The organism is Streptomyces noursei (assembly GCF_016917755.1).
GTDB classification, from domain to species: domain Bacteria; phylum Actinomycetota; class Actinomycetes; order Streptomycetales; family Streptomycetaceae; genus Streptomyces; species Streptomyces yunnanensis.
In genome coordinates this window covers 4675237-4731168 of the sequence record NZ_CP070326.1, presented here as the reverse complement: position 1 = coordinate 4731168, position 55932 = coordinate 4675237, and the positions used below count along the sequence as shown (strand labels likewise).

55 protein-coding genes (2 of these 55 cut by a window edge) are annotated in these 55932 nt (G+C 70.9%); 37 read left to right on the top strand and 18 right to left on the bottom strand.

What is annotated here, in order from left to right; translation table 11 throughout:
• The 5 genes from JNO44_RS20845 to ccsB form a co-directional block, all read left to right on the top strand.
• On the top strand, window positions 1-555 hold the end of the coding sequence (locus JNO44_RS20845) for a polysaccharide deacetylase family protein (RefSeq protein ID WP_205370134.1). 669 nt of this gene lie to the left of the window's left edge; only the last 555 of its 1224 coding nucleotides appear in the window; its start codon lies beyond the left edge, outside the window; it ends in the stop codon at window positions 553-555.
• A gap of 131 nt (window positions 556-686) precedes the next feature.
• A complete protein-coding gene (locus tag JNO44_RS20840) occupies window positions 687-1301 on the top strand; it encodes a TlpA family protein disulfide reductase (protein WP_205365631.1) in 615 nt (204 codons plus the stop codon).
• Window positions 1302-1305: 4 nt separating this feature from the next.
• Window positions 1306-2070, top strand: coding sequence for a cytochrome c biogenesis CcdA family protein (locus tag JNO44_RS20835; RefSeq protein WP_205365630.1), 765 nt, complete (start codon window positions 1306-1308; stop codon window positions 2068-2070).
• A gap of 3 nt (window positions 2071-2073) precedes the next feature.
• Complete coding sequence (resB, locus tag JNO44_RS20830; RefSeq protein WP_205365629.1) at window positions 2074-3912, top strand: cytochrome c biogenesis protein ResB; 1839 nt, start codon at window positions 2074-2076, stop codon at window positions 3910-3912.
• Window positions 3909-4994, top strand: coding sequence for a c-type cytochrome biogenesis protein CcsB (gene ccsB / locus JNO44_RS20825; RefSeq protein ID WP_205365628.1), 1086 nt, complete (start codon window positions 3909-3911; stop codon window positions 4992-4994). Before resB ends, ccsB begins: the two co-directional genes overlap by 4 nt.
• A gap of 121 nt (window positions 4995-5115) precedes the next feature.
• Here the strand turns inward: ccsB and JNO44_RS20820 are convergent, their stop codons facing one another.
• From JNO44_RS20820 to JNO44_RS20800, 5 genes are all read right to left on the bottom strand, one after another.
• Window positions 5116-6540 carry an alkaline phosphatase family protein gene (locus JNO44_RS20820; protein WP_205365627.1) on the bottom strand — a complete coding sequence of 475 codons (1425 nt, stop codon included), beginning with the start codon at window positions 6538-6540 and terminating at the stop codon, window positions 5116-5118.
• 274 nt (window positions 6541-6814) lie between these two features.
• A complete protein-coding gene (locus JNO44_RS20815; protein ID WP_205365626.1) occupies window positions 6815-7432 on the bottom strand; it encodes a lipoprotein in 618 nt (205 codons plus the stop codon).
• Window positions 7433-7531: 99 nt separating this feature from the next.
• Window positions 7532-8143 carry a DUF4291 domain-containing protein gene (locus JNO44_RS20810; protein WP_205365625.1) on the bottom strand — a complete coding sequence of 204 codons (612 nt, stop codon included), beginning with the start codon at window positions 8141-8143 and terminating at the stop codon, window positions 7532-7534.
• Between the two features lie 77 nt (window positions 8144-8220).
• Window positions 8221-8784 (bottom strand): nucleoside deaminase, encoded by a 564-nt coding sequence (locus JNO44_RS20805; protein WP_205365624.1) that lies wholly within the window; start codon window positions 8782-8784, stop codon window positions 8221-8223.
• Window positions 8785-8852: 68 nt separating this feature from the next.
• Window positions 8853-9359, bottom strand: a complete 507-nt coding sequence (locus tag JNO44_RS20800) for a PLD nuclease N-terminal domain-containing protein (protein ID WP_205365623.1) — start codon at window positions 9357-9359, stop codon at window positions 8853-8855.
• Between the two features lie 86 nt (window positions 9360-9445).
• On the opposite strand from JNO44_RS20800, the gene JNO44_RS20795 reads away from it, so the two are divergent.
• Window positions 9446-10900 (top strand): menaquinone biosynthesis decarboxylase, encoded by a 1455-nt coding sequence (locus JNO44_RS20795; protein ID WP_073442598.1) that lies wholly within the window; start codon window positions 9446-9448, stop codon window positions 10898-10900.
• A gap of 73 nt (window positions 10901-10973) precedes the next feature.
• Window positions 10974-11876: a menaquinone biosynthesis prenyltransferase MqnP gene (mqnP, locus tag JNO44_RS20790; RefSeq protein ID WP_205365622.1), complete on the top strand. Its 903-nt coding sequence runs from the start codon at window positions 10974-10976 to the stop codon at window positions 11874-11876.
• A gap of 43 nt (window positions 11877-11919) precedes the next feature.
• Here the strand turns inward: mqnP and JNO44_RS20785 are convergent, their stop codons facing one another.
• A complete protein-coding gene (locus JNO44_RS20785; RefSeq protein ID WP_205365621.1) occupies window positions 11920-12501 on the bottom strand; it encodes a DUF4870 domain-containing protein in 582 nt (193 codons plus the stop codon).
• 119 nt (window positions 12502-12620) lie between these two features.
• On the bottom strand, window positions 12621-13226 hold the full coding sequence (locus JNO44_RS20780; protein ID WP_205365620.1) for a rhomboid family intramembrane serine protease: 606 nt from the start codon (window positions 13224-13226) through the stop codon (window positions 12621-12623).
• Between the two features lie 110 nt (window positions 13227-13336).
• Between JNO44_RS20780 and JNO44_RS20775 the strand changes: the two genes are divergently transcribed.
• Window positions 13337-14056 (top strand): UbiX family flavin prenyltransferase, encoded by a 720-nt coding sequence (locus JNO44_RS20775; protein WP_039635177.1) that lies wholly within the window; start codon window positions 13337-13339, stop codon window positions 14054-14056.
• Here the strand turns inward: JNO44_RS20775 and JNO44_RS44470 are convergent.
• Entirely contained in the window at window positions 14053-14187 is a 135-nt protein-coding gene (locus tag JNO44_RS44470) for a hypothetical protein (protein WP_258018457.1), read from the bottom strand. The two genes, JNO44_RS20775 and JNO44_RS44470, sit on opposite strands and share 4 nt — an antisense overlap.
• 125 nt (window positions 14188-14312) lie before the next feature.
• Between JNO44_RS44470 and JNO44_RS20770 the strand changes: the two genes are divergently transcribed.
• The 5 genes from JNO44_RS20770 (at window position 14313) to JNO44_RS20750 (ending at window position 18839) form a co-directional block, all read left to right on the top strand.
• Window positions 14313-14771, top strand: coding sequence for an Lrp/AsnC family transcriptional regulator (locus JNO44_RS20770; protein WP_039635179.1), 459 nt, complete (start codon window positions 14313-14315; stop codon window positions 14769-14771).
• Between the two features lie 179 nt (window positions 14772-14950).
• Complete coding sequence (mqnE, locus tag JNO44_RS20765; RefSeq protein ID WP_205370132.1) at window positions 14951-16114, top strand: aminofutalosine synthase MqnE; 1164 nt, start codon at window positions 14951-14953, stop codon at window positions 16112-16114.
• 43 nt (window positions 16115-16157) lie between these two features.
• Window positions 16158-16682, top strand: coding sequence for a GNAT family N-acetyltransferase (locus JNO44_RS20760; protein WP_205365619.1), 525 nt, complete (start codon window positions 16158-16160; stop codon window positions 16680-16682).
• 96 nt (window positions 16683-16778) lie between these two features.
• Window positions 16779-17066, top strand: a complete 288-nt coding sequence (locus JNO44_RS20755; protein WP_073443212.1) for a DUF4229 domain-containing protein — start codon at window positions 16779-16781, stop codon at window positions 17064-17066.
• Between the two features lie 429 nt (window positions 17067-17495).
• Window positions 17496-18839 carry a dicarboxylate/amino acid:cation symporter gene (locus tag JNO44_RS20750; RefSeq protein ID WP_205365618.1) on the top strand — a complete coding sequence of 448 codons (1344 nt, stop codon included), beginning with the start codon at window positions 17496-17498 and terminating at the stop codon, window positions 18837-18839.
• Between the two features lie 102 nt (window positions 18840-18941).
• Here the strand turns inward: JNO44_RS20750 and JNO44_RS20745 are convergent, their stop codons facing one another.
• Entirely contained in the window at window positions 18942-19862 is a 921-nt protein-coding gene (locus tag JNO44_RS20745) for an alpha/beta fold hydrolase (RefSeq protein WP_205365617.1), read from the bottom strand.
• Window positions 19863-20016: 154 nt separating this feature from the next.
• Here JNO44_RS20745 and JNO44_RS20740 point away from each other — a divergent pair, with 154 nt between their 5' ends.
• Window positions 20017-20697 (top strand): TetR/AcrR family transcriptional regulator, encoded by a 681-nt coding sequence (locus JNO44_RS20740; protein WP_240167600.1) that lies wholly within the window; start codon window positions 20017-20019, stop codon window positions 20695-20697.
• Window positions 20698-21243: 546 nt separating this feature from the next.
• Window positions 21244-23094, top strand: coding sequence for an AMP-dependent synthetase/ligase (locus JNO44_RS20735; RefSeq protein ID WP_240167982.1), 1851 nt, complete (start codon window positions 21244-21246; stop codon window positions 23092-23094).
• A gap of 134 nt (window positions 23095-23228) precedes the next feature.
• Here JNO44_RS20735 and JNO44_RS20730 read toward each other — a convergent pair whose 3' ends face one another.
• The 3 genes from JNO44_RS20730 to JNO44_RS20720 all read right to left on the bottom strand — a co-directional run bounded on the left by JNO44_RS20730 (window position 23229) and on the right by JNO44_RS20720 (window position 24552).
• Window positions 23229-23540: a hypothetical protein gene (locus tag JNO44_RS20730; RefSeq protein ID WP_039635190.1), complete on the bottom strand. Its 312-nt coding sequence runs from the start codon at window positions 23538-23540 to the stop codon at window positions 23229-23231.
• An 18-nt stretch (window positions 23541-23558) separates the two neighbouring features.
• A complete protein-coding gene (locus tag JNO44_RS20725; RefSeq protein ID WP_159030877.1) occupies window positions 23559-23696 on the bottom strand; it encodes a hypothetical protein in 138 nt (45 codons plus the stop codon).
• A gap of 652 nt (window positions 23697-24348) precedes the next feature.
• On the bottom strand, window positions 24349-24552 hold the full coding sequence (locus JNO44_RS20720; protein WP_003984261.1) for a cold-shock protein: 204 nt from the start codon (window positions 24550-24552) through the stop codon (window positions 24349-24351).
• Between the two features lie 250 nt (window positions 24553-24802).
• Between JNO44_RS20720 and JNO44_RS20715 the strand changes: the two genes are divergently transcribed.
• Window positions 24803-25711, top strand: coding sequence for a menaquinone biosynthetic enzyme MqnA/MqnD family protein (locus JNO44_RS20715; protein WP_205365616.1), 909 nt, complete (start codon window positions 24803-24805; stop codon window positions 25709-25711).
• A gap of 53 nt (window positions 25712-25764) precedes the next feature.
• Here the strand turns inward: JNO44_RS20715 and JNO44_RS20710 are convergent, their stop codons facing one another.
• Window positions 25765-26931: an alpha/beta hydrolase gene (locus JNO44_RS20710; protein WP_240167599.1), complete on the bottom strand. Its 1167-nt coding sequence runs from the start codon at window positions 26929-26931 to the stop codon at window positions 25765-25767.
• Between the two features lie 154 nt (window positions 26932-27085).
• Between JNO44_RS20710 and JNO44_RS20705 the strand changes: the two genes are divergently transcribed.
• The 4 genes from JNO44_RS20705 to JNO44_RS20690 all read left to right on the top strand — a co-directional run bounded on the left by JNO44_RS20705 (window position 27086) and on the right by JNO44_RS20690 (window position 32085).
• Window positions 27086-28966, top strand: coding sequence for a serine/threonine-protein kinase (locus JNO44_RS20705; protein WP_205365615.1), 1881 nt, complete (start codon window positions 27086-27088; stop codon window positions 28964-28966).
• A 176-nt stretch (window positions 28967-29142) separates the two neighbouring features.
• Entirely contained in the window at window positions 29143-30357 is a 1215-nt protein-coding gene (mqnC, locus tag JNO44_RS20700; RefSeq protein ID WP_039635199.1) for a cyclic dehypoxanthinyl futalosine synthase, read from the top strand.
• A gap of 14 nt (window positions 30358-30371) precedes the next feature.
• The gene (locus tag JNO44_RS20695; protein WP_205365614.1) at window positions 30372-31019 is read left to right on the top strand and encodes an imidazolonepropionase-like domain-containing protein; all 648 of its coding nucleotides are present in this window, start codon (window positions 30372-30374) and stop codon (window positions 31017-31019) included.
• A gap of 364 nt (window positions 31020-31383) precedes the next feature.
• On the top strand, window positions 31384-32085 hold the full coding sequence (locus JNO44_RS20690) for a demethylmenaquinone methyltransferase (protein WP_205365613.1): 702 nt from the start codon (window positions 31384-31386) through the stop codon (window positions 32083-32085).
• 112 nt (window positions 32086-32197) lie between these two features.
• Here the strand turns inward: JNO44_RS20690 and JNO44_RS20685 are convergent, their stop codons facing one another.
• Window positions 32198-33145, bottom strand: a complete 948-nt coding sequence (locus JNO44_RS20685) for a D-alanyl-D-alanine carboxypeptidase family protein (protein ID WP_240167598.1) — start codon at window positions 33143-33145, stop codon at window positions 32198-32200.
• 161 nt (window positions 33146-33306) lie between these two features.
• Entirely contained in the window at window positions 33307-33840 is a 534-nt protein-coding gene (locus JNO44_RS20680) for a GNAT family N-acetyltransferase (protein ID WP_205365611.1), read from the bottom strand.
• A gap of 85 nt (window positions 33841-33925) precedes the next feature.
• Between JNO44_RS20680 and JNO44_RS20675 the strand changes: the two genes are divergently transcribed.
• The 3 genes from JNO44_RS20675 (at window position 33926) to JNO44_RS20665 (ending at window position 36863) form a co-directional block, all read left to right on the top strand.
• Window positions 33926-35272, top strand: coding sequence for a geranylgeranyl reductase family protein (locus tag JNO44_RS20675; RefSeq protein ID WP_338058614.1), 1347 nt, complete (start codon window positions 33926-33928; stop codon window positions 35270-35272).
• A gap of 152 nt (window positions 35273-35424) precedes the next feature.
• Window positions 35425-35880 (top strand): carboxymuconolactone decarboxylase family protein, encoded by a 456-nt coding sequence (locus tag JNO44_RS20670; RefSeq protein WP_205365609.1) that lies wholly within the window; start codon window positions 35425-35427, stop codon window positions 35878-35880.
• Between the two features lie 167 nt (window positions 35881-36047).
• The gene (locus JNO44_RS20665; RefSeq protein ID WP_205365608.1) at window positions 36048-36863 is read left to right on the top strand and encodes an alpha/beta fold hydrolase; all 816 of its coding nucleotides are present in this window, start codon (window positions 36048-36050) and stop codon (window positions 36861-36863) included.
• On the opposite strand, the gene JNO44_RS20660 is transcribed toward JNO44_RS20665, so the two are convergent.
• Together JNO44_RS20660 and JNO44_RS20655 are read right to left on the bottom strand one after the other, a co-directional pair.
• A complete protein-coding gene (locus tag JNO44_RS20660) occupies window positions 36853-37671 on the bottom strand; it encodes an ATP nucleotide 3'-pyrophosphokinase (protein WP_205365607.1) in 819 nt (272 codons plus the stop codon). The genes JNO44_RS20665 and JNO44_RS20660 overlap by 11 nt on opposite strands.
• A gap of 241 nt (window positions 37672-37912) precedes the next feature.
• A complete protein-coding gene (locus JNO44_RS20655) occupies window positions 37913-38722 on the bottom strand; it encodes a C40 family peptidase (RefSeq protein ID WP_205365606.1) in 810 nt (269 codons plus the stop codon).
• Between the two features lie 765 nt (window positions 38723-39487).
• Between JNO44_RS20655 and JNO44_RS20650 the strand changes: the two genes are divergently transcribed.
• From JNO44_RS20650 to nuoN, 14 genes are read left to right on the top strand one after another with little or no spacing between them, the layout of a single operon-like run.
• Entirely contained in the window at window positions 39488-39847 is a 360-nt protein-coding gene (locus tag JNO44_RS20650) for an NADH-quinone oxidoreductase subunit A (RefSeq protein WP_067349851.1), read from the top strand.
• A gap of 9 nt (window positions 39848-39856) precedes the next feature.
• Entirely contained in the window at window positions 39857-40447 is a 591-nt protein-coding gene (locus JNO44_RS20645) for a NuoB/complex I 20 kDa subunit family protein (protein ID WP_205365605.1), read from the top strand.
• Window positions 40444-41202, top strand: a complete 759-nt coding sequence (locus tag JNO44_RS20640) for an NADH-quinone oxidoreductase subunit C (protein WP_205365604.1) — start codon at window positions 40444-40446, stop codon at window positions 41200-41202. Before JNO44_RS20645 ends, JNO44_RS20640 begins: the two co-directional genes overlap by 4 nt.
• A complete protein-coding gene (locus tag JNO44_RS20635) occupies window positions 41202-42536 on the top strand; it encodes an NADH-quinone oxidoreductase subunit D (RefSeq protein ID WP_073442633.1) in 1335 nt (444 codons plus the stop codon). Before JNO44_RS20640 ends, JNO44_RS20635 begins: the two co-directional genes overlap by 1 nt.
• 35 nt (window positions 42537-42571) lie before the next feature.
• Window positions 42572-43327: an NADH-quinone oxidoreductase subunit NuoE gene (nuoE, locus tag JNO44_RS20630; RefSeq protein WP_073442634.1), complete on the top strand. Its 756-nt coding sequence runs from the start codon at window positions 42572-42574 to the stop codon at window positions 43325-43327.
• A complete protein-coding gene (gene nuoF / locus JNO44_RS20625; protein ID WP_205365603.1) occupies window positions 43327-44709 on the top strand; it encodes an NADH-quinone oxidoreductase subunit NuoF in 1383 nt (460 codons plus the stop codon). The genes nuoE and nuoF overlap by 1 nt, the downstream gene beginning before the upstream one ends.
• Window positions 44706-47348, top strand: a complete 2643-nt coding sequence (locus JNO44_RS20620; protein WP_205365602.1) for an NADH-quinone oxidoreductase subunit G — start codon at window positions 44706-44708, stop codon at window positions 47346-47348. The genes nuoF and JNO44_RS20620 overlap by 4 nt, the downstream gene beginning before the upstream one ends.
• On the top strand, window positions 47345-48733 hold the full coding sequence (gene nuoH / locus JNO44_RS20615; protein WP_205365601.1) for an NADH-quinone oxidoreductase subunit NuoH: 1389 nt from the start codon (window positions 47345-47347) through the stop codon (window positions 48731-48733). The genes JNO44_RS20620 and nuoH overlap by 4 nt, the downstream gene beginning before the upstream one ends.
• Window positions 48726-49343: an NADH-quinone oxidoreductase subunit NuoI gene (nuoI, locus tag JNO44_RS20610; RefSeq protein ID WP_205365600.1), complete on the top strand. Its 618-nt coding sequence runs from the start codon at window positions 48726-48728 to the stop codon at window positions 49341-49343. Before nuoH ends, nuoI begins: the two co-directional genes overlap by 8 nt.
• The gene (locus JNO44_RS20605) at window positions 49340-50191 is read left to right on the top strand and encodes an NADH-quinone oxidoreductase subunit J (RefSeq protein ID WP_205365599.1); all 852 of its coding nucleotides are present in this window, start codon (window positions 49340-49342) and stop codon (window positions 50189-50191) included. Before nuoI ends, JNO44_RS20605 begins: the two co-directional genes overlap by 4 nt.
• A complete protein-coding gene (nuoK, locus tag JNO44_RS20600; protein WP_016573026.1) occupies window positions 50188-50487 on the top strand; it encodes an NADH-quinone oxidoreductase subunit NuoK in 300 nt (99 codons plus the stop codon). The genes JNO44_RS20605 and nuoK overlap by 4 nt, the downstream gene beginning before the upstream one ends.
• 13 nt (window positions 50488-50500) lie before the next feature.
• Complete coding sequence (gene nuoL / locus JNO44_RS20595) at window positions 50501-52384, top strand: NADH-quinone oxidoreductase subunit L (protein WP_205365598.1); 1884 nt, start codon at window positions 50501-50503, stop codon at window positions 52382-52384.
• Between the two features lie 3 nt (window positions 52385-52387).
• Entirely contained in the window at window positions 52388-54091 is a 1704-nt protein-coding gene (locus tag JNO44_RS20590) for an NADH-quinone oxidoreductase subunit M (protein ID WP_205365597.1), read from the top strand.
• Window positions 54088-55740: an NADH-quinone oxidoreductase subunit NuoN gene (nuoN, locus tag JNO44_RS20585; RefSeq protein WP_205365596.1), complete on the top strand. Its 1653-nt coding sequence runs from the start codon at window positions 54088-54090 to the stop codon at window positions 55738-55740. The genes JNO44_RS20590 and nuoN overlap by 4 nt, the downstream gene beginning before the upstream one ends.
• 85 nt (window positions 55741-55825) lie before the next feature.
• On the opposite strand, the gene JNO44_RS20580 is transcribed toward nuoN, so the two are convergent.
• Window positions 55826-55932 carry the end of a hypothetical protein gene (locus JNO44_RS20580; protein ID WP_205365595.1) on the bottom strand. Its footprint extends 382 nt past the window's final position, so 107 of the gene's 489 nt are visible here — the last part of the coding sequence; its start codon lies beyond the right edge, outside the window; the stop codon is at window positions 55826-55828.

The following is a 55932-nucleotide window of genomic DNA, read 5'->3' as shown; positions in this document are numbered from 1 at the left end:
GGCGCCCGGACGCCCTGCCTGCTCGGCCAGGAGAACCTGCTGCCCACCGCCCGGAAGCTGGGGTGGCGCTACGACGCCAGCTCGCCCGGCGGTCTCCAGGTCTGGCCCCGGAAGAAGCAGGGCATATGGGACTTCCCGCTCCAGCAGATACCTTTCCCCGGCCACTCCTTCGAGGTGCTCTCGATGGACTACAACATCCTGGCCAACCAGTCCAAGAACTCCACCAAGGCGCCGCCGGCCAACTACCCGGGCTGGCGCAAGCAGGCTGCCGACGCCTACATCTCCGGATTCCGTCGGGCCTACGAGACCAACCGCGCGCCGTTCTTCATCGGCAACCACTTCGAGCAGTGGAACGGCGGCATCTACATGGACGCCGTCGAGGAAGCGCTCAAGCACATCGCCAACGAGCGGAACAAGGACGTCCGGCTGGTCTCCTTCCGCCAGTTCACCGACTGGATCGACGCCCAGGACCCCCGGGTCGTCCGCAAGCTCCAGGGGATGGGCGTCGGCCAGCGGCCGGCCGGCGGCTGGAAGAGCTACCTCGCCGAGGTCTGACCCGGCCCGCAAGTCCGCACAACGCGCCGGAAGCTGTCGTTCCGTAGGGTCTGACATGCCCCTTTGCCCGGGGCGCGACGGGGCGAGGGGGGCGCGGAAGATCCGCAAATGGCCCATGCGAAACTTTTCACATGAGTGACAGCCGCGCCCCCCGCCGCCTCACCGGTCGCCGCCGTCTCGCCCTGTTCGCCGCGGGAGCGGCGGCCGCCTCGCTGACGCTGAGCGCCTGCGGCGACGGTGCCTCCGGCGGCTCGGCGCAGACCCGGTTCGTCCAGGGCAAGAACGGCGTCGACACCGTCAAGCCCGCCGACCGGCAGCCGGCCCCCGCCCTGTCCGGGGAGACCACCACCGGCAAGAAGCTGGACGTGGCCGACTACAAGGGCAAGGTCGTCATCGTCAACGTCTGGGGATCGTGGTGCGGCCCCTGCATCGCCGAGGCCCCCAACTTCGCCAAGGTCGCGAACGAGGTCAAGGACAAGGGCGTCCAGTTCGTCGGGATCAACACCCGCGACGCCGAGAAGTCGCAGGCCGTCCAGTTCGAGGAAGAGCACAAGGTGCCCTATCCGAGCCTGTACGACCCCACCGGCAAGCTGATGCTGCGCTTCCCCAAGGGCAGCCTCAACCCGCAGTCCATCCCCTCCACGATCGCCATCGACCGGCAGGGCCGGATCGCCGCACGGTCGATCGGCCCGCTTGCCGAGGACGACCTGCGCAAGATGGTCGACCCGCTGATCGCCGAGAAGTGATCGCGTGATCACGCTCGCCGCCAACGCCGCGGAGAACCAGACCATCCTCACCGGGGCCCTGATCGCGGCCGTCCCCGTCGCCCTCGTGGCCGGCCTGGTCTCGTTCTTCTCGCCCTGCGTGCTGCCCCTCGTCCCCGGCTACATGTCGTACGTGACCGGCGTCACCGGCTCCGACCTCGCCGACGCCCGGCGCGGCCGGATGCTGGCCGGCGCCTTCCTCTTCGTCCTCGGCTTCACCGCCGTCTTCGTCTCCGGCGGCGCCCTCTTCGGCTTCTTCGGCAAGACCCTCCAGGACTACAAGGACGTCATCGCGCGCGTCCTGGGCGTGCTGATGATCCTGCTCGGGCTGGCCTTCGCCGGCGTCCTGAAGCGGTTCGGCCAGCGCGAACTGCGGTTCCACAAGAAGCCCGCGATGGGGCTGGCCGGCGCGCCGGTGCTCGGTGTGCTCTTCGGCGTCGGCTGGACGCCCTGCCTCGGCCCCACCCTCACCGCCGTCAACACCCTCTCCTTCTACGACGCCAGCGCCGGCCGCGGCGCGCTGCTCACCGTGGCGTACTGCCTGGGCCTGGGGCTGCCGTTCATCGCGGTGGCGCTCGCCTTCCGCCGGGTGCTGGGCGCCTTCGGCTGGGTCAAGCGGCACTACGTCTGGGTGATGAGGGCCGGCGGCGGCATGATGATCGCCCTCGGCGTCCTCCTCCTCACAGGCGTCTGGGACATCCTGATGTCCCAGCTACAGAGCTGGACGCAAAGCATCACCGTTGGGATCTGATTGATGTCCACCAAGACCGACACCACGGACGAGCCGGACGCCGCCGACCAGGGCGGTGATCTCGGCATCGCCGGATCCCAGCTCTCCACCGCGCCCAAGGAGGACATCACCCTCCCCTCGCTCGGGCCGATCGGCTGGGCGCGCTGGTTCTGGCGCCAGCTGACCTCCATGCGGGTGGCGCTGCTGCTGCTCTTCCTGCTGTCCATCGGCGCGATCCCCGGCTCGCTGATCCCGCAGACCAGCATCGACCCGGTCAAGGTCGACGAGTTCAAGGGCAAGCACGCGACCCTCGGCGAGATCTACGACAAGCTGGGGATGTTCCACGTCTACAGCTCGGTCTGGTTCTCCGCGATCTACCTGCTGCTGTTCATCTCGCTGATCGGCTGCATCGTGCCGCGCGCCTGGCAGTTCGTCGGGCAGCTCCGCGGCCGCCCGCCGGCCGCCCCCCGCCGGCTCACCCGGCTGCCCGCGTACACCACCTGGCGCACCGGGGCGGCGCCCGAGCAGGTCCTGGACGCCGCCGAGCGGATGCTCAAGAAGCGGCGCTTCCGGATCCGCCGGGAGGGCACCGCGGTCGCCTCCGAGAAGGGCTATCTGCGCGAGGCCGGCAACCTCCTCTTCCACGTCGCGCTGATCGTGATGCTGGTGGCGTTCGCTGTCGGCAGCCTGTGGAAGTCCGAGGGCGGCAAGCTGGTCACCGAGGGCGACGGCTTCTCCAACAGCCTGACCCAGTACGACGACTTCTCCTCCGGCCCGTTCTTCGACACCGACACCATGGAGCCGTTCGGCTTCACCATGGACTCGTTCGACGCGACCTACGAACGGACCGGCCCGCAGAAGGGCACCCCCCGCACCTTCCGCGCCAACATCACCTACTTCACCGGCGCGGACGGCACCGAGCACAAGAAGTCGATCGAGGTGAACACCCCGCTCGACATCGCCGGCAACAAGGTCTACCTGCTCTCCCACGGCTACGCACCGGTCGTCACCGTCAAGGACGGCCGCGGCAAGGTCGTGTACCACGGCGCGGTGCCGTTCCTCCCGCAGGACCCCAAGAACTTCACCTCCTCCGGCGTGGTGAAGGTCCCCGGCGCGCAGTCCAAGGACGGCGAGCGCAACCAGCTCGGCTTCCAGGCGCTGTTCGTCCCGACCTTCGGCGGCAAGAACTCCGGGTCGATGTTCTCCCAGTTCCCCGCCCCGGACTTCCCCGTCCTGTCGGTGAACGCCTGGCACGGCGACCTCGGCATGGACTCCGGCCTGCCGCAGAACGTCTACCAGCTCGACACCAAGCGCCTGAAGCAGTACAAGGACGCCAGCGGCGACTTCTTCAAGAAGATGCTGCTGCCCAAGGACCGGGCGGCGAAGATGCTCGGTCACTCCGGCGCCAAGCTGACGCCCCAGGAGATCGAGGCCGAGTCCACGATGAAGCTCCCCGACGGGGACGGCTCCATCACCTTCGAGGGCATCAAGACCTGGGCCAGTTTCAAGATCACCCACCAGCCCGGCAACGGCCTCGCGCTGACCGGCGCGGTCGCCGCCCTGCTCGGCCTCGCCGCCTCGCTGTTCATCCAGCGGCGCCGGGTCTGGGTCCGCGCGGAGCGATCCGGCGAGAACGGTGCCGACGGCGGCGTCACCGTCGTCGAGATGGCCGGCCTCGGCCGCAGCGAGTCGGCCCGGGTGGCGGAGGAACTCGCCGCCCTCGCCGATGAGTTGACGCCCAGCGCCCCGCTGGCCGCCGCCGCACCGGACACCGGGGACGAACCCGCCGCGTCCGCCGAAGACCCGACGGAGCCGACCGACTCTGCCGATCCTGCTGATCCCTCCGAAGGAGCGCGCACGTGAATCTCGCTGCCGCAGCCAACGAGACACTGGCTCACTACAGCAATGTGCTGGTCTATTCGGCGATGGCCATCTACACCCTGGCCTTCGTCGCCCACATGGCCGAGTGGGTGTTCGGCAGCCGCAGCAAGGTCGGCCGGACCGCCGCCGCCCTGACCACCGAGGTCACCGCCCCCGCCGCGGCCCCCGTCCAGACCAGGCAGAAGGGCAGCACCGCCGTCCTGGAGCGCCCCAAGGTCGTCACCCGGTCCGTGACCGGCAGCCGTGACGTCCCCGACGGCCCCGGCGCCCACGGCGGCACCGAGAAGGGCGACCTCTACGGCCGGATCGCGATCTCGCTGTCCGTCCTGGCCTGGGCGCTGCACGTCGGCGGCATCGTCACCCGCGCCCTGTCCGTGCAGCGCGCCCCCTGGGGCAACATGTACGAGTTCTCCACGACCTTCGCCGGGGTCGCGGTGGGCGCCTACCTGGTCCTGCTGCTCCTGAAGAAGAACGTCCGCTGGATCGGCCTGCCGCTGGTCACCACCGTCCTGCTCACCCTGGGCCTGGCCGTCAGCGTGCTGTACACCGCCAGCGACCAGCTGGTGCCCGCGCTGCACTCGTACTGGCTGTGGATCCACGTCTCCTGCGCGATCCTCTCCGGCGCGGTGCTCTACCTCGGTGCGGTCGCCACCCTGCTCTTCCTCTTCCGCGACCGCTACGAGGACAAGCTCGCCGACCCGGACGGCCCGCAGCCCGGCAACTTCGCCACCTCGGTGCTGGAGCGGCTGCCCTCGGCCGCCTCGCTCGACAAGTTCGCCTACCGCATCAACGCCACCGTCTTCCCGCTGTGGACGTTCACCATCATCGCGGGCGCCATCTGGGCCGAGGCCGCCTGGGGCCGCTACTGGGGCTGGGACCCCAAGGAGGTCTGGTCCTTCATCACCTGGGTCGCCTACGCCTGCTACCTGCACGCCCGCGCCACCGTCGGCTGGAAGGGCCGCAAGGCGGCCTGGCTGGGGCTGATCGCCTTCGCCTGCTACCTCTTCAACTACTACGGCGTGAACATCTTCGTCACCGGCCTGCACTCCTACGCCGGCGTCTGAGCCCGCCCGAACCGCGACACACCGGTGCCGTACGGACCCGGCCCCTCATCGAGGGCCGGTCCGTACGGCACCGTCGTGTGTACAGGAGCCGCGCCGCCCCTACGGGAGCCGCGCCCCCGCCTCAGCGCCGCTTGCGCCGGCCGCGCTCCTGCCGCGGCGGCTTCTGGTCCTTGCCCGGCAGCGTCGGCTTGGGCAGGTGCGCCACCTCCCACTGCGCCTCGGCCAGCTTCTCGGCGGTGTCCCGCGGCAGCCGCGGCGGGTGGTGCGCCGAACCGAAGCCGAACGCCGAGGTCAGATCGCCGAAGGTGGCCCGCCGCCAGTCGCTGATGTTGGGCTCCGTCACGCCCGTGAACCGCTCCAGGAACTGCAGCACCGAGGTGTGGTCGAAGGCGTCGCCGGCCGCCCAGCCGCCCACCGTCCAAGGAGAAACGATCAAGCAGGGGACCCGGAACCCGCCCCCGATCGGCAGGCCGCGGACGAACTCGTCCTTGGTCCCCGCCGGCGGCATCGGCGGCGGCACATGGTCGAAGAGGCCGTCGTTCTCGTCGTAGTTCAGGATGAAGGCGGTCTTGGCCCACACCTTGGGGTTCGAGGCGATCGCCTCGATCTTCTTGGCCACGAAGTCGGCGCCGGCGGCCGGCAGGTAGTCCGGGTGCTCCGACTGGTAGCTGGTGGGGATGATCCAGGAGACCGCCGGCAGCCGGTCCTTGCGGGCGTCCTCCTCGAAGGCGCCGGCCGGCCCGGGCCGCACCCCTTTCTCGTACAGCGGGCTGCCCGGCTTGGCGTCCCGGAAGGTCTGGAACTGCTCCAGCAGGTTGCAGCCGTAGTCGTCCTCCTCCTGGTACACCTTCCAGCTGACGCCGGCCGCCTGAAGCCGCTCCGCGTACGTCGTCCAGCGGTACGGCTTCGGGGCGGTGTTGTTCAGGACCGGGCCGCCGTGGGTGCCGCCCGGGTCGAGGGTGCCGGTCATCCAGTACAGCCGGTTGGGCCAGGTCGGCCCGAAGACCGAGCAGAAGTAGTTGTCGCAGAGGGTGAACGCCTCGGCGAGGGCGAACTGGAAGGGGATGTCCTCGCGGGTGTGGTAGCCCATCACGTACGGCCCGTTCACGCCGTCCGCCTTGCGGTGCGCGGGCAGCCAGCGGTCCATCTTGCCGCCGTTCCACGCCTCGTGCTGGACCGACCAGGCGTGACTGGTGGACGGGATGGCCTGGGCGCTGGAGGTGTGGGTGTCGAGGCGGAACGGGAGCAGGTAGCCGTCGGGGTTCTCGGGGTCCGGCTGGTAGAAGACGGACCGGCCGGTGGAGAGGGTGAGCGCGCCCGGGTCGTTGAAGCCGCGGACGCCGCGCAGCGTTCCGAAGTAGTGATCGAAAGAACGGTTCTCCTGCATCAGCAGGACCACGTGTTCGATGTCGCGCAGTGAGCCGTGACGCGGGGGGCCGGCGGCAACGGCCTTCTGGACGTTGGGTGGCAGCAACGACAGCGCGGCGGTACCGCCGATCGCCCCGGCCGCCGAGCCGAGGAGTCTGCGTCGGGTCATGTCCGGCATGAATCCCACTCTCCCTGAGTCGCGTAAGCCCTCGGTGGGCCGTCCCGACTGTGGCGGCGGGGCAGTTTCCGAGGCAGGGGGAGGTTGCTGAACGCTGCGTCAAATGGCTATGAACAGACCAGAGTTGGCCGACCGGCCATACGCCTCATACGCCACGTGAAGCAGCGCCCGACCGCTCGTGCACCACCCCGACTACGCCTTTGTGACGATTGACGGGGACACGCGGCTTACGCACGGAGTTCCCCCGTGTGCCGGGCAGGGGCGGCGGCGGGTGTCAGGTGTGCACCTGCTGCATGGTGGACCTGGCGCGCTGGTACGCCTTCAGGGCGGGCCCCTGGTCGCCGGGTCCCCGCACCTCCAACACCATGGGCCCCTTGGGTGTCAGCACCAGGAGGAGCGTGACCTTCCAGGGCTTCTGGTCGTCCGGAGGGCTCAGCCGGTACGTCACTTCCACGGCGGAACTGAACCCGACCGTGGTCTCCTTGACCTGCTCCTCGCTCTGGTACTCGCCGTAGTTGGCCATGCCCTCGCCCCGGAAGGCGGCCATCATCTGCTTCGGGCCGCCGTCGAGCGGCCGGTCCGCGAGGTAGACGGTGAGCGGCGGGGTGCCCTTCTTCCCGCCCCCCGCGTCGATCTCGCACACGACGGAGAACGGCGGGGACTTCGAGGGCTGGTACGTCGGCATGACCGACTTCCGCGTCCACCGCTTCTCCGCCTCGAAGGTCATCGGCAGCGCACAGCCCGACCCCTGGGCGCCGACCGACACGACCCCGCCGCCGTCCGAAGCGCCCCCGCCGCCGTCCGACGCGGCGCCGCTCCCGCACCCGGCCACCGTCCCCGCCAGCAGCACCGCGCCCAGCAGGCCCCGGACCCCGCGTAGCCGTCTCCGCATCAGAACCCCCTGTTTTGCCTTCTCTTGGTACTGCGGGAAACGGCGAACGGTAGCGGACGCCCGGCAAGCGGATCAAGGGGGGCCGGGGACGCAGGCCGGTCACCGCAGACGCGCCAGGGCGGCCTCCGGCGCGGGATACGGCCGCTCGTCGGGGAGCAGCGCCCGCGCGGCCCGGTCCTCGCCCCCGCGCACCAGCGCGTGGACTTTCCGGGCCAGCGGCGTCACGTCGCGGATCGCCACGGTCCACTCGTCCGCGTACGCCCGGGACATCTCGCCGGACAGGCCGAGCTGGAGGGAGCGGTGGCCGAGCGGCTTCAGACGCAGATCGCGCTCGGGGTCCCACTGGACCCGGGCCGGCGAACGGCGCAGCTCGCGCTGCCAGGCGGCGCGGTCCGGGTGGAGCCCGGGGACGTAGTGCGACAGGCACGCATGGTCCAGCGCCCGGTCGAAGCCCTCGCGGGTGATCTCGACGGCCAGCACCGTCTCCTGATCGGCCTTGGTGGCCCAGCCGCAGCGGTACATCATCCACAGGAACGACGGCTTGATCCACGTCATCCGGTCGCGCTTCCAGGCGGCGGGGAACCGGCCGTCCCGCGCGGCGGGCAGGCCCAGGGACGGCGCGTACGCCTGGTAGACGGTGACGGTGTCCGCGGTGTGCAGCGCCCGGATGCGGCAGGACGGCTCACGGGCGGTGGTGGTGCCGGTGCTCATGCCGGCTCATCCTGCCGAGCCCGCACGCCGCGGGCCACCGGATTACCGGCCGAAGGCGGGCCCGGCCGGGCCCGGCCTCAGACCACGCCGATGTCCTCCTGCCACAGCTCCGGGTGCTCCCCGATGAAGTCGCGCATCATCGCCGCGCAGCCGGGATCGTCCAGCAGCACGATCCGCACGCCGTGCCGGGCCAGCCAGTCGTGGCCGCCGTGGAACGTCCGGGCCTCGCCGATGACGACCCGGGAGATGCCGAACTGGCGGACCAGCCCGCTGCACAGCCAGCACGGCGAGAGCGTGGTGACCATCGTGGTGCCGCGGTAGTCGCGCTGCCGCCCGGCCGCCCGGAACGCCGCGACCTCGGCGTGCAGCGATGGGTCGCCGTCCTGGACGCGGCGGTTGTGGCCGCGCCCGAGCAGCGTCCCGTCCGGGCCGTAGAGCGCCGCCCCGACGGGGACGCCGCCCTCGGCCAGCCCGGCCCGCGCCTCGGCGACGGCGGTGGCGAGCATGGTCCGGGCCTGCTCCTGGACGTGGTCGGGGTGGCCGGACGGGTCGCCATGACCGTCGACGCCGCCGTAGCGGCGGACGGAGTCGCGGTCCTGCCCCCACTGCCGTGTCCGGTCCTGATCCGGTGCCTGGTCCATGCCGGTCACTTTCCCCGCCGGGCCGGGCCACGGCAACGCGGGCTGGGCCGGACGGTTGTGAGGGGTGCTCAGGACGTGGCGGGCGGGGTGTCCTCGGGGCCCTTCCGGCCGCTCTTGCCGGGCGTCCCGTCGCCGCCGTCGGAGCCGGTCGCGCCGGTCGTGCCGTCCGTCCCGGTCGTGCCGTCGGCGGACCCGGCCTCCTTGCGCCGCAGCTCCTCCTCGCGGCGCCGCAGGTCGGCCTCCCAGTCCTTCAGCAGCGCCTCGTCCTTCTTGTTCTCCTCGCGCAGGGACCGCAGGAACTCCGGATTGTCGTCCGGCGCCACCCACGTCGTGGTGCTGTGATGGCGGTGCCACTCCGAGGGCGTGCTGCCCCCGCCGCCCGCGACCCGGTGCCGTTCCTTGCCGGCCACCAGCCAGGCGATCGGCCCGATCAGCACCTCGCCGAACAGCAGGATGATCAGCACCCACACCACCTTGGGCAGGCCGCGGACCTGCGACTCGGGGGTGTTGATGCAGTCGATGAACGCGTAGATCCACAGTGCCAGCACCAACAGGAACGGCAGATACCTGAGCATTGCGGACGGTCCCCCTGCGCTGTGGACGGGCCCGCGACGGGGCCCCGTGACCCGTACAGGGTAGTGCGTACCGGATACTGGAACGCATGGCTTACGACGATCTTCGCTCCCTGCTGCGGGCCCTGGAGCGCGAGGGCGACCTGACGCGCATCAAGGCCGAGGTCGATCCGTACCTGGAGGTCGGCGAGATCGTGGACCGGGTGCAGAAGGCCGGCGGGCCGGCGCTGCTCTTCGAGAACGTCAAGGGCTCGTCGATGCCGCTGGCCATGAACGTCTACGGCACCGACCGCCGACTCCTGAAGGCCCTCGGGCTCAAGGCGTACGAGGAGATCAGCGAGAAGATCGGCGGGCTCCTCAAGCCCGAGCTCCCGCACGGCTTCGTCGGCGTCCGCGAGGCGTTCGGCAAGCTCGCGAACATGACGCACGTCCCGCCGAAGAAGCTCAAGGGCGACGCCCCCGTCCAGGAGGTCGTGCTCACCGGCGACGACGTCGATCTGGAGCAGCTGCCGGCGCTGTTCACCTGGCCGAAGGACGGCGGTTCCTTCTTCAACCTCGGCCTGACCCACACCAAGCACCCCGAGACCGGCGTCCGCAACCTCGGCCTCTACCGCCTCCAGCGTCACGACAAGCGCACCATCGGGATGCACTGGCAGATCCACAAGGACAGCCGCAACCACTACCAGGTCGCCGCCAGGCGCGGCGAGCGGCTGCCGGTCGCGATCGCCTTCGGCTGCCCGCCGGCGGTGACCTACGCCTCGACCGCGCCGCTCCCCGGCGACATCGACGAGTACCTCTTCGCCGGCTTCCTCCAGGGCAAGCGGATCGAGATGGTGGACTGCAAGACCGTCCCGCTCCAGGTCCCGGCCCATGCCGAGGTCGTCATCGAGGGCTGGTTGGAGCCCGGCGAGATGCTGCCGGAGGGCCCGTTCGGCGACCACACCGGCTTCTACACGCCGCAGGAGCCGTTCCCCGCGCTGAAGATCGACTGCGTGACGATGCGGCGCCGCCCGCTGCTCCAGTCGATCGTCGTGGGCCGTCCGCCCACCGAGGACGGGCCGTTGGGCCGGGCCACCGAGCGGTTCTTCCTCCCGCTCCTGAAGATCATCGTCCCGGACATCGTGGACTACCACCTCCCCGAGTCGGGCGGCTTCCACAACTGCGCGATCGTCTCGATCGACAAGAAGTACCCCAAGCACGCCCAGAAGGTCATGCACGCCATCTGGGGCGCCCACATGATGTCGCTGACCAAGCTGATCGTGGTGGTCGACGCGGACTGCGACGTGCATGACCTCCACGAGGTCTCCTGGCGGGCGCTCGGCAACACCGACTACGCCCGCGACCTGACCGTCGTCGAGGGCCCCGTCGACCACCTCGACCACGCCTCCTACCAGCAGTTCTGGGGCGGCAAGGCGGGCATCGACGCCACCCGGAAGTGGCCCGAGGAGGGCTACACCCGCGACGGGGGCTGGCCGGACATGGTCGAGTCGGACCCGAGGACCGCGGCGCTGGTCGACCGCCGCTGGAAGGAGTACGGGCTGTGAGCGAGCCTGGCGAGCCGACGATCAACAGGTGCGTGCCGCGCGCGTGCCGGGCCGAGCGCAGTGAGGTTTCCGCATGAGTGCATCCGCCGCCGCGGTACCGCAGCCGGGCAGGACCCGGGCCTTCCTGAGGCTCGTCGTCATCGAGCACTCGGTCTTCGCGCTGCCCTTCGCCTACATCGCGGCCTTCACCGCGATGCACCAGCTGGACCGGAACGTCCACTGGATCCGACTGCTGCTCGTCACCGTCGCCATGGTCGGCCTGCGCACCTTCGCGATGGCCGTCAACCGCATCATCGACCGGGAGATCGACGCCCGTAACCCGCGCACGGCCGGGCGCGAGCTGGTCACCGGCGCGGTGTCGGTCCGGTCCGCCTGGACCGGCGCGCTGGTCGCGGTGGTGGTCTTCCTGGGCGCGGCCGCGCTGCTCAACCCGCTGTGTCTGGCGCTGGCGCCGGTCGCCGTCGTCCCGATGGTGGTCTACCCCTACGGCAAGCGCTTCACCAACTTCCCGCACGCGATCCTCGGGTTGGCCCAGGCGATGGCCCCGGTCGGCGCCTGGATCGCGATCACCGGCGAGTGGTCCTGGGAGCCGGTGATCCTCGGTCTCGCGGTCGGCATCTGGATCGGCGGCTTCGACCTGATCTACGCCTGCCAGGACGTCGAGGCGGACCGGACGAACGGCGTGATGTCCGTGCCGGCCCGCTTCGGTGTGCCGGGCGCGCTCTGGGGCGCCCGCTGGTGCCACGTCGTCACCACCGCGCTGCTGGCGTGGTACGGCGTCGCCATCGGCGCCGGTGTCTTCTTCTGGGTCGGGCTGGTGATCGTGGCGGTGGCCTTCTGCTACGAGCACGCGATCGTGCGCCCGCACGACACCTCGCGGCTCAACCGGGCGTTCTTCCAGGTCAACAGCTTCATCGGGATCGCGCTGTTCGTCTGTGCGCTGCTGGACCTGTTCGTCCGCGGCCTGACGCCCTGACGCCCTGGAGTGCTGACATCGCGGCGGTGCGTCGCCCGGCCGGTCAGACCTTGCTCATCGGCCAGGCGATCAGCCGCGGGTAGTGCCACAGTTCGCCCTTGGTCGCCTTGACCGTGCCGATGATGGCGCAGACCATTCCGGACACGGCGTAGGCCGCCATCATCACCATGATGGTCAGCAGCGGCACGGCTAGCCCCGGCGGGGGATCGCTCCGCCCGCTGTCGTCGGCCGCCGCGAAGATGACCGCGCTGCCAAGGTAGAGAACCAGGCCGAGCGCCGCGACGATGGCCTGGGTGAGGCCGAAGTTCAGCGCCTGGGTGGCGTGGTGGCGGACGTACGGGTCGTGCTTGTGGCGGGCGTTGCCCCGCAGGGAGAGCGGGCCTATCCAGCCCAGGAAGCCGCCCAGCCCGCAGAGCATCGAGCCGGCGGTGATGGTCAGCAGGGCGCCGAGGTGGGCCCACATCGCCGGGCTCGTCGAGGGCGAGGGCGGCGGCTGGAGGCCGTAGCCGGGGCCGGTGGGGTAGCCGTATCCGGGCGCACCCGGATAGCCGTAGCCGCCGGGCGGGGGAGTGGGCTGCTGCCAACCCGCGGGCGGGCCGTATCCCGGCTGGTGGTGGTCGGACATCGTGCACTCCCCCGTCGTCGTGTCGCTGTCTGGCCGCGCCGCGGCGCCGGCCGCGGACGCCGGGCCTCCCGACCCCCCGGTCCCGGCCCGGAGCGCGCTCCGCGACCCGGCTTCCGAGATTACGGGACGGGTCCGACAACGGCGCCGGCCGGCCGCACCGCCCGCCCCCGCTCGCGCAGCACGAACGCCGCCAGCACCCCGCCGACCAGCCCGAACAGATGGCCCTGCCAGCTGATCCCGCTGGTGGTGGGCAGCGCGCCCCACAGGATCGAGCCGTAGATCAGCCCGACCGTCACGCCGATCCCGACGTCCAGCAGCTTGCGCTCGATGAAACCGCGGACCAGCAGATAGCCGAAGAGTCCGAAGACCACTCCGGAGGCGCCCGCGGTGTTGCTGTGCGGGGCGGCCGTCAACCAGACGCCCAGTCCGCTGACGACGATGATCAGCAGTGCCGCGCCGAGGAACCGGCGGATGCCGCTGCGCAGCGCGGCGACGAAGCCGAGCACCAGCAGCGGGAGGGTGTTGGCCGCCAGATGGCCGAAGCCGAAGTGGATGAAGGCGGCGGGGATCACATCGACCAGCTCGGCCGGATCGCGGGGCTGGATGCCGAAGGCGTCGAGGGCGTTGCCGGTGACGGTGTCGAGGCCCTCCAGGACCCACAGCAGCGCCACCCAGCCCAGCATCAGCACGAGCGCGGGCCTGGCCCGTGCGGTACGCGGTGTCATCTCCCGCCCCCTCGTCCTCGACGTGTCCGGTCGCGTCCCCGGCGTCGTACCGGCGCACAGGTAGTAACGGTCATGACGGCCCCGGTGGTTCCGCCGGATAGGCTCGATCCGTGGAGCCGCCGCACAACGACACCAGCAAGCAGGACCCCGGCCGCCGACCATGGGTCGTGGGGATCTCCGGCGCGTCCGGGACGCCGTACGCCGCATCCGTGGTGCGCGGGTTGCTCGCGGCCGGGGAGGCGGTGGACCTCATCGTCAGTCGGGCGTCGCGGCTGACCCTGCTGGACGAGACCGGTATCGCCTTCCGGGACGCGCACTGGCGCGAGGACCTGCGGGAGTGGCTGGCGCGCGGTGCGGACGGCAAGCCGGACACCTTCCCGGTGACCGAGCGGGCGCTGGACGCGGTCCGGTACTGGCCGGCCGGGGATCTGGCGGCGGGTCCGTCGTCGGGTTCGTATCCGGTGCAGGGGATGTTGATCGTCCCGGCGAGCACGGCGTGTGTGGCCGGGGTGGCGCTGGGACTGTCGAAGGACCTGCTCCAGCGGGTGGCGAGCGTGACGCTCAAGGAGCGGCGGCCGCTGGTCGTCGCGGTGCGGGAGACCCCGCTGAACGGGCCGACGCTGAAGCATCTGGTGGCGCTGGACGAGGCGGGCGCCGTGGTGCTGCCCGCCTCTCCGGCGTTCTACGCGGGTGCGACGCACATCCAGGATCTGGTGGACTTCGTCGCGGGCCGGGTGCTCGATGCGGCTCAGGTGCCGCACGGGCTGTACCGGCGGTGGGAAGGGGAGCTGGGGGGCGGCTCCAAAGGGGAGGCCCCGAAGGCTCGTTAGCGCTTCTTGGCGGCGGCGCGGCCCAGGCGGCGCCGCGCCCGCGGGGTGGCGGTCTGCTGGGCGGCACGTGAACGATTGGCCTGGTCCTGCAGCTCACGCATGCGGGCGTAGGCCATCTCGATCGAGTACACGGTGACAACTCCTGTTGAAAGATCGTCCTTGATCGTTCTAAATGAATCACAGGACTAGGGCCCTGTATGCCTTAGATTCTACATGTAGAACGCAGAAACGCGGAAAGATTGGAAGGCTTGAGGGCATGGACGCGGTGGATAGGCAGCTCATTCAGGCACTTCGTGAGAACGGCAGGGCCTCCTACGCGGAGCTCGGCCGCCTCGTCGGCCTCTCCGGCCCCAGCGTCACGGACCGGATCAACCGCCTCGAAGCGGCCGGAGTGATCACCGGTTACCGCGCGACGGTCAACGCCGCCTCGCTCGGACTCGGCGTCACCGCCCTGGTCGGCATCTCCCTGTCGGACGCGGCCGACCACGAGGACGTCGCCCGCCGACTGAAGGACCTCGAAGAGATCGAGGACTGCTGGTTCATCGCCGGCGACGACTCGTACATGCTCAAGGTGCGGGTCGGTGACGTGGACGGACTGGAGCGCACCATCCGGCGGCTGTCCGGTACCAAGGGCGTCTCCCGTACGCGGACCACGATCGTGCTCTCCACCAAGTGGGAGAACCGCGTCGGCGAGCTTCCGGACGAGGTCGACTGAGCCCGGTGGACACCGACGGCGGACGGCGGCCCGGGCCCACTCCCAAGGGGCCGCCGTCCGCCGTGAAACCGGGGGAGTAGGCTCGGCGAAGCCCGTTTTTCGCACGAAACGGCCAGCGTTTCACGTGAAACGGCCGGTGACAGACAGAGATGGTGGGAGGCGACCCGATGGCTGCGTCGATGGATGCCGGCCTCAAGCGCGAGCTGGAGGCCAAGGTCCACGCCGGCGAACGGCTGACCCGCGAGGACGGAATCGCCCTCTACGAGTCCGACGACCTGGCGTGGCTGGGTGGCCTGGCCCACGAGGTGCGGACCCGCAAGAACGGCGACGCGGTCCACTTCAACGTCAACCGTCACCTCAACATGACGAACGTGTGCACCGCGTCCTGCGCGTACTGCTCGTTCCAGCGCAAGCCGGGCGAGAAGGATGCGTACACGATGCGCATCGAGGAGGCCGTCCGCCTCGCCAAGGCGATGGAGAACGACAACCTCACCGAGCTGCACATCGTCAACGGCCTGCACCCGACCCTGCCATGGCGCTACTACCCGCGCTCGCTGCGGGAGTTGAAGAAGGCGCTGCCGAACGTCTCGCTCAAGGCGTTCACCGCCACCGAGATCCACCACTTCGAGACCATCTCCGGCCTGTCCGCCTCCGAGATCCTCGACGAGCTGATCGACGCCGGCCTGGAGTCGCTGACCGGCGGCGGCGCCGAGATCTTCGACTGGGAGGTCCGGCAGCACATCGTCGACCACCGGACCCACTGGGAAGACTGGTCGCGGATCCACCGCCTCGCCCACGAAAAGGGCCTGAAGACCCCCTGCACCATGCTCTACGGGCACATCGAGGAGCCCCGCCACCGCGTCGACCACGTCCTGCGGCTCCGCGAGCTCCAGGACGAGACCGGCGGCTTCCAGGTCTTCATCCCGCTGCGGTACCAGCACGACTTCGTGGACATGCAGGACGGCAAGGTCCGCAACAAGCTCCAGGCGCGGACCACGATGGCCAGCGGCGCCGAGGCCCTGAAGACCTTCGCCGTCTCCCGGCTCCTCTTCGACAACATCCCGCACGTCAAGGTCTTCTGGGTGATGCACGGCGTGCAGACCGCCCAGCTCGCCCTGCAGCACGGCGCGGACGACATGGACGGCTCGGTCGTCGAGTACAAGATCACGCACGACGCCGACAACTACGGCACACCGAACAAGCTCACCCGCGACGACCTGCTGGAGCTGATCCGCGACGCCGGCTTCCGCCCCGTCGAGCGCAACACCCGCTACGAGACCATCCGCGAGTACCCGGGCCCGGACCCGGAGCGCCGCGAGGCCCCGCAGCCGATGCGGGTCTGACGACGACCTCGCCCCTTCCGGGGCCCCCGGTAGGGTCCGCTCCATGAGCGCGCGCTTCGAGCTGGACCCTGCCGTCACCCCGGAAGTCCGGGACGGGATCTGCGCGTTGTGGGCGGACGTCTCCAACGCGGGCGGCGCGGTCGGCTTCGTCCCGCCGGTGACCTCCGCGGACGTCCGCCCCGACCTCGTCCGTCACCTCGCGGCGCTCGCCGAGGGCCGCGAGCGGCTGCTCGTCGGCCGGGACGCCGACGGCCGGATCGTGGCCACCGCGTTCCTCACCCTCAACTGGCACCGCATGTACACCCACTGGCTGTGGGTCTACACGGTGATGGTCCACCCCTCGCTCCAGGGCCGCGGCGTCGGCCGCGCCCTGATGGCCGCGGTCTCCGACGCCGCCCGCGGCATCGACGGCATCGTCGGCCTCCGCCTCACCTGCCGCGGCGGCACCGGCCTGCGCCGCTTCTACGAAGCCTGCGGCTATCGCGAGATCGGCCGCGCCCCCCGCGCGATCAAGCTCGCCGAGGACGACTTCCGGGACGACGTCACGATGTGGCTGGACCTGGTCTGAAGCCGCCTCGTGCCGGGGGTCCGGAAGATCGCCCAGGGTCCTGTGCTTGACTGGACGGAGACCCTTTCGGTTGCCGTTGAGAAGAAGGTCCCGACCGTGAGTAGCCCCAAGTTCGCCACGCTCCGCTACACCGCCCTTCGCATCGGCCTGTTCGCCGCCTGCTTCGCCGTGGTGTGGATGCTGGCGTACTTCCGGATCATCCCCCTCGGCGTCGGCAGCTCCAACGCCATCTGGATGCTCCTCCTCGCCATCGTGATCTCCGCGCCGCTCAGCTTCGTGCTGCTGCGCAAGCAGCGGGACGCGATGTCCGAGCAGATCGTGGCCAGGGTGGACCGCCAGAAGGAGCGTCTCGCGGCCAACCAGAGCATGGAGGACGGGCTGTAAGGTCCGCCCGCCGCCCCTCCGGACTGTAAGACGCGTCACGTCGGCGCGCCGTCCGGCCCCCTTTTCGTCCGGCGCCCGGCCGGTGGAGTCCCAACTCCCCGGAACGGGCGCCCTTTTGTGTATTCCGGCCGTTTTCACGACGGCCCGCCGACCGTCACACCGACCCAAAGATTTTCTTTGGGTTCCTCAAAGTTCAAGTGTTAACGTGCATGTCATGAAGACCGCAGCTGCGCCCTCGACCCCCATGAGCGTCCCGCTCGTGGTGCGCCTGCACGTCGATCTTTGCCGCTGTATGTCCGCGGCCTGTTGCCGCCGCTGACACGTCCCCAGCGGCCGGAGATCCTGCCTGTACGTACGGACCTCCTGGCGCCACTTCACGCCGTCCCGACGCCCCGCGTCCCACGTCTTCCCGTTCCCGGAGTGTGTCCGTTGTCCACGTCTGCCCAGACCCCCGCGCCCGCCGCGGCGCCCCAGACCCCGAAGACCTCCCGAATACCCAAGATCCCGTTCTGGGTGCAGATCCTGGCCGGCCTCGCCCTCGGCGTGCTGCTCGGCTGGGTCGCCAAGAGCGGTGACATCGGCTGGCTCGGCTCCACGCTGGAGCACATCGGCGACCTCTTCGTCCAGCTGCTGAAGCTGGCCGTCGCCCCCCTGGTCTTCTTCGCGATCCTGGTCTCGATCACCAACCTGCGGCAGGTCAACAACGCCGCCCGGCTGGCCACCCGCACCCTGCTGTGGTTCATGGTCACCTCGCTGATCGCGGTGGCGATCGGCCTGGCCATCGGCCTGCTGACGCACCCCGGCGCGGGCACCGGTCTGACGCCCAAGGACGGCAAGCTCCCCCAGCACACCGGCTCCTGGATCGACTTCCTCACCGGCATCGTCCCCACCGACGTCATCACGCCGTTCACCGAGCTCAACGTCCTGCAGATCGTCTTCATCGCGGCCGTCGCCGGCATCGCCGCGCTGCAGCTCGGCGAGAAGGCCGAACCGGTCCTCAAGCTCAGCCGCGCCGCCCTGGAACTGCTCCAGAAGGCCCTGTGGTGGGTCATCCGGCTCGCCCCGATCGGCACCGTCGGCCTCATCGGCCACGCCATCGCCACCTACGGCTGGAACCTCATCGGCAAGTACGCGACCTTCACCGTCGACATCTACGTCGGCTGCGCGCTGGTCCTCTTCGGCGTCTACCCGCTGCTGCTCTCCACCGTCGCCAAGGTCAACCCGATCCAGTTCTTCCGCGGCGCCTGGCCCGCCATCCAGCTGGCCTTCGTCTCCCGCTCCTCGGTCGGCACCATGCCGGTCACCCAGAAGGTCACCGAGCGCCTCGGCGTGCCCAAGGAGTACGCCTCCTTCGCGGTGCCGTTCGGCTCGACGACCAAGATGGACGGCTGCGCCTCGATCTACCCGGCGATCGCCGCGATCTTCATCGCCCAGATCTTCAACGTCCACCTCAGCATCGCCGACTACGTCCTGATCGCCTTCGTCTCGGTCATCGGCTCCGCCGCCACCGCCGGCCTCACCGGCGCCACGGTCATGCTGACCCTGACCCTCTCGACGCTGGGCCTGCCCCTGGAGGGCGTCGGCCTGCTGATGGCCATCGACCCGATCCTGGACATGATGCGGACCGCCACCAACGTCGCCGGCCAATCGGTCATCCCGATCCTGGTCTCCGCCCGGGAGAAGATCCTGGACCGCGACGCCTACGCCGGCGCCACCAGCATCCGCATCGGCGAGACGGAGCCGGTGGCCGCCGCCGAGCCGGCCGCCGCCTGACACCGCCCGCCGGGGCCCCGCCCCTGGTGCGCCGCAGCGCCCCCGCAGCCCGTACGAGGCTGCGGGGGCGCGCTCGCGTCCGGGCGGGGCCGGCGCGGCGGCTCAGCGGGCGCCCGTCGCCGCCCCGTGCGCCGCGCCGGTGTGCGCCAGGATCGCCTCCGCCAGCGGTCGGTGGACCTCCGGCGGCAGCGCGTGCCCCATCCCCGGGATCTCCACCACCTCCGCACCCCTGATCGCCTGCGCGAGATGCTGCGGATGCGGTGGCGGGAAGACCGGCTCCGCCGGCCCGGAGAGCACCAGCGTGGGCACCTCGTTCCGCGCCAGCTCCTCGGTGCGCAGCATCCCGCCGTCGTCGGCGCGCCCGTGGGCGGTGCTCGGGCGGTAGTGCCCGGTGTGTGCGACGACCCGCCGTTCCAGCGCGCGGTAGTACGCCGCGTCGAACGGCAGCCGGTCACCGGCGAGCACCCGCCAGTGCTCGACCCGGCGCTCGATCTCGGCCTGCTCGCCGTGGTCCGCCACCGGACGGGCCCACATCTCCAGTACCTCCGGTGCGATGCCCGGCAGCTCCGCCACGGGGACGGTGCCGCCGTCGGGCCGGGTGTACGGGGCGGTGCTGAGCGCGCAGGTGCCCATCAGGGTGGCGCTGAGCAGCCGCTCCGGGTGGTCGGCGAGGACCATCTGGGCCAGCATGCCGCCCAGCGACATCCCCACCAGGTGTGCGCGGGCGACGCCGAGCCCGTCGAGCACGGCGCTCACATCGTCGGCGAGGTCCGCGATCCGGTACGGCCGGTCCTCGAACGACCAGGTGGAGCGGCCGGTGTCGCGATGGTCGTAGCGGATCACCCGGTGTCGTGCGGCCAACGCGTCCACCAGCGGCTCCGGCCAGCCGACGCCGGTGGCCTGCGCGCCCATGACCAGCAACAGCGGCGGCGCGTCGGCGGGCCCGCGCTGCTCCGTCCACAGCCGGATGCCCGGCGCGGCGTCGACGAAGCGCTCCTCGATCCCTGTTCCTCGCTGCGGCATGCGCGGCCCCCATTTCGTATACGGTCAACGGAACGGACCGTATCGTCTCGTCATGTCTCACATCATGTCAAGCGACCGGGCGAGGAGGGCGAAGATCGTAAACTTACTTTGCGGTAAATGCCGCAAAGGGGCGGGGTGATGGAGGGTTTTCAGGGTGGGTGCTGCCAAGAGCAAGCGGGTGCCGCGCGCGGTCCGGGAGCGGCAGATGATGGACGCGGCGGTGCGGACGTTCGCGCGGCGCGGGTACCGGGCGGCCTCCATGGACGAGATCGCCGAACTCGCGGGCGTCTCCAAGCCCCTGGTCTACCTCTACCTCAACTCCAAGGAGGAGCTCTTCAGCGCGGTCATCCGGCGTGAGGCCGCGGCCCTGGTGGCGGCCGTGACCGCGGCCGTGGAAAAGGACGCCGCCGCCGACCGCCAACTCTGGTGCGGCCTGACCGGCTTCTTCGCGCACACCGCCGAACACCCCGAAGGCTGGGCGGTGTTGCACCAGCAGGCGCGCACGCAGGGGGAGCCGTTCGCGAACGAGGTGGCCGCGATGCGGGCGGAGATCGTGCGGTTCGTCGCCGGTCTGATCGGTGCCGCCGCGAAGGAGGCGGGGTGCGCCGGCGAGTTGGCCGACCGCGAGGTCGCGGGCCTGGCGCACGCCCTCGTCGGCGCCGCCGAATCGCTCGCCGAGTGGGCCAACGCCTGTGCCGCCGAGGGCACTTCGGCCCTGGGGGCCATCGGCGAACGCGAACGGCCGACGGCCAAGGACGCCGCCGGCACCCTGATGAACTTCGCCTGGGCCGGCCTGGGCCGCCTCATGCACGGCGAGCGCTGGACCCCGGCCTGACCGGACCGGCGGGGGTGTGTCACGCCCCGGCCGCCGAGGAAATCCGTGCACGGGCATTGGCCGGCGCCCGTACCTGGGCGTAAATTTACCGCGCAGTAAGGTTACCGTCGGGTCAGTGCCGAAAGGGGCTGGCACCTTGCCGCCTCCGCCGCGTTCCGCTGCCGCGCCGTCGGGCCTCCCGCGCCGGGTGGGCGGGGCCCGTGCCCGGCCGTGCGACCGCACGGGCCGTGCTCGCGCAGCCGGTCGGCACCCGCCGGCCGTGGGCGGGACCGACGGAGCCCCCGCGGCGCGCGAGCCGACACCCCACCACGCCGCGGCCGACGACGGGAGACGGCCACAAGCCACCCCTCCCGGCCGCCCCGGCGCGCGACCGCCCGCCCCCACAGGGCCCGGCGGAAGAGGAAGCGCCACCCCGCCCCGCCCCGCCCCTTTCCCCCCGCAACACCAGCGCGCAACACCGAGGAGCCGCTCGTGTTCAACCAGCCCAGCGCACCCCCGAACGCGCACGCCCCCGCCACCGCTCCCCAACTCGCCCCGCCCCGCACGATGTTGGTCGACGGAGCCGTCCGCGAGGTCTCCGTCCCCCCGCTGGCCCCACCCGTCCGCACCGGCTCGCTCGGCGACATCCCCTTCACCAACGCCGCCGAGGCCCCGCACGAGACCGTCCTCTCCCGCAAGCGGCCCGACGGCACCTGGCGCGACGTCACCGCCGCCGCCTTCGCCGCCGAGGTCCGCGCCGTCGCCAAGGGCCTGATCGCGCACGGCCTCCGCCCCGGCGACCGGCTCGCGATCATGGCGCGCACCACCTACGAGTGGACCCTCCTCGACTTCGCCGCCTGGGCCGCCGGCCTGGTCACCGTCCCCCTCTACCCGACCTCCTCGGCCCACCAGGCGCAGTGGATCCTGCACGACTCCACGGCCCGTGCCTGCGCCGTCGAGGGCGTCGACGAGGCCCGCCTGATCAGCCAGATCCGCGGCCAACTCCCCGCCCTCGACCACCTCTGGCAGTTCAGCACCGGTGCCATCGGCCACCTCGTCGACGCCGGCCGGGACCTCCCCGACGAGGTCGTGGACGAACGCCGCGCCACCCTCACCCCCCATGTGCTGGCCACCCTCGTCTACACCTCCGGCACCACCGGCAACCCCAAGGGCTGCGCCCTCACCCACGCCAACTTCTTCGCCGAGGTCGACAACGCCATCGCCCTCCTCCACCCCGTCTTCACCTCGGTCAGCGACGAGCCCGCCGCCACCCTCCTCTTCCTGCCCCTCTCGCACGTCTTCGGCCGCATGGTCGCCGTCGGCTGCCTGCGCGCCCGGGTCCGCCTCGGCCACGCCCCCAGCATCCGGACCGACGAGCTCCTCGCCGACCTCGCCGCCTTCCGGCCCACCTTCCTCCTCGCCATCCCCTACGTCCTGGAGAAGGTCTTCAACACCGGCCGCGCCACCGCCGAGAAGATGGGCCGGGCCGCCTCCTTCGACCGCGCCGTCCGCATCGCCCGCTCCTACGGCGAGGCCGTCGAGGCCAGGGAACACGGGACCGGCCCCGGCCCCGGCGTCGCCCTCAAGGCCGCCCGCAAGCTCTACGACCCGCTCGTCTACCGCCGGATCCGCGCCGCCCTCGGCGGCAGGGTCCGCTACGCGATCTGCGGCGGTTCACCGCTGGGCCACCGCCTCGCCGCCTTCTACTCCGGCGCCGGCATCGAGATCTTCGAGGGCTACGGCCTGACGGAGACCACCGCCGCGAGCACCATCACCCCGCCCCTGCGCCCCCGGATCGGCACGGTCGGCTGGCCGCTCCCCGGCAGCGCGGTCCGGATCGCCGACGACGGCGAGATCCTGCTCCGCGGCCCCCATGTCTTCACGGGCTACTGGGACGCCGCCGCCGACGCCGCCGCCCCGGCCGCCGACCAGGACGGTTGGCTGGCCACCGGCGACCTCGGCGCCCTCGACGCCGACGGCTACCTCACCATCACCGGCCGCAAGAAGGAGATCATCGTGACCAGCGGGGGCAAGAACGTCGCCCCCGCGCCCCTGGAGGACCGCCTGCGCGCGCACCCCCTCGTAGGCCAGTGCATGGTCATCGGGGACAACCGGCCCTACGTCACCGCCCTGCTCACCCTGGAGCCCGACGGCCTCGCCCACTGGCGTCATATGGCCAGGAAACAGGACGTACCGCTCGCCGAACTCGTCCACGACGAGCGGCTCCTCGCCGACCTCCAGCACGCCGTCGACGACGCCAATGAGCTGGTCTCCCGCGCCGAGTCCATCCGCCGCTTCGCCGTCCTCCCCGCGGAGTTCACCGAGCAGACCGGCCATCTCACGCCGTCCCTCAAGCTCCGCCGCGCCGTCGTCGCCCGCGACTTCGCCAGCGAGATAGCACAGCTTTACCAAACGTAGAGCAAGGGAGTGATTCCGGCTCTGGAGCCGCGGCCCTCCGCGCGTCAAACTGGAACCCCCGTGTCACCTCTGTGGGGGAGGTGGCACGGGGTCTTCCTGCTATGCCGTGCCCCGGTCTCACCGCGGGCCCGGCCTCATCGTGGGGGTAAGGCCACCGCCGTCTGCATCTGGCATGAATTGCACCAGAACGCCCATCCGTTGGCGTCCACGGACCGCGAACCGCACGCCAGGCACGGGTCGCCGACGAAGCTCGCCGCCACCCACGCACCGGCCGACGCGGCCCGTCGCCCCGCCGCCGCCCGCTCCTCCGCGAAGCAGGGAATGCACACCCCGCCCTCCCGGCCGGGCAGTTTCATCGGCCGCAGCCCGCAGGCGGCGCACGGGAGTCTGCCGACGTACTGCGCATCGAGGCCGACCGGCTTGCCGTTTCTGCTGAAGGCCGCCATGGGTTGCGTCCGCCTCCTCTATGCCAGGACGGTTCCGGTGCCGGCGCAGCCGGAGCACTGCGTGGTGACCTTGTGGCCGCCAGGGGTCTCCCACTCGACGGTGCCCGCGCCACCGCAATCGGGGCAGGGCTTCTGCGGCGGCATGTCCTCGCTCATTCTGCCCACGGTAGAACCTCCCATGTGGCCATGTGACCACTTTCCGTGATCGCGCCCGTCGCCCTCGCCGCCACCGGGCGCGGCCTTCCCGGTTCGACCACAGGTGCGGTTTATCCGGCCCCGCCCGCATGCGGGGAGCGGTCGCCGCTCCCGGCGCGCCCGCGGACCGTGCGGGGCGGGGAGTCCGCAGGCCAGGACGGCGCACCCGGGCGGCGCGGCGCCCACGGCGGCGGTCCTCGGGAGGAATTGGGGAAGATTTCCGGGCCGGCGAATCGTCGGAATGCACAATCCGCTGTTCCCGATCTTCCGGCGGGCGTGCGGATTTCCGGGGCGTTCCCGCTGCGGGGAATTATGCGTTCCGTTCCCGCTGCGGGATGTTCGCGGGCGGGCCTCCGGGGCGGCCGCCGGACCGGAAGGGGGGCGGCGCCGGGCGGCGGTCGCGCCGCGCCGTGCGCCGCTCCACGGCCGGGTACGACGGGATATTCACCTGGTATTCATTTTTCCGGGCGGGCGGGAGCGGAAAAGTGCGGCCGGCGGAGAGCTGTACGAAAGGCTGTACAAAAGGCAGGAGCCCCATCCTCCGCCCGAAGACGGAAGTGGGGCTCCTTGGGTGCTACTGGTCAATCAGAGGAGAAAGACCAGAGCGGGCAACTCAAACCGGCGTAACGTTCTCCGCCTGCGGGCCCTTCGGACCCTGCGTGACGTCGAAGTTGACCTGCTGGTTCTCCTCCAGGGAGCGGAAGCCAGAGGCGTTGATCGCCGAGTAGTGGACGAAGACATCCGGGCCGCCGCCGTCCTGGGCGATGAAGCCGAAGCCCTTTTCAGCGTTGAACCACTTGACGGTTCCGGTAGCCATAAGCCCTCCTTGGGCCAAAGGGTTGCCCTGCTCCAGAACCTGCAAAGAAGTCTGAAAACTACAAAAGCCTGCGGGTCACATGCTCCGCAGGCTCTGTACTGCAAGGGAAACCAAACTGCAACTTGGCCTGAGCCTAGCACGGTGGGCTCCGGAGGTGGAAGAGCCAAAGATCACGTTTGGCGGGGAGAGGGAAAGGCCACAGCGGGGCCCCGGCGTCCGGCGCCGAGGTCGGCGGGTCTAGCCTCCGCATGTGGACAATTCAACCTTTGGAGACGCACCCGCGGGAGCCGACGCAGACCACCGTCGCAGCCGGCCGCGAGTGGGCCACATCCAGTTCCTGAACTGCCTGCCCCTTTACTGGGGCCTGGCCCGTACGGGCACCCTCCTCGACCTGGACCTCACCAAGGACACCCCCGAGAAGCTCAGCGAGCGGCTGGTGCGCGGGGAGCTCGACATCGCGCCGATCACGCTCGTCGAATTCCTGCGGGCCGCCGACGACCTCGTCGCCTTCCCCGACCTCGCGGTCGGCTGCGACGGCCCGGTGATGTCCTGCGTGATCGTCTCGCAGAAGCCGCTGGAGCAGCTGGACGGTGCCCGGGTCGCCCTCGGGTCCACCTCGCGGACCTCCGTCCGGCTGGCGCAGCTGCTGCTCGCCGAGAAGATCGGGGTGCGGCCCGACTACTTCACCTGCCCGCCGGACCTCGGGCTGATGATGCAGGAGGCCGACGCGGCGGTCCTGATCGGCGACGCCGCGCTCCGCGCCAACCTGCACGACGCACCCACGCTGGGCCTGGACGTCCACGACCTGGGCCAGATGTGGAAGGACTGGACGGGGCTCCCGTTCGTCTTCGCGGTCTGGGCGGCCCGGCGCGACTACCTGGAGCGCGAGCCGGAGGTGGTCCAGCAGGTGCACGAGGCGTTCCTGGCCTCCCGCGACCTGTCGCTGGAGGAGGTCGGCAAGGTCGCCGAGCAGGCCGCCCGCTGGGAGCACTTCGACGAGCAGGTGCTGGAGCGGTACTTCACCACGCTGGACTTCCGGTTCGGGCCGGACCAGCTGCGCGGCGTCACCGAGTTCGCCCGGCGGGTGGGCCCGACCACCGGGTTCCCGGCCGACGTGGCGGTGGAACTGCTGCCGGCGGCTGCCGGCGCCCGGGCGTAGCGGCGCGTGGCCGGCGGCCCGGGCGTCCCTCGCCCGGGCGCCGGACCGCCTGCCTACGGCGTCGGCGTCGGGCCGCGGAGGACCCGGCTGATGGCCTCCAGGCTCGCGTCCCGCATCCCGCGGAGATAGCTCCGGGCGTTGTGGCCGCCGTCCTCGATGACGTGCAGGCGGGCGTGGACCGGCCCCTTGGCGTACCGCTGGACGAAGCGCTCCAGGTTGGCCCGGCCGCCCTCCTGCGTGCCGATCTGGAACTGCACGTAGACGTCGGGGGCGCCGGGGCGGGCGGCCAGCCGCTGCGCCAGCCGCTCCGGGTCGTTCGCCCGCATCTCCGCCCGGTGGCCGCGCCACAGGGGCGAGTCCGGGCGGGTGTCCGGGCCGCTGGCGATCACCGCCTTGAAGCGGTCCGGATGCTGGAGGACCTGCTTCAGGGCGACGAAACCGCCGGACGAGGAGCCCATGAAGGCCCAGCCGTCGCGGCTGGTGAACGTCCGGAAGTTGGCCTTGACCAGGTCGGGGACGTCGTCGGACATCCAGGTGCCCATCTTCGGCTGCCCGGGGATGTCGCTGCCGTCGTAGTAGCGCTTGGTGGGGTTGAGGACCGGCATCACGACGAGGAACGGCCGACTGCGCCCCAGGGCCACCAGATCGCTGACGGTCTGCTGGAGCTTGTGGCCGGTGGCCGACCAGTAGTTGCTGGGGAAGCCGTAGCTGCCCGGTAGGGCGATCAGGACCGGGAAGGCACTGTTGCGGTAGCGGTCCTCGTAGTACTCCTTGGGCGCCCAGACCCACACCTTCCCGGTGAAGCCGGATTTCTTGCCGTGCAGGGTGGTGACGCCGATCTTCGTGCCGTCGCTGAGCGTGGCCGCCGTATGGAACGCGGCCTGCGGGCCGGTCGGCATCCGGACCCCCGCTCCGGCCGCGGACGCCTGCACCGGTCCCGCGGAGCCGTCGGGCAGCGCCTGGCTGAACGACATCGGCTCACCGGTGTCGTTCAGCACGTCCAGGTACTTGACGGTCGGGTAGGCGCACAGGCCGACCACGGCAACCAGGCCGGTGAGGAAGGACATGCGCCACCGGGGGCGGCGGGCCGGCCGCCCCTCCTGTGTCCACCGGGCCGAACGGCCGCGGCCTATGAGGCGCACGCGGCCCCGCAGGCCGCGCCGGCCGCTGCGGTGCTCCCGGCGCGGGTCGTCAGGGCGGTCCCCGGGGGTGTGATGCACGGACGTCTCCCGATGGACGGGCCCTGGGCCAGCGGCCTCGGAGGCGGATGGTCGGCTTGCGCCCTGTTTGATGCGGAAAGCGGGGTGGTGGGTTTCGGGAGCGGGGCATGACCTGGGTCATAAGCTGGATCCGCCGTCAGGAGGGGGAGGCGCCATGGAACCGCTGGCCGACGAGGACCCACGGTCCCTGGGCGGATACCGGCTGCTCGGCCGCTTGGGCGCCGGCGGGATGGGGCGCGTCTATCTGGGGCGCAGCGCCGGTGGGCGGACCGTGGCGGTGAAGGCCGTACACGCCCAGTACGCCGCCGACGACGAGTTCCGGGCCCGCTTCCGGCGCGAGGTCGCCTCGGCACGACGGGTCGGCGGCGCCTGGACCGCGCCCGTTCTGGACGCCGACCCCGACGCCCCCGTCCCCTGGGTCGCCACCGGCTATGTGGCCGGCCCCTCCCTGGCGCGCGCGGTCGCCGACCACGGCCCGCTCGCCGAGCACTCCGTACGGGCCCTGGGCGCCGGACTGGCCGAGGCGCTGACCGCCGTGCACGCGCTGGGCCTCGTCCACCGGGACGTCAAACCCTCCAACGTGCTGCTGACGCTGGACGGGCCGCTGCTGATCGACTTCGGGATCGCGCGGGCCACGGACGGCACCGCCTCACTGACCTCCACCGGGGTCTCGGTCGGCTCGCCCGGCTACATGGCGCCCGAGCAGATCCTCGGCAAGGGGGCGGACGCCGCCGCCGACGTCTTCTCCCTGGGCGCGGTGCTCGCCTTCGCGGCAACCGGGACCGCCCCGTTCACCGGGGACTCGTCCGCCGCGCTGCTCTACAAGGTGGTGCACGAGGAACCCGAGCTCGGTCCGGAACTCGTCGGCGCGCTGCGGGAGTCGGTGGTCGCCTGCCTGGCCAAGGAGCCGGCGCGCCGGCCCGCTCCGGAGGAGGTCGCGGCGCGGCTCGCGGGGGACGCCGGCGGCGCGGCCGGGCTGGTCCGTGCCGGCTGGCTGCCGGGACCCCTGGTCGAGCAGGTCAGCCGACAGGCCGTGGCGCTGCTGAATCTGGACGCGGAAGGGGCCGCGGCCTCCGGAACCGCCGCGTCCGGAATCACCGCCTCCGGAATCACCCCGTCCGGCGGGGGATTCGGGCCGCCGGACCCCTCCTACGGGACGGTGTCCGGACTGATCCCGTTCGATACCCCGGCGCCGAGCGACGGCCCCGTCGCGCAGCCGGGGACCGGCGCACCGACGGGGGCGGGCGCGGCCCCACCGTCCTCCTGGCCGGCGGCCGGCACCTCGTACGGCGCGGCCGCGCCCCCGCCGCCCCCCGTGCCGCCGTCCGTACCCCCGCCGCACGCACCCGCGCCCACGTCGTCGCCCGCGCCTCCGCCGGCGTCCCCGCCCCCGCCCCCGTCCGGCCTCGCCGATCTGCCGACCGGATCGGCCCCGGCTCCGGCCGCCGGCCCCAAGGAGCGGCGGATCGCGCTCACCGGCGCGCTCGGCGGCAAGGAGAAGGACCGGCCCCGGCGGGTGAGCTGCACGCTGGTGCTCTCCGTGGCCGGCGCGCTGGCGGTCGCCACCACTGCCGCGGTGTTCCTGGGCGTGCTCAAGGGGCCGGCGGGAGGCGGCTCCACCGCCGAGCCGCCGGCCGGACACCCCCCGACGGCCCGGCCCTCCGGGCCCGCCGACGGTGCCGGTGGCGTCCCCAAGGGCTTCCTCGGCACCTGGAGCGGCACCGTCACCATGGCGAACGGGATCCCCAACGGCACCATGACCAGCGTCATCAAGACCGGCGACAAGGGCGACGTCGTCGTGCGGACGACGTACGACGTGGTGCTGGTGCGCTGCCAGGCCAAGGCGAAGCTGCTGTCGGCCAACGGCGGCAAGCTGGTCCTCCAGGAGACCCCCGACGGCAATCAGGGGCCGGCCTGTACGGGCAACACCTCCACCGTGACGTACACCCTCGACAAGGACGGCACGCTCGCCTTCACCTCGGACGACAAGCGGGGCGGCACCCCGAAGGCGACCCTGACGAGGAGCGGCGGCTGACGGGCGGAGCCACGGCCGGTCGGACGCGCGGTGCGGCGGGGGCCCGCCGGGAGGGCCGTCGTCGCCCGCCCGCGTACCGGCCCCCGGCAGCGCTGTCGGACCCCTGGCGTACGCTGGTTCAGTCCTTAAGTGCTCGCTGCGCTTGCTGTTTGTCCGCCTCCGAAAGGGACGCCCCGGTGACCGAGAACGCCGACCTCAAGTCTTTTGATGTCACAGCCGTACTCGACCGCGCCGCGCAGGGCGGCCGCATCACGCCGGAGGAGGCGCTCGACCTCTACCGCTCCGCGCCGCTGCACGCGCTGGGCCAGGCCGCCGACGCCGTCCGCCGCCGCCGTTACGCCGGTACGGAGCACATCGCGACGTACATCATCGAGCGCAACATCAACTACACCAACGTCTGTGTGACGGCCTGCAAGTTCTGCGCCTTCTACGCCGCGCCCAAGGACACCGAGAAGGGCTGGACCCGCGACCTCGACGACATCCTGCGGCGCTGCGCGGAGACCGTCGAACTGGGTGGCACCCAGATCATGTTCCAGGGCGGCCACCACCCGGACTACGGCGTCGAGTACTACGAGAAGCACTTCTCGGCCATCAAGAAGGAATTCCCGCAGCTGGTCATCCACTCCCTCGGCGCTTCCGAGGTCGAGCACATGGCCCGGATCAGCGGTGTCCCGGTCGAGGAGGCCATCACCCGGATCCACGCCGCGGGCCTGGACTCCTTCGCCGGCGCCGGTGCCGAGCTGCTGCCCGCCCGCCCCCGCAAGGCCATCGCGCCGCTGAAGGAGTCCGGCGAGCGCTGGCTGGAGATCATGGAGGCGGCCCACAAGCTGGGTGTCGAGTCGACGTCCACGATGCTGATGGGCACCGGCGAGACCAACGCCGAGCGGATCGAGCACCTCCGGATGATCCGCGACGTCCAGGACCGGACGGGCGGCTTCCGCGCCTTCATCCCGTACACCTACCAGCCCGAGAACAACCACCTGAAGGGCCGGACGCAGGCGACCCTCTTCGAGTACCTGCGCATGATCGCCATCGCGCGCCTCTTCCTCGACAACGTCGCCCACATCCAGGGCTCCTGGCTGACCACCGGCAAGGAGATCGGCCAGCTGTCGCTGCACTACGGCGCGGACGACCTCGGTTCGATCATGCTGGAGGAGAACGTGGTCTCCTCGGCCGGCGCCAAGCACCGTTCCAACCGCCAGGAGATCATCGACCTGATCCGCAAGGCGGGCCGCGTCCCGGCGCAGCGCTCCACGACGTACGAGCACCTGGTCGTGCACGACGACCCGGCCAACGACCCGGTCGACGACCGCGTCGTCTCGCACCTCTCCTCGACGGCCATCGAGGGAGGCACCGCCCACCCGGAACTCAAGCTCGTCGAGACCAACTGACCGCCGGGCCAGGGATGTTGACGCTCCATCGGGTACGGGCCGTCCGGCTCGCCCCCGCCGAGGACCCCGAGGGCGCCGAGCCGCTCCCCGGGTACGCGGTCGTCGTCGACGGTGACCGGCTGGCCGCCGTCGGCCCCTACGAGGAACTGCTGGCGGCCTACGGCACGGGGGTCCCCCCTGCGCACGCGGGGTCGGGAGCTCGGGGGAGCATCCGCATCCGGGAGTGGGACGGGACGTTGACCCCCGGCCGTCATGAACCGGACGGCGCGGCGCTGCTGGAGGCCACCTACCACCCCGATCCGCGCGAGGCCGCGGAACTGGGCACGGAGCCGCTGACCGGCGCGGCGCTGGCCGCCCTGCCGATGACCGAGGCCCGCTGGGGCGCCAGCGCCCGGCGCGGCCTCCAGCGCCTGCTCGCCCTCGGCACCACCACGCTGGCCGGGCCCTTCACCCACCCCGCCGTCCGCACCGCCGTCCAGCGTTCCGGCATCCGGCAAACCACCCGGACCTCCCCAGCGTCCCCGGCCCGGGCCGGCGGGGCCGCCGAAGCCCCCGCCCGCTCCCTGGTTCCCGGCGCCCCCGCCGACTTCGCCGTCTTCGCCCCGGACGGCAGCTGCCTGGCCACCGTCCTCGCCGGCCGCCTCGTCCACCGCCGGCGCTGACCCCCGCACGTCGCACCCGCGCACGGGCTCGCGCGGGTGCGAGGGGCACCGGAACGATCGTCGACCTGCAAGTTTGGCGCGACGTGCGCCGGCTGCGCACTCCGTCAGAGACCCGTCAAGGCCCGCCGGTGCCGCGTCAGTGCGGCGTCAACGGAATCGGAACGGATGATTCGGCCCGGCAGGATCTTGGTTGCGGGGACGGCCGTCGCCCGGCCGCTCACGATGCCTCACGCACCGCTCGACCGCCCGGAATGTCGGAGGGGGGCATGACGGCCGTCCCCGACCAAACGCCCGGCCCACCGGCCCACCGGCCACCGGCCTGCCCGGTGACCGGCCCCGCCGGCGCACGGTGGACAATGGCCGGGTGACCCGAGCATCCCTGGACAAGCAGCCGCACGAAGTCGCCGCGATGTTCGACGACGTGGCGGCACGGTACGACCTCACCAACGACGTGCTCTCCCTCGGCCAGGCGCGGCTCTGGCGCAAGGAGGTGCAGCGCGCGGTGGCCGCGCGGCCCGCCGAGCGGGTGCTCGACCTCGCGGCCGGGACCGGCACCTCGTCGCTGCCGTTCGCGCGGACCGGGGCGTACGTCGTGCCGTGCGACTTCTCGGTCGGGATGCTGCGGGAGGGCAAGAAGCGGCACCCGTGGCTGCCGTTCGCGGCGGGGGACGGGACCCGGCTGCCGTTCGCGGACGAGGTGTTCGACGCCGTCACGATCTCCTTCGGCCTGCGCAACATCCAGGACACCGATGCCGCGCTGGCGGAGCTGTACCGCGTCACCAAGCCCGGTGGGCGGGTGGTGATCTGCGAGTTCAGCGAGCCGACCTGGGCGCCGTTCCGGACGGTCTACACCGAGTACCTGATGCGGGCGCTGCCGCCGGTCGCCCGTGCGGTCAGCAGCAATCCGGACGCGTACGTCTACCTCGCCGAGTCCATCCGCACCTGGCCCAACCAGCCCGAGCTGGCCGCCCGGCTCCAGGGCGTGGGCTGGACCGAGGTCGCCTGGCGCAACCTGACCGGTGGGGTCGTGGCGATGCACCGGGGCACCAAGCCGGCGAAGGGCTGACCGGGGCTGCAAAGGCCGACCGGAACGAAGGGGCCGCACGCCTCGATGACCGAAGGGCCCGCCCCGGTCGCGGAAGACGCGACCGGGGCGGGCCCTTGGGCGAGATGGCCGGTTACTTCTTGAACGCGTAGTCCATCAGCTTCTTGGCGTCCGCGGTGCGGTTGTCCAGGGACGGCGAGGCGAGGACCGTGCCGATGACGGTCTTGCCGTTGCGGGTGGCGGCGAAGACCAGGCAGTACTTGGCCTCCGGGCCGGAGCCGGTCTTCACGCCGATGGTGCCCTGGTAGCTGCCGAGCAGGTTGTTGGTGTTGGTCCACGACATGTAGCGGTAGCCGCCGCTCTTCGTCGTGACCTTCTGCTTGGTGGACTTGGTGCCCACGACCGTGCGGAACGTGGAGAACTTCATCGCGTTGCTGGCGAGCTTGGTCAGGTCGCGCGGCGTCGAGTAGTTCGTGCCACGCCCTATTCCGTCGAACGAGTCGAAGTGGCTGTTGTTCATGCCCAGGCTCTTGGCGGTGGCGTTCATCTGGCCGATGAACGACTTCACCCGGGCGTCCCGGGTCGAGCCGGTGCCGAACTTGTCGGCCAGCGCGTAGGCGGCGTCGCAGCCGGACGGGAGCATCAGCCCGTAGAGCAGCTGGCGGACCGTCACCTGGTCGCCGACGATCAGATGGGCGGACGAGGCCCAGTTGTTGTTGACGATGTAGTCGCTGTACGCCTTCTGGACCGTGACCTTGGAATCCAGGTTGAGGTTCTTCTGGGCCAGCACCACCCGGGCCGTCATGATCTTGGTGGTGGAGCCGGTGGACCGGCGGGTGTCGGCGGCCTTGCCGTAGAGCGTCGCCCCGGTGCCGTTGTTCATCACGAAACCGCCGGCGGCGGTGATGCTGGGCGTCGGGAGGGTGGCGGCCTGCGCCTGGGAGCCGAACGCTCCGGCGGTCAGGACGGCTCCGGTGGTGACGGCCACGGCGGTTGCGTGCCGAATGCCCTTGATGCCCCTGATGCCTTTGATGCCAATTTTCAAGTGGATGCTCCAAATACCCCTGCAGTGCGGCCACATGAGGGTGCCGCTCTCTGATGAGACACCTGGGGCGCGGCAATGGATGCGTGGGGCGGCGCACTTGTTTCGGTCGTTTCCGATGCCGGTCCTGACGCCGCCGCCCCACCCCGCTTCTCCCTCGTCCCCGTCCCCGTCCCTCGTCCCCGGTCCCGAGGTCGGGGTCAGAGGTCCAGTCGGTGGCAGTACGCCGTGCGGTTGCCGGTCGGGGGCGTGACCGTCTCGGCCCGGTGCATTCCCAGGCGCCGGGTCACCGCTATCGAGCGGGCGTTGCGGGAGTCGATCAGCGCCACCACACGGCGGACGCCGGCCGTGCGTACGGCGTCCAGCGCGCGTTCCGCGGCCGTCGTCGCGTACCCCTTGCCCCAGTACGCCCGGCCCAGCCGCCAGCCGATCTCGATCTCGCCCGCCGGGCCCCACTCCCACGGCCAGGGTTGGGCGCCGGTGAAGCCGATGACCGCGCCGTCCGCCGGGTCGAGCAGGGTGTAGAGGCAGAAGCCGTGTTCGGCGTGGTGGCGGCGCTGGCGGGCGGTGAGTTCCTCGTAGACCGAGAGTTCGGCGGGGGCGCCGCCGTGGAACTCCATCACCTCGGGGTCGTTGAAGACGTGGTGCCAGTGCCACGCGTCCTCTTCGGTGGGCACGCGCAGTTCGACGGCGGGGAGGGGCCGCGCGGGCCGGGGGGCGGGCGCAGACGTCATGGCACAACCCTTCAGTTTCCGATCATCAAGGCCCCCATAGACTGCACCTGCCCAGTGCCGGTCGGCACCCAGATATCCACAGCGGATATCCAGATATCGACTTCCGGGAGAAAATGCCGTGACCGAGTCCGCGTCCGTGACCGAGTCCGTGACCACGCCCCGATCGGAGCACAGCGCGGATGTGATCGTCGTCGGTGCCGGGCCGGCCGGCTCGGCCACCGCCTACCACCTCGCCAAGTCCGGCCTGGACGTACTGCTCCTGGAGAAGACCGCGTTCCCGCGCGAGAAGGTCTGCGGCGACGGGCTCACCCCGCGCGCCACCAAGCAGCTGATCGCGATGGGCATCGACATCTCCGAAGAGGCCGGCTGGCTGCGCAACAAGGGCCTGCGCATCATCGGCGGCGGCTCCCGGCTCCAACTCGATTGGCCGGATCTCGCCTCCTTCCCGGACTACGGCCTGGTCCGCAAACGCGACGACTTCGACGAGCAGTTGGCCCGGCAGGCGCAGAAGGCCGGCGCCCGGCTCCATGAGCGGTGCAACGTGGGCGCCCCGATCGTGAACGAGCTGACCGGCCACATCACCGGCGTGCACGCCAAGCTCGGCGAGGAGAAGGCGCCGGTGACCTTCCACGCCCCGATCGTGGTCGCCGCCGACGGCAACTCCACCCGGCTGTCGCTGGCGATGGGGCTGCACCGGCGCGAGGACCGGCCGATGGGCGTCGCGGTGCGGACGTACTTCACCTCGCCGCGGCACGACGACGACTACCTGGAGTCCTGGCTGGAGCTGTGGGACCGCCGGGGTGCCCAGGACCGGCTGCTGCCGGGCTACGGCTGGATCTTCGGCATGGGCGACGGCACGAGCAACGTCGGCCTGGGGATCCTCAACTCCAGCTCCGCCTTCCGGGAGCTGGACTGGCGGGAGATCCTCAAGGCGTGGTGCGCGTCGATGCCCGCCGACTGGGGCTACACCCCGGAGAACATGACCGGCCCGATCCGCGGCGCGGCCCTGCCGATGGCCTTCAACCGCCAGCCGCACTACACCAAGGGCCTCCTCCTGGTCGGCGACGCCGGCGGGCTGGTGAACCCGTTCAACGGCGAGGGCATCGCGTACGCGATGGAGTCCGGTGCGATCGCGGCCGAGGTGATCGTCCAGGCGCAGGCCCGGGCCACCTACGCACAGCGCGAGTTGGCGCTGCACCGCTACCCGAAGATCCTCAAGGACACCTACGGCGGCTACTACTCCCTGGGCCGGGCGTTCGTGAAGCTGATCGGCAACCCCAAGGTGATGCAGATCGCCACCCAGCGCGGCCTGACCCACCCGCTGCTGATGCGCTTCACGCTCAAGATGCTCGCCAACCTCACCGACCCGACGGGCGGCGACGCGATGGACCGGATCATCAACGGGCTGAGCAAGGTCGCGCCGAAGGCGTGACACCTCCGCGGGCCGGTCCGGGAAAAAGGGGCCGGCCCGCTGTCACGTTCTCCGCTCGGGATCCGTCGGTGCAGTGACGGCGCGAAGCCGGCCACGGCACGGCGGTACGGCTCCGCCGGCCGGGACATCCGAGGTTGCTGAGGAGAGCAGTGATGGAAGCACGTATGAAGAACCCCGCGGTGGTCATTCCGGAGGCCATGCAGCCGCTCCTGGACGTGGTGAAGGCGACCCGCACGGGCGGGGTGGCGGAGGAGACGCTGGAGCTGGTGCACCTGCGGGCCAGCCAGATCAACGGCTGCAGCTTCTGTGTCGACGGCGGGGCCAGGAGCGCCCGCAAGGCGGGGGTCGACGACGACAAGCTGTTCACGGTGGCGGCCTGGCGGGAGGCGCCGTACTTCAGTGACGAGGAGCGGGCCGCGCTCGCGCTCACCGAGGCCGCGACCCGGCTCGCGGACAGCTCCGACCCGGTGCCGGACGCCGTCTGGGACGCCGCCGCCGACCACTTCGACGAGAAGCAGCTGGCGGCGCTCGTCCTGACGATCGGCATCACCAACCTGTTCAACCGGCTCAACGCCACCACCCGGCAGCCGGCGGGCGCGGGCTGGTAGGGCGCCGGCGGGCCGGTGCCGGGGTCGCCCGCCGGGGTGCGGGCGGCCGCCGGTCGTCGGTCCAACTCCCATGACCCGGGAGGTAATTGTGTGCCTCCCGTGTGCCCGGCATCGTAGGACGCGTCGCAAGCGAAAGCGGCGAAAGCGCCATAACGGGAGGAAGTGCCATGTTCTTCGAAGGCCACGACGGGACCCGGCTCTGGTACGAGGAGTACGGCGAGGGCGAGCCGCTGGTGTTCGTGTCGAGCGCGATGCTCTTCACCGACATGTGGGAGTACCAGATCCCCTACTTCGTGGAGCGCGGCTACCGCTGCATCGCGTTCGACCGGCGCGGGCACGGCCGCTCGGACCGGCCCTCCGGCGGCTACGACACCGCGTCGACCTCGGACGACCTGGCCGCCCTGCTGGAGCACCTCGATCTGACCGGGGTGACCCTGATCGGGCACTCGCTGGGTGGCGCGGAGGTCGCCTGCTATCTGGCCCGGCACGGTTCCGGGCGGGTGCGCCGGGCCGCGTTCGTCGCGGCGACCCTGCCGTTCATGAAGCAGACCGAGGACAACCCCGAGGGGCTGCCGGAGACCGCCTTCGAGCAGTCGATGGAGCTGCTGCGGAACGACCGGCCCCGGTGGATGGCGCATCAGGCGCAGGTCTTCTTCGCCACCCACCTGGGCAACGACGTCCACCCGCTGCTGATCGACCTCACCATCCAGCAGGTGATGACGTGCGCGCCGTACGCCACCGTCCAGGTGCAGCAGGCGGTCTTCCACACCGACCACCGGGCGGGGCTGCGCGAGATCGACATCCCGACCCTGGTCGTCCACGGCGCGGCCGACTTCTCCGCGCCGATCGACGTCACCGGCCGGCGGACCGCCGAACTGATCCCGGGCGCCGACTACAAGGAGTACCCGGACGCCGGCCACGGCCTCTACGCCAGCCACCACGCCCGGCTCAACGCGGATCTGCTGGAGTTCCTCAAGAGCTGACGGGCACCGGGGTGCGCCGGGCCGGGCCGGTCAGCCGCTCGGCCCCGGCCGGCACCGGCACGGCCGCGAAGATCGCGTCCTGCTGTGCCTGGAGTGCGCGCACCTTCCCCGGTGGGGTGCCCGGCAGCCGCTGCTCCTCGTAGAGCTTGTGGGTCTCGACCTGGGCGGTCTTGCTCTGCGGGGTGTGGAACTGGACCTCGAAGACCTGGCCCGAGCGGGGGGCGCGCCAGGCGGAGTTGATGGCCTTGTAGCCCTTGGCACGGCCCCAGGTGTTGGACCAGCGGGTGCTGTCGTTGCCCCAGGAGGAGAGCAGGCCGGCGGCGACGCTGACGCCGTGGGTGTACTGGCCGGTGGGCCACTGGAGGGTGTAGCGGACCGCGTCGTTGATCTGGGCGAGGGAGGTCTCGACGCGCTGCCCGGGGGCCTGCCGCAGCGCGGTGGCGACCTTCCGCTTGAGCGAGTCGGGGGACTTCAGCCGCTGGTCGAAGCCGACGACGGTGGCGTGGCTGAACAGTGCGACGGTGCGGAGCTGGGGGCTGAGGGAGCGTTCCGCCCGGCGGGCGCGGTCCAGGAACGCGTCGACCTTCTTGTTGTCGGCGGCGTCCAGGTGCAGCCCGTCCCGGCTCCAGCCGCCGTCGGGGTCGGCGGCGCGGGCCCGGACGGCCGAAACCGCCGGGGCGGACGCGGAGCCGGGGCCGGCCGAGGCGGCGGTGGCGGAGTGCATCGCGCCCATGCCGAGGGCGGTGGCCAGGGCGGCGGTGAGCGCGGCCCGGGTGACGGTGCGGCGGGCGGTGGGGTGCGGGTTCATCGGGGTGCGGGGTTCCTCTCCGTCGGCGTTGTGGTGCGGACGTGACGAGAGGTGCAACGGATCTCGGGCGCATCGGTAGCTGCCCGTGCGGCCCGACGGCCGGTGGCTGACCGGATCGGTGCGCTGGGCGGCGCGAAACGGACGTCGGGCGCCCCCGCGGTGCCCGGACAACGCGGAACCGCCCCTCCCGAGCGGGGAAGGGGCGGTTCCATGGAGCGGTCCGGGGTGCCGCGGTCCGTGATTACAGGACGCGCACCGCGCCGGTGGGCATGTCGTAGCTGAGGGGCCGCTCGACGATGCCGGTGCTCGGGTTCTGGGCGCCGATGAAGTTGCCGTTCCCGACGTAGACGGCGACGTGGTAGGCGCTGCCCGCGCTGCCCCAGTACAGGATGTCGCCGACCTGGAGGTTGCCGAGGCCGACCTGGGTGCCGGTGGTCGACTGGCTCTGCGAGACGCGCGGCAGGTCGATGCCGATCTGGGAGAACGCGGCCTGGGTCAGGCCGGAGCAGTCGTACGAGGACGGGCCGCTGGAGCCGAGCACGTACGCCTTGCCGAGCTGCGCCTTGAGGAAGGAGACGAGGGTGGCGGTGCTGCCGCTGCCGGTGGAGGGGGCGTCGGAGACTGCGGAGAGGGTGCTGCGCGCGTCCGAGCGGGAGGCGCGGGTCTGCGAGGCTTCCTTGGCCTTGCGGGCCTCTTCGGCGGCCTTCTTCGCCTCGGCCTCGGCCTTGGCCTTCTTCTCGGCGGCGGCCTTCGCCTTGTCCGCGGCCTTGTCGGCCTGGGCGGCCGCCGCGTCCTGGAGCGCCTGCCGCTCGTAGTTGAAGGCGGCCTGCTGTGCGGCGTCGGCGCTCTTGGCGGCGCTGGTGGCCAGCGCCGTCGTGATGGTGGGCATCTCCTGGGTTTCGGAGACGGGCTTGTCGACGGCATTGGCCGGCACGGTCGCGCCGGTCACCGCGAGCGTGAGGAAGCCACCGGTCACGCCCGCACGCAGGGCCCGCGAGGACGCGGAGCGGCGGGGCTTCCGGTGGCTGGGTATGAGTGCGTTCGGGGACATGGCACCACGGCTATCAGGAGCCGCAGGTTGCTGCCAACAAAGGTGGGGTGCGCCACACTTGATGTGTACGCGACGAATAAAACGGACTTTTCGTCAACTGCCGTAGCGCCGGCGCGATGTCCGAATTTCTCGATCATGTTCCTACGCACGGCATTTGATGGCCGGCGCGGCCTCCGGGCGCGCTTATCACTTCTTGATTCGCCGCGCCAAGGCTTCCCGGGCGTCAAGGTCTTATGACTTCAAATCGCGTGGGATAGGTCACTCGTGAGTGTCCGTTATGTTCCTGTGACCGACCGTCGGCCGTCGACCGGCCGCGCGCACCCCGTCGTTGCGCGATTCCGACCCTCCGCTCGTGAACCGAAGCACGTGCCGACGATCACGGCGAGGTCACGAGCGCATCACGTCTACGCCCGTCGCGCATATAGCAGTTGACTCCCGTCCAGCGCCAATTTGCTTATCGGCCATGTGTCTTGATAATGAGGTTGTCGCGCTGACCAGCGGTAACACCGGCGAATATCACCTCTGGTGATCACTTGCGTGCTTCGTGTAGGGAGATCACCGGTCATCCGACTTCATGATCCTTCGTCAGGTGGTGAAGATCACAAAGGCGTTGGCTGACCCCGTGTCGCAGATCACAGACCGACGGGCATAAGATGCGGGCATCGGGCTTGTGAACTGCCTCACATGTACGTGATCACCTCGGGGCGGCCGGCGAGCCCGAGCGGACCGCCATCCAGTCATCGTCGACTGAAGGGAGCGAGGACGGTGAACGCTTACGCGCCCATCCTCGTACTGGGAGCCCTCGGGGCAGGCTTTGCGATCTTCTCCGTGGTCATGGCCACGCTCATCGGCCCCAGGCGCTACAACCGGGCCAAGCTCGAAGCGTACGAATGCGGAATCGAGCCGACGCCGCACCCGTCAGGCGGCGGTCGCTTCCCGATCAAGTACTACCTGACGGCGATGCTCTTCATCGTCTTCGACATCGAGATCGTCTTCCTCTATCCCTGGGCGGTCAGTTTCGACGCCCTGGGGCTGTTCGGGCTCGTCGAGATGCTCCTCTTCGCGCTCACCGTCTTCGTCGCCTACGCCTATGTCTGGCGTCGCGGCGGCCTGGAATGGGACTAGGGGTCACCCATGGGACTGGAAGAGAAGCTGCCCAGCGGCTTTTTGCTGACCACTGTCGAGCAGGCCGCGGGCTGGGTGCGCAAGTCATCGGTCTTCCCCGCGACCTTCGGGCTGGCCTGCTGCGCCATCGAGATGATGACCACCGGCGCCGGGCGCTACGACCTGGCCCGCTTCGGCATGGAGGTCTTCCGCGGCTCCCCCCGGCAGGCCGACCTGATGATCGTGGCCGGCCGGGTGAGCCAGAAGATGGCGCCGGTGCTGCGGCAGGTCTACGACCAGATGCCGGACCCGAAGTGGGTGATCTCCATGGGGGTTTGCGCCTCCTCGGGCGGCATGTTCAACAACTACGCGATCGTGCAGGGCGTCGACCACATCGTCCCCGTCGACATCTATCTGCCGGGCTGCCCGCCGCGCCCCGAGATGCTCATGGACGCCATCCTCAAGCTCCACAAGAAGATCCAGACCGGCAAGCTCGGCGTCAACGCGGTGCGGGCGGCCCACGAGGAGGAGGCGGCGGCCCTCAAGGCGCTGCCGCTGATCGAGATGGACCGCTCCGCCCAGAAACCCTCCCTGTCGGAGAAGAAGGGGCTGCTGCGGTGAGCGAGCCGACGAACCCCCCGAACCCGGACGCCCCCGAAGAGGCCGTCCCGGCGCAGCGCGCGGACACCGGCGAGGTGATCGGCACCCGCCACGGGATGTTCGGCGCCAACAACGGCGGGGACACCTCCGGTTACGGCGGGCTGGTCCGCACCGTCCGGCTGCCCGGCGCCAGCACCCGGCCCTACGGCGGACCGGCCGGCGCCGGTGAAGGCTACGGCACGTTCGACGAGATCGCCGACGAGCTGGAGGGTGCCCTCGACGAGAAGGGCCTGGTGCCCGAGAACGTCATCGAGAAGACCGTGGTGGACCGCGGCGAGATCACCTTCCACGTCCAGCGGGAGTACCTGCCGGCCGTCGCCCGGACCCTGCGCGACGACCCCGCGCTCCGCTTCGAGCTGTGCACCGGCGTCAGCGGCGTCCACTACCCCGGCGACAAGGGCCGTGAGCTGCACGCCGTCTACCACCTGCGGTCGATCACCCACAACCGGCTGATCCGGCTGGAGGTCACCGCCCCCGACGCCGACCCGCACCTGCCGTCGATCGTCGAGATCTACCCGACCAACGACTGGCACGAGCGCGAGACCTACGACTTCTTCGGCCTGATCTTCGACGGGCACCCCGCGCTCACGCGGATCATGATGCCGGACGACTGGCAGGGCTTCCCGCAGCGCAAGGACTACCCCCTCGGCGGCATCCCCGTCGAGTACAAGGGCGCGCAGATCCCTGCTCCCGACCAGCGGAGGTCGTACACCTGATGAGCACTCCCAGCGAGGCGTCCCGCGCATCCGTCCGCGAGACCACCGAGGGCCCCGTCTACACCGTCACCGGTGGCGACTGGGACGAGATCGCCGCGGCCGCCGCGAAGTCCGACGACGAGCGGATCATCGTCAACATGGGGCCGCAGCACCCCTCCACCCACGGCGTGCTCCGGCTGATCCTGGAGATCGACGGCGAGACCGTCACCGAGGCCCGCTGCGGCATCGGCTACCTGCACACCGGCATCGAGAAAAACCTCGAATTCCGGACCTGGACGCAGGGCACCACCTTCGTGACGCGGATGGACTACCTCACGCCGTTCTTCAACGAGACGGCGTACTGCCTGGCCGTGGAGAAGCTGCTCGGCATCACCGACGACGTCCCGGACCGGGCCACCGCGATCCGCGTGATGCTGATGGAGCTCAACCGGCTCTCCTCCCACCTGGTGTGCATCGCCACCGGCGGCATGGAGCTGGGCGCCACCACGATCATGATCTACGGCTTCCGCGACCGGGAGCTGATCCTCGACATCTACGAGCTGATCACCGGTCTGCGGATGAACCACGCCTACATCCGCCCCGGCGGCCTCGCCCAGGACCTGCCGCCCGGCGCCGTCGACCAGGTCCGCGCCTTCGTCAAGAAGATGCGCAAGAACATGGCCGAGTACGACAAGCTCGCCACCGGCAACCCGGTCTTCAAGGCGCGCATGGAGGACGTCGGCTACCTCGACCTGGCCGGCTGCATGGCCACCGGGGCCACCGGGCCCATCGTCCGCTCCGCCGGACTGCCCCATGACCTGCGCAAGGCACAGCCGTACTGTGGATACGAGACCTACGACTTCGAGGTGCCGACAGCCGACACCTGCGATGCCTACGGCCGGTTCCTGATCCGGCTGGAGGAGATGCGCCAGTCGCTGAGGATCGTCGAACAGTGCCTGGACCGGCTGGAGCCGGGGCCGGTGATGGTCGCCGACAAGAAGATCGCCTGGCCCGCCCAGTTGGCACTCGGCCCCGACGGCCTCGGCAATTCCCTCGACCACATCAAGAAGATCATGGGCACCTCGATGGAGGCCCTGATCCACCACTTCAAGCTGGTGACGGAGGGCTTCCGGGTCCCGCCAGGACAGGCGTACGCCGCCGTGGAGTCGCCCAAGGGCGAGCTGGGCGTGCACGTGGTCAGCGACGGCGGCACCCGACCCTACCGGGTGCACTTCCGCGACCCGTCCTTCACCAACCTGCAGGCCATGGCAGCGATGTGTGAAGGCGGCCAGGTCGCCGACGTCATCGTCGCCGTCGCGTCCATCGACCCCGTGATGGGAGGCGTCGACCGGTGAACGCCACTCCGGCACCCAAGGACGTCCAGCTGGGGATGCCCCGGCTTCCGGCACCCGACTATCCGGCCGACGTCAAGGCCCGGCTCGCCGCGGACGCCGAGGAGGTGATCGCGCGCTACCCCGACTCCCGCTCGGCGCTGCTGCCGCTGCTCCACCTCGTCCAGGCCGAGGACGGCTACGTCACCCGCACCGGCATCCGCTTCTGCGCCGAACAGCTGGGGCTGACCACCGCCGAGGTCACCGCCGTGTCGACCTTCTACTCCATGTACCGCCGCAAGCCCAGCGGCGACTACCAGGTCGGGGTCTGCACCAACACCCTGTGCGCGGTGATGGGCGGCGACGCCATCTTCGAGGAGCTCAAGGAGCACCTCGGCGTCGACAACGGCGGGACCACCGACGACGGCGCGATCACCCTCGAACACATCGAGTGCAACGCCGCCTGCGACTTCGCCCCCGTCGTGATGGTCAACTGGGAGTTCTTCGACAACCAGACCCCCCGCTCCGCCCGGCAGCTCGTCGACGACCTGCGGGCCGGCCGGACCGTCGAACCCACCCGCGGCGCCCCGCTCTGCTCCTTCAAGGAGACCGCCCGGATCCTCGCCGGCTTCCCCGACACCCGGCCCGGCGCCGTCGCGGCGACCGGCGGTGCCGGCCCCGCCTCCCTGGTCGGACTGCGGCTGGCCCGGGGCGAGACACCGCCCGGTCACGCCGACCACGTCGTCTCGCCGCGCGCTACCGCGGACGGCCCGACCGACGAGGCCGCCGGCCCGACCCACGAGGAGGGGGAGTGATGACCGTGGCAGCCGAGTTCGGCGGGGCCTCCCGGCCGCACGCCGGAGGACCGACCAGTCCGGAGAAGGTCCTCGCCCCCGTCCTCTCCGCCTTCTGGGACGCCCCCGAGTCCTGGACCCTGGAGACGTATCTGCGTCACGAGGGCTACGAAGGCGCGCGCAAGGCCCTCGCGATGGCCCCGGACGACGTCATCGCCTACGTCAAGGACTCCGGGCTCCGCGGCCGTGGCGGCGCCGGCTTCCCGACCGGGATGAAATGGCAGTTCATCCCGCAGGGCGACGGCAAACCGCACTATCTCGTCGTCAACGCCGACGAGTCGGAGCCCGGGACCTGCAAGGACATCCCGCTCCTCTTCGCCAACCCGCATGCCCTCATCGAGGGAATCGTGATCGCCTGTCACGCGATCCGGTCGAGCCGTGCCTTCATCTATCTGCGCGGCGAGGTCGTGCCCGTCCTGCGCCGGCTGCACGAGGCCGTGCGCGAGGCGTACGCGGCGGGCTACCTCGGCAAAGACGTCCTCGGCTCGGGCCTCGACCTGGACGTCACGGTGCACGCGGGCGCCGGCGCGTACATCTGCGGTGAGGAAACCGCGCTGCTGGACTCCCTGGAGGGCCGTCGCGGCCAACCCCGTCTGCGTCCCCCCTTCCCCGCGGTGGCCGGCCTCTACGCCTGCCCCACTGTGGTGAACAACGTCGAATCCATCGCTTCGGTTCCCGCGATCCTCAACAAGGGCAAGGACTGGTTCAGGACGATGGGCAGCGAGAAGTCCCCGGGCTTCACGCTCTACTCGCTCAGCGGCCACGTCGCCAACCCCGGCCAGTACGAAGGCCCGTTGGGGATCACACTGCGCCAGCTGCTCGACATCAGCGGCGGCATGCGCCCGGGGCACCGGCTGAAGTTCTGGACGCCGGGCGGCTCCTCGACCCCGATGTTCACCGAGGAGCACCTCGACGTCCCGCTCGACTACGAGGGCGTCGGCGCGGCCGGCTCGATGCTCGGCACCAAGGCGCTGCAGTGCTTCGACGAGACCACCTGCGTCGTCCGGGCGGTCACCCGCTGGACCGAGTTCTACGCCCACGAGTCCTGCGGAAAGTGCACCCCGTGCCGTGAAGGGACGTACTGGCTGGTGCAGTTGCTCCGCGACATCGAGGCCGGCAAGGGCCGACTCGAAGACCTCGACAAGCTCGGCGACATCGCCGACAACATCAACGGCAAGTCCTTCTGCGCCCTCGGCGACGGCGCCGCCTCGCCGATCTTCTCCTCGCTCCAGTACTTCCGCGCGGAGTACGAGGAGCACATCACCGGCAAGGGCTGTCCCTTCGACCCCGCCAAGTCGACCCTCTGGGCCGACAACGACGCTCACCTGGGGGTGAACGCATGACCGTACTGCAGTCGAACAGCGGCTCCACCGCGGGCCGACGCCCCGATGGGGGCGGTGCGGCGGCGGTGCCACCGGAGGACCTCGTCACCCTGACGATCGACGGCATCGAGATCTCCGTCCCCAAGGGGACGCTGGTCATCCGGGCCGCCGAACTCCTCGGCATCGAGATCCCGCGCTTCTGCGACCACCCGCTGCTGGACCCGGCGGGCGCCTGCCGGCAGTGCATCGTCGAGGTCGAGGGCCAGCGCAAGCCGATGGCCTCCTGCACCATCACCTGCACCGACGGAATGGTGGTCCGCACCCAGCTGACCTCCCCGGTGGCCGAGAAGGCGCAGCGCGGCGTGATGGAGCTGCTGCTGATCAACCACCCGCTGGACTGCCCGATCTGCGACAAGGGCGGCGAGTGCCCGCTGCAGAACCAGGCGATGCAGGTCGGCGACCCCGACACCCGCTTCGAGGGCAAGAAGCGCACCTACGAGAAGCCGGTGCCGATCTCCACGCAGGTGCTGCTGGACCGCGAGCGGTGCGTGCTGTGCGCGCGGTGCACCCGCTTCAGCAACCAGATCGCCGGCGACCCGATGATCGAGCTGATCGAGCGCGGCGCCCTCCAGCAGGTCGGCACCGGTGAGGGCGACCCCTTCGAGTCGTACTTCTCCGGGAACACCATCCAGATCTGCCCGGTGGGCGCGCTCACCTCGGCCGCGTACCGCTTCCGCTCCCGCCCCTTCGACCTGGTCTCCTCCCCGTCGGTGTGCGAGCACTGCGCGGGCGGCTGCGCGACCCGCACCGACCACCGCCGGGGCCGGGTCCTGCGGCGGCTGGCGGCGAACGACCCCGAGGTCAACGAGGAGTGGATCTGCGACAAGGGGCGGTTCGCCTTCCGGTACGCACAGGCGCGGGACCGGCTGGAGCACCCGCTGGTGCGCAACGCCGAGTCCGGTGAACTGGAGCCGGCGAGCTGGCCGGCGGCGCTGGAGGCGGCGGCCCGCGGCCTGGCCGCCGCCCGGGGCCGCGCCGGCGTCCTGACCGGCGGCCGGCTGACCGTCGAGGACGCCTACGCCTACGCCAAGTTCGCCCGGGTCGCGCTGCACACCAACGACATCGACTTCCGGGCCCGGCCGCACAGCGCCGAGGAGGCCGACTTCCTCGCCGCCCACGTCGCCGGCCGCGGCCGGGACCTCGACGGCGGGGGCGTCACGTACACCGCGCTGGAGCAGGCGCCGGCCGTCCTGTTGGCCGGGATCGAGGCGGAGGAGGAGGCGCCCGGCGTCTTCCTGCGGCTGCGCAAGGCGCACCGCACGCACGGCCAGCGCACCTGGGGGCTGGCCAGCCACGCCACCCGCGGGCTGATCAAGGCCGGCGGGAAGCTGCTGCCGGCGGCGCTCGGCACCGAGACCGAATGGCTGGACGCGCTCGCGGGCGACGAGGCAGCAGGCGCGGAGCGCCTTCCCGGGGAGGGCGGTGGTGGGCGACGGGCGGGCCTGGACGGCGAGGGGCGGGCCGCGGCCGAGGCGCTGCGCGCGGACGGCGCGGTGATCCTCGTCGGCGAGCGGCTGGCGACGGTGCCCGGGGCGCTGACCGCCGCGCTGCGCACCGCCACCGCCACCGGCGCGCACCTGGTGTGGATGCCGCGCCGGGCGGGCGAGCGCGGTGCCGTCGAGGCCGGGGCGCTGCCCGGGCTGCTGCCCGGCGGTCGGCCGGCCACCGACCCGGTGGCCCGGGACGAGATCGCCGCCGCCTGGGGCGTGGCCACGCTGCCGCACCGGCACGGGCGGGACACCGGCCAGATCGTCGAGGCCGCGGCCACCGGCGAGCTGGCCGCCCTGCTGGTGGCGGGCGTGGAGGTGGCCGATCTGCCCGATCCGGCGCGGGCGCTGGCCGCGCTGGACGAGGTCGGCTTCCTGGTCAGCCTGGAGCTGCGGCCCTCGCAGGTCACCGCGCGGGCGGACGTGGTCCTGCCGGTGGCGGCGGTGGTCGAGAAGGCCGGCACCTTCCTCAACTGGGAGGGCCGGGCCCGGTCGTTCGAGGCCGCGCTCAAGCCGGACCAGATGACCCGCCGGCAGCTCCTGCCGGACGCCCGGGTCCTGCAGATGCTCGCCGACGCGATGGCGGGGGTCGAGGGCGGGCCCGCCGCGGGTGCCCTGGACCTGCCGGACGTGCACGCCGTGCGCCGGGAGCTGGACCGGCTCGGTGGTTGGCGCGGCCCGTACGCCGGCGAACCGCGGGAGACGGGCCGGCCGCTGCCCCGCCCGGGCGCCGGCGAGGCCGTACTGGCCGGGCACCGGCTCCTGTTGGACCAGGGGCTGCTCCAGGAGGGCGACGAGGCGCTGGCCGGCACCCGGCACGCCGCGGTCGCCCGCCTGTCGCAGGCCACCGCCCGGGAGGCCGGCGTCGCGGACGGGGACCTGCTGGCGGTCACCGGCCCGGCCGGCTCCGTCCGACTGCCGCTCCAGATCACGCAGATGCCCGACCGGGTGGTGTGGCTGCCGCTGAATTCCGTGGGGGGTGGCGTCGCCGCCGACACCGGGGCGCACCCCGGTGAGCTGGTGAAGGTCGCCGCCTCCCCCACTCTCGACTCCGCTCAAGCGGGGGGACCCCCATCCGATACGCCGGCGCCGGCCAAGGAGGTGGACGCATGATGCACCATCCCGGTTTTCCGGTGGCCGCGCTGGCCGCCCAGGAGGACCTGTCGATGTTCGGGCGCGACCCGTGGTGGCTGGTCGTCATCAAGGCGGTGTTCTGCTTCGCGTTCCTGATGCTGACGGTGCTGTTCTCCATCGTCTGGGAGCGCAAGGTCGTCGCCTGGATGCAGCTGCGGATCGGGCCCAACCGGCACGGGCCCTGGGGGATGCTCCAGTCCCTGGCCGACGGCGTCAAGCTGATGCTGAAGGAGGACCTGGTCGTCCGGGGCGCCGACAAGGCGGTGTACATCCTCGCGCCGATCGTGGCGGCGATCCCGGCGTTCATGGCGATCGCGGTGATCCCCTTCGGCCCGGCGGACAACGAGATCTCGATCTTCGGCCACCGCACCCCGATGCAGCTCACCGACCTCCCGATCGGCGTCCTCTACATCCTGGCCACGGCCTCGGTCGGCATCTACGGCATCGTGCTGGCGGGTTGGTCGTCCGGTTCGACGTACCCGCTGCTGGGCGGTCTGCGGTCGTGCGCGCAGATGATCTCCTACGAGATCGCGATGGGTGCGGCGTTCGCGTCGGTCTTCCTCTACTCCGGGTCGATGTCGACGTCGACCATCGTGGAGTCGCAGGCGAACAGGTGGTACGTGCTGCTGCTGCCGGTGTCGTTCCTCATCTACATCGTGACGATGGTGGGGGAGACCAACCGCGCGCCGTTCGACATGCCGGAGTCCGAGGGCGACCTCGTCGGCGGCTTCAACACCGAGTACTCGTCCATCAAGTTCGCGATGTTCATGCTCGCCGAGTACGTCAACATGGTCACCGTCTCGTCGGTCGCGGTCACCCTCTTCCTCGGCGGCTGGCGGGCGCCGTGGCCGATCTCGACGTTCTGGGAGGGCGCGAACCACGGCTGGTGGCCGATGCTCTGGTTCGTCCTCAAGGTGCAGCTGCTGCTGTTCTTCTTCATCTGGCTGCGCGGCACCCTGCCCCGGGTCCGCTACGACCAACTGATGCGGCTGGGCTGGAAGGTCCTCATCCCGGTGTCGATGGTGTGGCTGCTGCTCGTCGCCACCGTCCGGGCGCTGAAGAACGAGGGCTTCGACTTCTCCCAGATCGTGCTGTACGTGGGCGGCGGTGCGGTGGCGCTGCTGCTGGTCTCGCTGGTCGTGGACTTCTTCCGGCGCGTCGAGCCGGAGGGCGAGACCGACGGCGACACCTCCTTCGACCCGATGGCCGGTGGCTTCCCGGTGCCACCGCTGCCCGGGCAGAGCCTGCCGCCGGTGCCGCACCGGCGTCCGCGCCGGGGAGACGGAGAGCTGATTGTCAGTGGTCGGGCGGACACTGTGAGTGATGGCGATGAGAGCGACGGAAAGGGGGGCGACGGTGCCTGAGTTCCAGAACCCGGTGGCCGGCTTCGGCGTGACCTTCAAGGCCATGTTCAAGAAGCGGCTGACCGAGCAGTACCCCGAGGAGAAGAAGCCGACGGCGCCGCGCTTCCACGGCCGGCACCAACTCAACCGACATCCGGACGGCTTGGAGAAGTGCATCGGCTGCGAGCTGTGCGCCTGGGCCTGCCCGGCGGACGCGATCTATGTCGAGGGCGCGGACAACACCGACGAGGAGCGCTACTCCCCGGGTGAGCGGTACGGCGCCGTCTACCAGATCAACTACCTCCGCTGCATCCTGTGCGGCCTGTGCGTGGAGGCGTGCCCGACCCGCGCGCTCACCATGACCAACGAGTACGAACTCGCCGACCGCTCCCGCGCCTCGCTCATCTACACCAAGGAAGAGCTGCTGGTGGGCCTGTCGGAGGGGATGGTCGACTCGCCGCACGCGATCCACCCGGGCATGACGGAACGGGACTACTACAACGGGCTGGTGACGGAGGCCGCGCCGGGCACGGTCCGGCAGGTCGCGGTCTCCAAGGGCGAACGGCCCGAGGACGCGGCGGTCGAGCGCTCCGAGAAGCAGGACACCCCGGGCGAGGAGGCGCACGCATGATGGGCCTGGCCGCCGCGGCCTCCTCGGGGGAGGCCGTGCAGTTCTGGATCCTGGGCATCGTCGCCGTGGCCGGCGCGCTGTGCACGATCATGATGAGGCGGGCCGTGCACAGCGCCCTCTCGCTCGCCGGGACCATGATCGTCCTGGCGGTCTTCTATCTGGCCAACGGCGCGTACTTCCTCGGCGTCGTGCAGGTCGTGGTCTACACCGGCGCGATCATGATGCTGTTCCTGTTCGTCGTGATGCTGGTCGGCGTCACCGCCGCGGACTCCCTCAAGGAGACGCTCAAGGGCCAGCGTTGGCTCGCCGCCGGGCTGGGCGTCGGCTTCGGCATCCTGCTGATCGCCGGGATCGGCAACGCCGCGCTCAAGGAGTTCAACGGCCTGGGCGACGCCAACGCCGGCGGCAATGTGCAGGGCCTGGCCGCCCTCATCTTCACCAAGTACGTCTTCGCCTTCGAGATCACCGGTGCGCTGCTGATCACCGCGGTGGTCGGCGCGATGGTGCTCACCCACCGGGAGCGCACCGAGCGCGCCCGGACCCAGCGGGAGCGCTCCGAGGCCCGGATCCGCGAGGGCAGGCAAGTGACGCCGCTCCCCGCCCCGGGCGTTTATGCCCGGCACAACGCGGTCGACATCCCCGGTCTGCTGCCGGACGGCACCCCCTCCGAGCTGACGGTCAGTCCGACGCTGCGCGAGCGCGGCCAGGTCCGGGACGTCTCCGGCCAGTCGCTGGCCGAGCTCAAGGCGCTGGAGCAGCGGTCGGAGGAGTGGCTGGGGCGGGAGTCCGGCCGCCCGGGCAAGAAGCGGCCCGGCCCCGCGGCACCGAAGGAGGAGGCGCAGAAGTGAACCCGGTCTACTACCTCTATCTCGCCGCCCTGCTGTTCACCATCGGCGCGGCCGGCGTGCTGATCAGGCGGAACGCCATCGTGGTGTTCATGTGCATCGAGCTGATGCTGAACGCCTGCAACCTCGCCTTTGTCACCTTCTCGCGGATGCACGGGAATCTGGACGGCCAGATCATCGCCTTCTTCACGATGGTCGTCGCCGCGGCGGAGGTCGTGGTCGGTCTGGCCATCATCGTGTCGATCTTCCGCACCCGTCATTCGGCCTCGGTCGACGACGCCAGCCTGATGAAGCTGTAAGGGGTCGCACAAAGTGGAGAACTTGATCGCGCTGCTTGTCGCGGCACCGCTGGTCGGTGCGGCCCTGCTGTTGTGCGGCGGCAAACGCCTGGACCGCACCGGCCACTGGATCGGCTCGCTCCTGGCGGTGGCCTCGTTCGCCGTCGCGGTGGTGCTCTTCGCCGACATGCTCGGCAAGGGCGCCGAGCACCGGGCGCTGCACCAGCACCTGTTCAGCTGGATCCCGGTCGGCGGATTCCGGGCCGACATCGCCTTCCAGCTCGACCAGCTGTCGATGACCTTCGTCCTGCTGATCACGGGTGTCGGCTCGCTGATCCACATCTACTCGATCGGCTACATGGAGCACGACGAGCGGCGCCGCCGCTTCTTCGGCTACCTCAACCTCTTCCTGGCGGCGATGCTGCTGCTCGTCCTCGCCGACAACTACCTCCTGCTGTACGTCGGTTGGGAGGGCGTGGGCCTGGCGTCGTACCTGCTCATCGGGTTCTGGCAGCACAAGCCCAGTGCGGCGACCGCCGCGAAGAAGGCGTTCCTGGTCAACCGCGTCGGCGACATGGGCCTGTCCATCGCGATCATGCTGATGTTCACGACGTTCGGCACGTTCGCCTTCGGGCCGGTGTTCGCCGCCGCCGGTGACGCCTCCGAGGGCAGGCTGACCGCCATCGGGCTGGTGCTGCTGCTGGCCGCCTGCGGCAAGTCGGCGCAGGTGCCGCTGCAGTCCTGGCTGGGCGACGCGATGGAGGGCCCGACCCCGGTGTCGGCGCTGATCCACGCCGCCACGATGGTCACCGCCGGGGTGTACCTGATCACCCGCTCCGGGGCGATCTTCAACCTCGCGCCGGACGCGCAGACCGCCGTGGTCGTGGTCGGCGCGGTCACGCTGCTGTTCGGTGCGATCGTCGGTTGCGCCAAGGACGACATCAAGAAGGCGCTGGCCGGTTCGACGATGTCGCAGATCGGCTACATGGTCCTGGCCGCCGGCCTGGGCCCGATCGGCTACGCCTTCGCGATCATGCACCTGGTCACCCACGGCTTCTTCAAGGCGGGGCTCTTCCTCGGCGCCGGTTCCGTGATGCACGGGATGAACGACGAGGTGGACATGCGCCGTTACGGCGGTCTGCGCCGGTACATGCCGGTCACCTTCGTCACCTTCGGGCTCGGCTATCTGGCCATCATCGGCTTCCCCGGGCTGTCCGGCTTCTTCTCCAAGGACAAGATCATCGAGGCGGCGTTCGCCCGCGGCGGCACCGAGGGCTGGATCCTCGGCGGCGCGGCCCTCCTGGGCGCCGCGATCACCGCGTTCTACATGACGCGGGTGATGCTGATGACCTTCTTCGGCGAGAAGCGGTGGGACCCGGAGGAGTTCCACCCGCACGAGTCGCCGAAGGTGATGACGGTCCCGATGATCGTGCTGGCGGTCGGATCGGTCTTCGCGGGCGGGCTGTTCAGCGTGGGCGACGCCTTCGTCCGCTGGCTGGAGCCGGTCACCTCCTTCGCGCACGGCCACTCCCCGGTGAGCGCCGGCGTGGTCACCGCCGCCACGATGGTGGTGCTGGCGATCGGCGTCGGCATCGCCTGGCTGATGTACGGCCGCAAGGAGGTGCCGGCCACCGCCCCGCGCGGTTCGCTGCTGACCCGGGCGGCCCGCCGCGATCTGCTGCAGGACGACTTCAACCACGTCGTGCTGGTGCGCGGCGGCGAGCACCTGACCCGCACGCTGGTCTATCTCGACCACTCCCTGGTGGACGGCGCGGTCAACGGCACGGCGGCCGCGATGGGCGGACTCTCCAGCCGGCTGCGCCAGTTGCAGACCGGCTTCGTCCGCTCGTATGCGGTCCAGATGCTGGGCGGGGCCGCCGTTCTCGTCGCCGCGACCCTGCTGATGAGGGGTGTCTGAGCCATGTCGTTTCCCCTGCTGACGGCGACCGCCGTGGTGCCGGCGATCGGTGCGATCGCCACCGCCGCGGTGCCCGCCGCCAAGCGCACCGCCGCCAAGTGGCTGGCGCTGCTGTTCTCGCTGGCCACCCTGTCGCTGGCGGCCGTGATCGCGGTGCGCTTCGACCCTGGTGCCAAGGGCCCGTTCCAGCTCACCGAATCCCACGCCTGGATCCAGGACTTCGGGGTCCGCTACGACCTCGGGGTGGACGGCATCGCGGTCGCGCTGATCGCCCTGACCGCGCTGCTGATCCCGTTCGTCATCCTGGCGGGCTGGCACGACGCCGATCCTTCCCCAAGCTCTCAGCTTCGTTCGAGCAGGGGAGGCCCCAATGAGGGCGCGGAGCCCAACCGCCCCTACAGTTGGCGCCCCACGCAGGGCTTCTTCGCGCTGATCCTGGCCGTCGAGGCGATGGTGGTGCTCTCCTTCGAGGCCACCGACGTCTTCCTCTTCTACATCTTCTTCGAAGCCATGCTGATCCCGATGTACTTCCTCATCGGCGGCTTCGGGGACCGGGCCGGCGGGCGCGGCGAGCAGCAGGCCGCGGCCCAGCGGTCCTACGCCGCGGTGAAGTTCCTGCTCTACAACCTCGTCGGCGGTCTGATCATGCTGGCCGCGGTGATCGGGCTGTACGCCGTCACCGCGCACCAACTGGGCGCCGGCACCTTCTCGCTCCCGCAGATCGTCCAGGCCCGGGCGTCCGGCGCGTTGACCCTCGGCACCGGCACCGAGCGGCTGCTGTTCCTCGGCTTCTTCTTCGCCTTCGCGGTGAAGGCGCCGCTGTGGCCGCTGCACACCTGGCTGCCCAACGCCATGGGCGAGGCGACCTCGCCGGTCGCGGTGCTGATCACCGCGGTGGTCGACAAGGTCGGCACCTTCGCGATGCTGCGCTTCTGCCTCCAGCTCTTCCCGGAGGCCAGCAGCTGGGCCACCCCGGTCATCCTGGTGCTGTCGCTGATCAGCATCGTCTACGGCGCGCTGCTCGCGGTCGGCCAGCGGGACATCAAGCGGCTGATCGCCTACGCCTCGATCTCCCACTTCGGCTTCATCATCCTGGGGATCTTCGCGATGACGTCCCAGGGCCAGGGCGGCGCGACGCTCTACATGGTCAACCACGGCATCTCGACCGCCGCGCTGATGCTGGTGGCCGGTTTCCTGATCAGCCGCCGCGGTTCCCGACTGATCGCGGACTACGGCGGCGTCCAGAAGGTGGCCCCGGTCCTCGCCGGCACCTTCCTCGTCGGCGGCCTGGCCACCCTGTCGCTGCCCGGTCTGGCCCCCTTCATCAGTGAATTCCTGGTCCTGGTCGGCACGTTCAGCCGCTATCCGGTGATCGGGATCATCGCCACCCTCGGCATCGTCCTGGCCGCGCTCTACGTCCTCGTCCTCTACCAGCGGACGATGACCGGCCCGGTGGCCACCGAGGTCCGGGCGATGCCCGACCTGAAGGTGCGGGAACTGGTGGTGGTCGCGCCGCTGATCGCGCTGCTGCTCTTCCTCGGGGTGTACCCCAAGCCGCTCACCGACCTCGTCAACCCGGCGGTCCAGCACACCCTGTCCGTCGTGGACAAGAAGGACCCCAAGCCCACCGTGCGGGTGGACGCCGTGCCCGGCGGAGGCCGGCACGGCGGGACCGCGCAGACCCAAGACGTGGAGGCCGCGAAGTGAGTTCCGTGGCAAGCGTCCACAGCCTGTGGACGGCGGCGGCCGGGGCGCCGGGCAGGATCCCGGCCCCGCGGATCGAGTACGTCCAGCTGTCGCCGACGCTGATCATCCTCGGTGCCGCGATCGTCGGCGTCCTGATCGAGGCGTTCCTGCCGCGCCGCAGCCGCTACTACGCGCAGGTGCTGCTGTCCGTGGTGGCGCTGGCCGCCGCGTTCGCCGCGGTGATCGGCCTGGCGGCCGGCGGCTTCGGCTCGTCCAAGGCGCACCTCGCCGCGATGGGCGCGATCGCCGTGGACGGCCCCGCGCTGTTCCTCCAGGGCACGATCCTGCTGGTGTCGCTGATCGCGGTCTTCACCTTCGCCGAGCGGCGGCTGGACCCGGTGGCGCACGGCAAGAGAGTGGACTCCTTCGCCGCGCAGGCCGCCGCCGTCCCCGGCGGCGAGGCCGAACAGGCCGCGGTCAAGGCGGGGTTCACCACCACCGAGGTCTTCCCGGTGCTGCTCTTCGCGGTCGGCGGCATGCTGATCTTCCCGTCCGCCAACGACCTGCTGACGCTCTTCATCGCGCTGGAGGTCTTCTCCCTCCCGCTCTACATCCTGTGCGCGCTGGCCCGCCGCCAGCGGCTGCTCTCGCAGGAGTCCGCGGTGAAGTACTTCCTGCTTGGCGCCTTCTCCTCGGCCTTCCTGCTGTTCGGCGTGGCGCTGCTCTACGGCTACGCCGGCACCGTGTCGTACGCCGGGATCGCCGAGGTGATCTCGGACGGCGCCCGGCAGGTCGACCCGGCGCTGGCCGGCACGATGGGCAACGACGTGCTGCTGCTGATCGGCGGCGCGCTGGTGCTGATGGGCCTGCTGTTCAAGGTCGGCGCGGTGCCCTTCCACATGTGGACGCCGGACGTCTACCAAGGCGCCCCGACGCCGGTGACGGGCTTCATGGCGGCCGCCACCAAGGTCGCCGCGTTCGGTGCGCTGCTGCGGCTGCTGTACGTCGTCCTGCCCGGCATGCGCTGGGACTGGCGGCCGGTGATGTGGGGCGTGGCGATCCTGACCATGCTGGGCGGCGCGGTGCTGGCCATCACCCAGACCGACATCAAGCGGCTGCTGGCGTACTCCTCCATCGCGCACGCCGGATTCATCCTCGCCGGTGTCATCGCCGCCAGCCAGGACGGCATCTCCTCGGTCCTCTTCTACCTGGCGGCCTACTCCTTCGTCACGCTCGGCGCGTTCGCCGTGGTGACGCTGGTCCGGGACGCCGGCGGCGAGGCCACCCACCTGTCCAAGTGGGCTGGGCTGGGACGGCGTTCGCCCCTGGTGGCCGCGGTCTTCGCGGTGTTCCTGCTGGCCTTCGCGGGCATCCCGCTGACGTCCGGGTTCGCCGGGAAGTTCGCGGTGTTCAAGGCGGCGGCGGAGAGCGGCGCGGGCTGGCTGGTGGTGGTCGGTGTGATCTCCTCGGCGATCGCGGCGTTCTTCTACATCCGGGTGATCGTGCTGATGTTCTTCAGCGAGCCGAAGGCGGACGGCCCGACGGTCGCGGTGCCCAGCGTCCTGACGTCCACCGCCATCGCGGTCGGCGTCGCGGCCACGCTGGTGCTGGGCCTGGCGCCGCAGTACTTCCTCGATCTGGCCGGGCACGCGGGGATCTTCATCCGCTGACCCGCCCGTCGCGCGCGACCGCCGCCCGGTGCCCCCGAGAGGGGGAGCCGGGCGGCGGCCGTTGTGCGGGAGGACGGGGGAGCGGTCAGCTCTTGGGCATGTCCGGGAGCTTGGGCATGTCCGGGACCTTGATGCTGCCGTCGTCGGTCTTGGTGTACTTCTCGGTCGGGCCGCTCTTCCAGTCGACGGTCA

Excerpts from the sequence above, each read along its gene's own strand:
- JNO44_RS20840 (WP_205365631.1), top strand. The coding sequence starts at position 687 with ATGAGTGACAGCCGCGCCCCCCGCCGCCTCACCGGTCGCCGCCGTCTC.
- resB (WP_205365629.1), top strand. The coding sequence starts at position 2,074 with ATGTCCACCAAGACCGACACCACGGACGAGCCGGACGCCGCCGACCAG.
- JNO44_RS20820 (WP_205365627.1), bottom strand. The coding sequence starts at position 6,540 with ATGCCGGACATGACCCGACGCAGACTCCTCGGCTCGGCGGCCGGGGCG.
- JNO44_RS20815 (WP_205365626.1), bottom strand. The coding sequence starts at position 7,432 with ATGCGGAGACGGCTACGCGGGGTCCGGGGCCTGCTGGGCGCGGTGCTG.
- JNO44_RS20810 (WP_205365625.1), bottom strand. The coding sequence starts at position 8,143 with ATGAGCACCGGCACCACCACCGCCCGTGAGCCGTCCTGCCGCATCCGG.
- JNO44_RS20805 (WP_205365624.1), bottom strand. The coding sequence starts at position 8,784 with ATGGACCAGGCACCGGATCAGGACCGGACACGGCAGTGGGGGCAGGAC.
- JNO44_RS20800 (WP_205365623.1), bottom strand. The coding sequence starts at position 9,359 with ATGCTCAGGTATCTGCCGTTCCTGTTGGTGCTGGCACTGTGGATCTAC.
- JNO44_RS20795 (WP_073442598.1), top strand. The coding sequence starts at position 9,446 with ATGGCTTACGACGATCTTCGCTCCCTGCTGCGGGCCCTGGAGCGCGAG.
- mqnP (WP_205365622.1), top strand. The coding sequence starts at position 10,974 with ATGAGTGCATCCGCCGCCGCGGTACCGCAGCCGGGCAGGACCCGGGCC.
- JNO44_RS20785 (WP_205365621.1), bottom strand. The coding sequence starts at position 12,501 with ATGTCCGACCACCACCAGCCGGGATACGGCCCGCCCGCGGGTTGGCAG.
- JNO44_RS20780 (WP_205365620.1), bottom strand. The coding sequence starts at position 13,226 with ATGACACCGCGTACCGCACGGGCCAGGCCCGCGCTCGTGCTGATGCTG.
- JNO44_RS20770 (WP_039635179.1), top strand. The coding sequence starts at position 14,313 with ATGGACGCGGTGGATAGGCAGCTCATTCAGGCACTTCGTGAGAACGGC.
- mqnE (WP_205370132.1), top strand. The coding sequence starts at position 14,951 with ATGGATGCCGGCCTCAAGCGCGAGCTGGAGGCCAAGGTCCACGCCGGC.
- JNO44_RS20760 (WP_205365619.1), top strand. The coding sequence starts at position 16,158 with ATGAGCGCGCGCTTCGAGCTGGACCCTGCCGTCACCCCGGAAGTCCGG.
- JNO44_RS20745 (WP_205365617.1), bottom strand. The coding sequence starts at position 19,862 with ATGCCGCAGCGAGGAACAGGGATCGAGGAGCGCTTCGTCGACGCCGCG.
- JNO44_RS20735 (WP_240167982.1), top strand. The coding sequence starts at position 21,244 with ATGTTGGTCGACGGAGCCGTCCGCGAGGTCTCCGTCCCCCCGCTGGCC.
- JNO44_RS20730 (WP_039635190.1), bottom strand. The coding sequence starts at position 23,540 with ATGGCGGCCTTCAGCAGAAACGGCAAGCCGGTCGGCCTCGATGCGCAG.
- JNO44_RS20725 (WP_159030877.1), bottom strand. The coding sequence starts at position 23,696 with ATGAGCGAGGACATGCCGCCGCAGAAGCCCTGCCCCGATTGCGGTGGC.
- JNO44_RS20720 (WP_003984261.1), bottom strand. The coding sequence starts at position 24,552 with ATGGCTACCGGAACCGTCAAGTGGTTCAACGCTGAAAAGGGCTTCGGC.
- JNO44_RS20705 (WP_205365615.1), top strand. The coding sequence starts at position 27,086 with ATGGAACCGCTGGCCGACGAGGACCCACGGTCCCTGGGCGGATACCGG.
- JNO44_RS20695 (WP_205365614.1), top strand. The coding sequence starts at position 30,372 with ATGTTGACGCTCCATCGGGTACGGGCCGTCCGGCTCGCCCCCGCCGAG.
- JNO44_RS20685 (WP_240167598.1), bottom strand. The coding sequence starts at position 33,145 with ATGTGGCCGCACTGCAGGGGTATTTGGAGCATCCACTTGAAAATTGGC.
- JNO44_RS20680 (WP_205365611.1), bottom strand. The coding sequence starts at position 33,840 with ATGACGTCTGCGCCCGCCCCCCGGCCCGCGCGGCCCCTCCCCGCCGTC.
- JNO44_RS20670 (WP_205365609.1), top strand. The coding sequence starts at position 35,425 with ATGGAAGCACGTATGAAGAACCCCGCGGTGGTCATTCCGGAGGCCATG.
- JNO44_RS20665 (WP_205365608.1), top strand. The coding sequence starts at position 36,048 with ATGTTCTTCGAAGGCCACGACGGGACCCGGCTCTGGTACGAGGAGTAC.
- JNO44_RS20660 (WP_205365607.1), bottom strand. The coding sequence starts at position 37,671 with ATGAACCCGCACCCCACCGCCCGCCGCACCGTCACCCGGGCCGCGCTC.
- JNO44_RS20655 (WP_205365606.1), bottom strand. The coding sequence starts at position 38,722 with ATGTCCCCGAACGCACTCATACCCAGCCACCGGAAGCCCCGCCGCTCC.
- JNO44_RS20645 (WP_205365605.1), top strand. The coding sequence starts at position 39,857 with ATGGGACTGGAAGAGAAGCTGCCCAGCGGCTTTTTGCTGACCACTGTC.
- JNO44_RS20635 (WP_073442633.1), top strand. The coding sequence starts at position 41,202 with ATGAGCACTCCCAGCGAGGCGTCCCGCGCATCCGTCCGCGAGACCACC.
- nuoE (WP_073442634.1), top strand. The coding sequence starts at position 42,572 with ATGCCCCGGCTTCCGGCACCCGACTATCCGGCCGACGTCAAGGCCCGG.
- nuoF (WP_205365603.1), top strand. The coding sequence starts at position 43,327 with ATGACCGTGGCAGCCGAGTTCGGCGGGGCCTCCCGGCCGCACGCCGGA.
- JNO44_RS20620 (WP_205365602.1), top strand. The coding sequence starts at position 44,706 with ATGACCGTACTGCAGTCGAACAGCGGCTCCACCGCGGGCCGACGCCCC.
- nuoH (WP_205365601.1), top strand. The coding sequence starts at position 47,345 with ATGATGCACCATCCCGGTTTTCCGGTGGCCGCGCTGGCCGCCCAGGAG.
- JNO44_RS20605 (WP_205365599.1), top strand. The coding sequence starts at position 49,340 with ATGATGGGCCTGGCCGCCGCGGCCTCCTCGGGGGAGGCCGTGCAGTTC.
- JNO44_RS20590 (WP_205365597.1), top strand. The coding sequence starts at position 52,388 with ATGTCGTTTCCCCTGCTGACGGCGACCGCCGTGGTGCCGGCGATCGGT.